At 48.5% G+C, this 52663-nt stretch carries 58 protein-coding genes (1 of these 58 only partly in view); 45 read left to right on the top strand and 13 right to left on the bottom strand.

Annotated features, from left to right (window positions below; translation table 11 throughout):
• A protein-coding gene (locus tag B076_RS0100515; RefSeq protein ID WP_028485586.1) for an Hsp20/alpha crystallin family protein crosses the window boundary here: on the top strand, positions 1-407 show its 3' portion. It extends 28 nt beyond the left edge of the window; the window shows 407 of its 435 coding nt (coding positions 29-435); the start codon falls outside the window, past its left edge; it ends in the stop codon at positions 405-407.
• Positions 408-527: 120 nt separating this feature from the next.
• Here the strand turns inward: B076_RS0100515 and B076_RS0100520 are convergent, their stop codons facing one another.
• The 6 genes from B076_RS0100520 to B076_RS0100545 all read right to left on the bottom strand — a co-directional run bounded on the left by B076_RS0100520 (position 528) and on the right by B076_RS0100545 (position 6871).
• Positions 528-911, bottom strand: a complete 384-nt coding sequence (locus B076_RS0100520) for a DUF4870 family protein (RefSeq protein ID WP_028485587.1) — start codon at positions 909-911, stop codon at positions 528-530.
• Positions 912-1039: 128 nt separating this feature from the next.
• Positions 1040-2152 (bottom strand): DNA replication/repair protein RecF, encoded by a 1113-nt coding sequence (gene recF / locus B076_RS0100525; RefSeq protein WP_028485588.1) that lies wholly within the window; start codon positions 2150-2152, stop codon positions 1040-1042.
• Between the two features lie 10 nt (positions 2153-2162).
• Entirely contained in the window at positions 2163-3059 is an 897-nt protein-coding gene (locus B076_RS0100530) for a cation diffusion facilitator family transporter (RefSeq protein ID WP_407635171.1), read from the bottom strand.
• Between the two features lie 146 nt (positions 3060-3205).
• Entirely contained in the window at positions 3206-4315 is a 1110-nt protein-coding gene (gene dnaN / locus B076_RS0100535; RefSeq protein WP_028485590.1) for a DNA polymerase III subunit beta, read from the bottom strand.
• 29 nt (positions 4316-4344) lie between these two features.
• Complete coding sequence (gene dnaA / locus B076_RS0100540; protein ID WP_028485591.1) at positions 4345-5751, bottom strand: chromosomal replication initiator protein DnaA; 1407 nt, start codon at positions 5749-5751, stop codon at positions 4345-4347.
• A 316-nt stretch (positions 5752-6067) separates the two neighbouring features.
• A complete protein-coding gene (locus tag B076_RS0100545; protein ID WP_028485592.1) occupies positions 6068-6871 on the bottom strand; it encodes a sulfite exporter TauE/SafE family protein in 804 nt (267 codons plus the stop codon).
• A gap of 231 nt (positions 6872-7102) precedes the next feature.
• On the opposite strand from B076_RS0100545, the gene B076_RS0100550 reads away from it, so the two are divergent.
• From B076_RS0100550 to B076_RS11635, 11 genes are all read left to right on the top strand, one after another.
• A complete protein-coding gene (locus B076_RS0100550) occupies positions 7103-8143 on the top strand; it encodes an efflux RND transporter periplasmic adaptor subunit (RefSeq protein ID WP_028485593.1) in 1041 nt (346 codons plus the stop codon).
• Positions 8140-11187: an efflux RND transporter permease subunit gene (locus B076_RS0100555; RefSeq protein ID WP_028485594.1), complete on the top strand. Its 3048-nt coding sequence runs from the start codon at positions 8140-8142 to the stop codon at positions 11185-11187. Before B076_RS0100550 ends, B076_RS0100555 begins: the two co-directional genes overlap by 4 nt.
• A gap of 143 nt (positions 11188-11330) precedes the next feature.
• The gene (gene rpmH, locus B076_RS13125) at positions 11331-11465 is read left to right on the top strand and encodes a 50S ribosomal protein L34 (protein WP_084205660.1); all 135 of its coding nucleotides are present in this window, start codon (positions 11331-11333) and stop codon (positions 11463-11465) included.
• Between the two features lie 15 nt (positions 11466-11480).
• Positions 11481-11933, top strand: coding sequence for a ribonuclease P protein component (gene rnpA, locus B076_RS0100560; protein ID WP_245566289.1), 453 nt, complete (start codon positions 11481-11483; stop codon positions 11931-11933).
• A gap of 32 nt (positions 11934-11965) precedes the next feature.
• Positions 11966-13630 (top strand): membrane protein insertase YidC, encoded by a 1665-nt coding sequence (yidC, locus tag B076_RS0100565; RefSeq protein ID WP_051347078.1) that lies wholly within the window; start codon positions 11966-11968, stop codon positions 13628-13630.
• Positions 13631-13671: 41 nt separating this feature from the next.
• A complete protein-coding gene (locus B076_RS0100570; protein WP_028485597.1) occupies positions 13672-14004 on the top strand; it encodes a hypothetical protein in 333 nt (110 codons plus the stop codon).
• 88 nt (positions 14005-14092) lie between these two features.
• Positions 14093-15448 carry a tRNA uridine-5-carboxymethylaminomethyl(34) synthesis GTPase MnmE gene (gene mnmE, locus B076_RS0100575; RefSeq protein WP_028485598.1) on the top strand — a complete coding sequence of 452 codons (1356 nt, stop codon included), beginning with the start codon at positions 14093-14095 and terminating at the stop codon, positions 15446-15448.
• Between the two features lie 74 nt (positions 15449-15522).
• Positions 15523-16497 carry a cation diffusion facilitator family transporter gene (locus tag B076_RS0100580; protein WP_028485599.1) on the top strand — a complete coding sequence of 325 codons (975 nt, stop codon included), beginning with the start codon at positions 15523-15525 and terminating at the stop codon, positions 16495-16497.
• A gap of 104 nt (positions 16498-16601) precedes the next feature.
• Positions 16602-17210 carry a YigZ family protein gene (locus B076_RS0100585; protein WP_028485600.1) on the top strand — a complete coding sequence of 203 codons (609 nt, stop codon included), beginning with the start codon at positions 16602-16604 and terminating at the stop codon, positions 17208-17210.
• 67 nt (positions 17211-17277) lie between these two features.
• Positions 17278-18153, top strand: a complete 876-nt coding sequence (locus B076_RS0100590; protein ID WP_028485601.1) for a CHAD domain-containing protein — start codon at positions 17278-17280, stop codon at positions 18151-18153.
• A 185-nt stretch (positions 18154-18338) separates the two neighbouring features.
• Complete coding sequence (locus B076_RS11635; RefSeq protein WP_096777333.1) at positions 18339-18650, top strand: hypothetical protein; 312 nt, start codon at positions 18339-18341, stop codon at positions 18648-18650.
• Between the two features lie 10 nt (positions 18651-18660).
• On the opposite strand, the gene B076_RS0100600 is transcribed toward B076_RS11635, so the two are convergent.
• The gene (locus tag B076_RS0100600) at positions 18661-18861 is read right to left on the bottom strand and encodes a hypothetical protein (RefSeq protein WP_028485602.1); all 201 of its coding nucleotides are present in this window, start codon (positions 18859-18861) and stop codon (positions 18661-18663) included.
• Between the two features lie 91 nt (positions 18862-18952).
• Positions 18953-20560, bottom strand: a complete 1608-nt coding sequence (locus B076_RS0100605) for a Na/Pi cotransporter family protein (RefSeq protein ID WP_051347079.1) — start codon at positions 20558-20560, stop codon at positions 18953-18955.
• A 182-nt stretch (positions 20561-20742) separates the two neighbouring features.
• Between B076_RS0100605 and B076_RS0100610 the strand changes: the two genes are divergently transcribed.
• The 7 genes from B076_RS0100610 to B076_RS0100640 all read left to right on the top strand — a co-directional run bounded on the left by B076_RS0100610 (position 20743) and on the right by B076_RS0100640 (position 24536).
• Positions 20743-21645, top strand: a complete 903-nt coding sequence (locus B076_RS0100610) for a Dyp-type peroxidase (protein ID WP_028485604.1) — start codon at positions 20743-20745, stop codon at positions 21643-21645.
• Between the two features lie 5 nt (positions 21646-21650).
• Positions 21651-22157 (top strand): thioredoxin family protein, encoded by a 507-nt coding sequence (locus B076_RS0100615; protein WP_028485605.1) that lies wholly within the window; start codon positions 21651-21653, stop codon positions 22155-22157.
• Positions 22158-22218: 61 nt separating this feature from the next.
• Positions 22219-22623, top strand: a complete 405-nt coding sequence (locus B076_RS0100620) for a hypothetical protein (protein ID WP_028485606.1) — start codon at positions 22219-22221, stop codon at positions 22621-22623.
• Positions 22624-22661: 38 nt separating this feature from the next.
• The gene (queF, locus tag B076_RS0100625) at positions 22662-23504 is read left to right on the top strand and encodes an NADPH-dependent 7-cyano-7-deazaguanine reductase QueF (RefSeq protein ID WP_051347080.1); all 843 of its coding nucleotides are present in this window, start codon (positions 22662-22664) and stop codon (positions 23502-23504) included.
• A gap of 8 nt (positions 23505-23512) precedes the next feature.
• Positions 23513-23692, top strand: a complete 180-nt coding sequence (locus tag B076_RS0100630) for a hypothetical protein (protein WP_028485608.1) — start codon at positions 23513-23515, stop codon at positions 23690-23692.
• 78 nt (positions 23693-23770) lie between these two features.
• On the top strand, positions 23771-24076 hold the full coding sequence (locus B076_RS0100635; protein ID WP_028485609.1) for a hypothetical protein: 306 nt from the start codon (positions 23771-23773) through the stop codon (positions 24074-24076).
• Between the two features lie 25 nt (positions 24077-24101).
• The gene (locus tag B076_RS0100640; protein WP_028485610.1) at positions 24102-24536 is read left to right on the top strand and encodes a group II truncated hemoglobin; all 435 of its coding nucleotides are present in this window, start codon (positions 24102-24104) and stop codon (positions 24534-24536) included.
• Between the two features lie 60 nt (positions 24537-24596).
• On the opposite strand, the gene B076_RS0100645 is transcribed toward B076_RS0100640, so the two are convergent.
• Positions 24597-25196 (bottom strand): hypothetical protein, encoded by a 600-nt coding sequence (locus tag B076_RS0100645; RefSeq protein WP_028485611.1) that lies wholly within the window; start codon positions 25194-25196, stop codon positions 24597-24599.
• Between the two features lie 165 nt (positions 25197-25361).
• Between B076_RS0100645 and mnmG the strand changes: the two genes are divergently transcribed.
• From mnmG to ubiA, 17 genes are all read left to right on the top strand, one after another.
• On the top strand, positions 25362-27260 hold the full coding sequence (gene mnmG, locus B076_RS0100650; RefSeq protein WP_028485612.1) for a tRNA uridine-5-carboxymethylaminomethyl(34) synthesis enzyme MnmG: 1899 nt from the start codon (positions 25362-25364) through the stop codon (positions 27258-27260).
• Positions 27261-27266: 6 nt separating this feature from the next.
• Positions 27267-27920 carry a 16S rRNA (guanine(527)-N(7))-methyltransferase RsmG gene (gene rsmG, locus B076_RS0100655; RefSeq protein WP_051347081.1) on the top strand — a complete coding sequence of 218 codons (654 nt, stop codon included), beginning with the start codon at positions 27267-27269 and terminating at the stop codon, positions 27918-27920.
• A gap of 39 nt (positions 27921-27959) precedes the next feature.
• Positions 27960-28727, top strand: coding sequence for a ParA family protein (locus B076_RS0100660; RefSeq protein ID WP_028485614.1), 768 nt, complete (start codon positions 27960-27962; stop codon positions 28725-28727).
• 23 nt (positions 28728-28750) lie between these two features.
• Positions 28751-29620, top strand: coding sequence for a ParB/RepB/Spo0J family partition protein (locus B076_RS0100665; protein ID WP_028485615.1), 870 nt, complete (start codon positions 28751-28753; stop codon positions 29618-29620).
• Between the two features lie 240 nt (positions 29621-29860).
• Complete coding sequence (locus tag B076_RS0100670) at positions 29861-30133, top strand: AtpZ/AtpI family protein (RefSeq protein WP_028485616.1); 273 nt, start codon at positions 29861-29863, stop codon at positions 30131-30133.
• Entirely contained in the window at positions 30126-30488 is a 363-nt protein-coding gene (locus tag B076_RS0100675; RefSeq protein WP_028485617.1) for an ATP synthase subunit I, read from the top strand. Before B076_RS0100670 ends, B076_RS0100675 begins: the two co-directional genes overlap by 8 nt.
• An 11-nt stretch (positions 30489-30499) precedes the next feature.
• On the top strand, positions 30500-31315 hold the full coding sequence (gene atpB / locus B076_RS0100680) for a F0F1 ATP synthase subunit A (RefSeq protein WP_028485618.1): 816 nt from the start codon (positions 30500-30502) through the stop codon (positions 31313-31315).
• A gap of 162 nt (positions 31316-31477) precedes the next feature.
• Positions 31478-31768: a F0F1 ATP synthase subunit C gene (atpE, locus tag B076_RS0100685; RefSeq protein ID WP_028485619.1), complete on the top strand. Its 291-nt coding sequence runs from the start codon at positions 31478-31480 to the stop codon at positions 31766-31768.
• A 50-nt stretch (positions 31769-31818) separates the two neighbouring features.
• Positions 31819-32289 carry a F0F1 ATP synthase subunit B gene (locus B076_RS0100690; RefSeq protein WP_028485620.1) on the top strand — a complete coding sequence of 157 codons (471 nt, stop codon included), beginning with the start codon at positions 31819-31821 and terminating at the stop codon, positions 32287-32289.
• Positions 32290-32300: 11 nt separating this feature from the next.
• A complete protein-coding gene (locus B076_RS0100695; protein WP_028485621.1) occupies positions 32301-32837 on the top strand; it encodes a F0F1 ATP synthase subunit delta in 537 nt (178 codons plus the stop codon).
• Between the two features lie 15 nt (positions 32838-32852).
• Positions 32853-34394 carry a F0F1 ATP synthase subunit alpha gene (gene atpA, locus B076_RS0100700; RefSeq protein ID WP_028485622.1) on the top strand — a complete coding sequence of 514 codons (1542 nt, stop codon included), beginning with the start codon at positions 32853-32855 and terminating at the stop codon, positions 34392-34394.
• A gap of 15 nt (positions 34395-34409) precedes the next feature.
• Positions 34410-35273, top strand: coding sequence for a F0F1 ATP synthase subunit gamma (atpG, locus tag B076_RS0100705; RefSeq protein ID WP_028485623.1), 864 nt, complete (start codon positions 34410-34412; stop codon positions 35271-35273).
• Positions 35274-35302: 29 nt separating this feature from the next.
• A complete protein-coding gene (atpD, locus tag B076_RS0100710; RefSeq protein ID WP_028485624.1) occupies positions 35303-36685 on the top strand; it encodes a F0F1 ATP synthase subunit beta in 1383 nt (460 codons plus the stop codon).
• A gap of 6 nt (positions 36686-36691) precedes the next feature.
• Complete coding sequence (locus B076_RS0100715; RefSeq protein WP_028485625.1) at positions 36692-37126, top strand: F0F1 ATP synthase subunit epsilon; 435 nt, start codon at positions 36692-36694, stop codon at positions 37124-37126.
• A 251-nt stretch (positions 37127-37377) separates the two neighbouring features.
• Complete coding sequence (glmU, locus tag B076_RS0100720) at positions 37378-38748, top strand: bifunctional UDP-N-acetylglucosamine diphosphorylase/glucosamine-1-phosphate N-acetyltransferase GlmU (protein WP_028485626.1); 1371 nt, start codon at positions 37378-37380, stop codon at positions 38746-38748.
• Between the two features lie 11 nt (positions 38749-38759).
• Positions 38760-39026 carry a hypothetical protein gene (locus B076_RS0100725; protein WP_028485627.1) on the top strand — a complete coding sequence of 89 codons (267 nt, stop codon included), beginning with the start codon at positions 38760-38762 and terminating at the stop codon, positions 39024-39026.
• A gap of 6 nt (positions 39027-39032) precedes the next feature.
• A complete protein-coding gene (gene ubiA, locus B076_RS0100730; protein WP_028485628.1) occupies positions 39033-39884 on the top strand; it encodes a 4-hydroxybenzoate octaprenyltransferase in 852 nt (283 codons plus the stop codon).
• A 2-nt stretch (positions 39885-39886) separates the two neighbouring features.
• Here ubiA and B076_RS0100735 read toward each other — a convergent pair whose 3' ends face one another.
• A complete protein-coding gene (locus B076_RS0100735; RefSeq protein ID WP_028485629.1) occupies positions 39887-40396 on the bottom strand; it encodes a hypothetical protein in 510 nt (169 codons plus the stop codon).
• Positions 40397-40421: 25 nt separating this feature from the next.
• Here B076_RS0100735 and B076_RS0100740 point away from each other — a divergent pair, with 25 nt between their 5' ends.
• A complete protein-coding gene (locus B076_RS0100740; RefSeq protein ID WP_157753483.1) occupies positions 40422-41501 on the top strand; it encodes a hypothetical protein in 1080 nt (359 codons plus the stop codon).
• 5 nt (positions 41502-41506) lie between these two features.
• Here the strand turns inward: B076_RS0100740 and B076_RS0100745 are convergent, their stop codons facing one another.
• Positions 41507-42055 carry a chorismate--pyruvate lyase family protein gene (locus tag B076_RS0100745; RefSeq protein ID WP_084205662.1) on the bottom strand — a complete coding sequence of 183 codons (549 nt, stop codon included), beginning with the start codon at positions 42053-42055 and terminating at the stop codon, positions 41507-41509.
• A gap of 12 nt (positions 42056-42067) precedes the next feature.
• On the bottom strand, positions 42068-44179 hold the full coding sequence (gene recG, locus B076_RS0100750) for an ATP-dependent DNA helicase RecG (protein ID WP_084205663.1): 2112 nt from the start codon (positions 44177-44179) through the stop codon (positions 42068-42070).
• A gap of 382 nt (positions 44180-44561) precedes the next feature.
• Here recG and B076_RS13380 point away from each other — a divergent pair, with 382 nt between their 5' ends.
• Positions 44562-45716 (top strand): methyl-accepting chemotaxis protein, encoded by a 1155-nt coding sequence (locus B076_RS13380; RefSeq protein ID WP_051347082.1) that lies wholly within the window; start codon positions 44562-44564, stop codon positions 45714-45716.
• 52 nt (positions 45717-45768) lie between these two features.
• Here the strand turns inward: B076_RS13380 and B076_RS0100760 are convergent, their stop codons facing one another.
• Complete coding sequence (locus B076_RS0100760; protein WP_028485634.1) at positions 45769-46155, bottom strand: RidA family protein; 387 nt, start codon at positions 46153-46155, stop codon at positions 45769-45771.
• A gap of 394 nt (positions 46156-46549) precedes the next feature.
• On the opposite strand from B076_RS0100760, the gene B076_RS0100765 reads away from it, so the two are divergent.
• From B076_RS0100765 to B076_RS11645, 7 genes are all read left to right on the top strand, one after another.
• Complete coding sequence (locus B076_RS0100765; protein ID WP_028485635.1) at positions 46550-47962, top strand: form I ribulose bisphosphate carboxylase large subunit; 1413 nt, start codon at positions 46550-46552, stop codon at positions 47960-47962.
• Positions 47963-48020: 58 nt separating this feature from the next.
• On the top strand, positions 48021-48365 hold the full coding sequence (locus tag B076_RS0100770; protein WP_028485636.1) for a ribulose bisphosphate carboxylase small subunit: 345 nt from the start codon (positions 48021-48023) through the stop codon (positions 48363-48365).
• Between the two features lie 47 nt (positions 48366-48412).
• Positions 48413-50470 carry a carboxysome assembly protein CsoS2 gene (csoS2, locus tag B076_RS0100775; RefSeq protein ID WP_084205664.1) on the top strand — a complete coding sequence of 686 codons (2058 nt, stop codon included), beginning with the start codon at positions 48413-48415 and terminating at the stop codon, positions 50468-50470.
• Positions 50471-50605: 135 nt separating this feature from the next.
• On the top strand, positions 50606-52012 hold the full coding sequence (locus B076_RS11640) for a carboxysome shell carbonic anhydrase (RefSeq protein WP_245566290.1): 1407 nt from the start codon (positions 50606-50608) through the stop codon (positions 52010-52012).
• A gap of 18 nt (positions 52013-52030) precedes the next feature.
• Positions 52031-52303 (top strand): carboxysome peptide A, encoded by a 273-nt coding sequence (locus B076_RS0100785; protein WP_028485638.1) that lies wholly within the window; start codon positions 52031-52033, stop codon positions 52301-52303.
• Positions 52284-52538: a carboxysome peptide B gene (locus tag B076_RS0100790; protein ID WP_028485639.1), complete on the top strand. Its 255-nt coding sequence runs from the start codon at positions 52284-52286 to the stop codon at positions 52536-52538. Before B076_RS0100785 ends, B076_RS0100790 begins: the two co-directional genes overlap by 20 nt.
• Before the next feature lie 24 nt (positions 52539-52562).
• Positions 52563-52663, top strand: a 101-nt coding sequence (locus B076_RS11645) for a BMC domain-containing protein (RefSeq protein ID WP_038150296.1), incomplete at its 3' end; no start/stop codon positions are given.

A 52663-nucleotide genomic window follows, 5' to 3' on the forward strand; every position in this document is an offset into this window, starting at 1 on the left:
CGTTTAAAGAGTTGAGAGAGATGGAGAAACGCTTTCAGCACGCTTTTCCGTCAAAATCTTCCGAAGAATCGAGTTTGGCTGGGTTTACTCCCACCGTCAATACCCGTGAAGGGGATTACGCTTACCATATTGAGGTGGATTTACCGGGTGTTAAAAAAGATGACATCAGCGTGGAAGTGAAGGATAACCGCGTCACCATCTCCGGGGAGCGCAAAACCAAGGAAGAGGTCAAGGAAGAGGAGTACTACCGCATGGAAAGCAGCTATGGCAAGTTTGAACGCAGCTTTACCCTGCCGGAGAACGTGGATGCCGAAAATGTTTCCGCGAGCTCTAACGATGGTGTGCTGGAGGTGGTGCTTCCGAAAAAAGAAAGGGCTGCTTCAAGCAAGCAGGTTGAAGTGAAATAAGTGATCTGCTGAATTCATTCAATTTTAAACAAGCAAGGCTGACTATGATGTCAGCCTTTTTTGTATGTGACTGACAGAATCAACAGGCCTGTCGATTCTGCGCGGGTTTTATTAGTTTGGTTATCCGAACATCCAGCTGGTCGGTTCCGGCATGGGTTCTTGTTTGCCCAAATACTTGAAGCCTTTAACGCAGCGAATGATCAACCAGACGACAGTAAAAAACAGAATCAGCCAGCCGATGACGATAAAGGTCAAGAGTACGCCAATGAAACCGTAAAGCAGACCGATCCAGAAGGTGCGGATTTGGAACTGGTAGTGCGACTCCAGGAAGTCCGCTCCGTCGGATTTGTTGATATAGGCCATGATGACGCCCACTAAAGCGGCAAAAGGCACAATCAGGTTGGCCAGATAGAGTGCGTAGATGATGGTCGGTAAAGTGGTGGAGACGGGTGGTGTTTGTGTTTTTTGAGCGGTTTCGGAAGGAGTGTTTGCGGTGTCAGACATAGGCATCCTCTGAGAGTTCTGTTAAAAGGTCATTTGATTATAAAAGAAGTGGCAGAGAAACTAGATAAAAATACTTAATCAGATGGGCTTTCGATTTTATGAAGCGACTTGACCAGGCCTGCCGGTTTTCAATTGGAAGTTTCTGGTTTTTGAAGAATCGGGTTTCCTGCTTGGATATGCCATATTTGGGTGGTTTCGGGTGCCAAAATGGGAATCAGGGATTCGCTGGTGCTGGTAATTAGATGTTGGATATTGAGGATTTGCAGCAACTCCAACAGTTTTAGGCGGTGGGTTTCGTCGAGCTCGGCGGGTAAATCGTCAATCAGCATGATCACAGGTTCGTTCACCACTTTCTCGTGCAGGCTGGCTTGTGCCAGCAGCAGCGCACAAACGAACAATTTCTGTTGACCGCGCGACAGGGTGTTGATCGCTTCCAATCCTCCGAACTTGAAGCGGATATCGGCACGGTGGGCACCATGCTGAGTGTGTCCCAACTGCACATCTTTGGCAAAGTTCTGCGTCATCAAGTCCAACAGGTTAGGCGTGTTTTTGGGCCAGCCGGAACGGTATTGGCACACTACTTCTTCTTCGATTTCAGGCATTAAAGCCTGACAGAAGGTCAGCAGATAGGGGGTTAAGGCCTCAAGGTAGGCTTGACGAATGGCATCGATTTTAAGGGCGATCTCAACCAGTTGCGGATCCCATAACTGGATCTGTTCTCTGGGAAGACGTCTTTTCAAGGCGTGATTGCGCTGTTTAAGGATGCGCTGATGTTGCCGCCAAAGTTGGATGAACTCTTGGCTTTGGTAAAAACAGCCCCAATCCATGAATTGGCGGCGTGCTTTGGGGCCCTCTTCCAGCAGACGGTGGCTTTCCGGTGTCAGCAGTTGAACCGGCAGCAGTTCGGCAATGTGGATTTGTCCTTTGGCGGTTTCGCCGTCAATGCGCAAGGTGGTTTGAACCGCGCTTTTTTGCATGCCCAGGCGATGGCTTTTTAAGGCATCATGGCTGGAGACCACCTCGCAGAATAGGGTGCTTTCGTTCTGATGGTGTTGAATCAGGTGTTGGGTTTTGCTGGTGCGGAACGATCGCCCGGTGGCCAGCAGCCAAATGGCTTCAATGAGCGAGGTTTTGCCAGCGGCATTGTCGCCAACAAACAGGTTGAGGCCGGAGCTGAGGCTACATTGTGCTTGGCTGCAGTTGCGGAAATTCTGCAGATTAAATTGACGAATTTGGGTCACGGTTTTGCCATTATGCTTTGCCCCAGGTGTGGTGTTCCGGATCGTTCTTCAAGCTCACCGGCTCCTGGTGGATCATTACGTCAATATTTTCAAAGGCGTTTTGCAAAGCCTGTGTGACCTCTTCAGCAATCTGGTGACTTTGTTTGAGGGTCAGGTCGTCGTCTAACTCCAAATCCAATTGTACAAAAAAGTTGGGGCCCGACTGATAGCTGCGCAAATCGTTGAATCCCCGGACATTGGGTGTGCCGAGAATGATCTGTTGAATCTGCTGGCGGATCTCATTGGGCAGTTCACGGTCCAGCAACTGGTTGCCGGCCTCTTTGGCAATGTGAATGGCGCTGTAGAGGATCCATAAGGCAATGCCCAGTGCTAGTAGCGGATCGAGCCATTGAATGTGGCTTAACCATAAGCTCAAAATAACCAATAGGTTGGCCAAGACATCGCTGACATAATGCAGTGAATCCGCCTTGATGGCACTGGATTGGGTTTGGCTGATCACATAGCGTTGAAAACTGATCAAAAGCAACGTCAGAATCAATGATATCAGCATGAAGATTAAACCGGTTTGGGGCGATTGCAGTGGCTGTGGGATGAAGATCCGGTCGATCGAATAGAGCAACAGATAACCGGCCGAACCCGCGATGAAGACACTCTGCGCCAAGGAAGCCAAGGGCTCTGCCTTGCCGTGTCCAAATCGGTGTTCTTTATCTGCCGGAGTTTGCGCAATGTGAACCGCCACGGCGATCATGACCGAAGCAGCGATATCCAAAGTGGAATCGAGCAGCGAAGCCAGAATACTGACCGAATCGGTTTGCCACCAGGCCACGACTTTGATGAGCACCAGAGTCACCGCGACGGCAACCGATGTGTATGTTGCGATGCGAACGAGTTGTGCTGGATTCATCATGCGCTAACCCCGAGAAGGTATTTGAATAATGGCTGTTTTGTTTGCAAGCCGACTAAAGCTCGTATGGCTTGGGATGGGCTTGTTGAGTTGAACCCCGGCCAATCCATCAAGATGATGCGGTTCAAGCCGGGTTAAAAGGAAAAGGCCTAGAGGCGCATCGGCATAATCACGTGTTGACAGTGGCACACGTCAGAATGCGATTCGATCAAGCTGCTGCTGTTAGAGTCTTTTAGTTGAATGGTCACACAGTCTTCCTGCATAGAGTTCAAGACGTCCAGAATGTAACTGACGTTAAAACCGATTTCCATGTCCGGCCCGTTGTAGTCAATCGCCATGTCTTCATGGGATTCGTCCTGTTCGCTGTTGGAAGCGTTGACCGCCAGCAGGTTGTTGGCCAGGATGAAACGAATGCCTTTGAATTTGTCGTTGGACAGAATCGACGCACGCTGCAACAGGTTGCGCAACAGTTCGCGGTCGGTTTGCACTGTCTGGTCATTGTGTTGTGGAATCACTCGACGGTAATCCGGGAAGCGACCGTCCACCAGTTTACAGGTGAATACAGTCTCTTCAAACTGCACCGTCAGATAGTTTTTCGCCAAAGAGAATTGAATCAGAGAATCGTCGTCGCCGATCAGTTTGGACAGCTCCAACACCCCTTTACGCGGCAGAATCGCCTGTGTGGGTTCCAGGCCGTCCATCGCCAATTCGGTTGTACAGGTCGACAGGCGGTGTCCGTCGGTGGCCACTACGCGCAACGACTGGTTGTTGATGTCGAACAGCATGCCGTTGAGGTAAAAGCGTACGTCCTGACTGGCCATGGCAAAACTCGAATGCTGGATCAATTGTTTTAATTGGTGTTGTGACATTGAGAAAGACAGTTCGGCCTGGGTCAGGTCGATGGTCGGGAAATCGTCAGCCGGCAAGGTCGAGAGCTTAAAGCGTGAACGTCCGGCGGACAAGATACAGCGGGTCTCTTCAAAATCCAGAATAATGGTCAGGCCGTCCGGTAATGAGCGCACGATGTTAATCAGTTTGATGGCCGGAAGGGTGATGGCAAACTGTTCGACTTCGGAACTTTCCAGTTCGGTTTGCGCTCGAGTCTCGATTTCAAGATCGGAAGCGGTGACGGTTAAGGTGTTTTGAAACACCTGGAACAAGACGTTCCCCAAAATCGGCATGGTTTGACGCTTTTCTACGACACCGCCTACGGTTTGCAATACTTTTAGCAGGTTTTCACGAGAAAGACTGATTTTCATCTTAAGCACTCTTTACGTTAAAGTTGAATTTAGTTGGTAATGATTCGAATTAAGCTGTTGAAGTCCTCATCCATGCGGTGATCGCTTTCACGCAGTTCTTTGATCTTACGCACAGCATGCAGGACGGTGGTGTGATCGCGCCCGCCAAATGCATCGCCGATTTCCGGCAAGCTATGGTTGGTCAGCTCTTTGGCAATAGCCATGGCCAACTGTCTTGGGCGGGCGATGTTCCGTGAACGTCGTTTGGATAAAATGTCCGCTACACGGATTTTATAATAGTCCGCCACGGTTTTTTGAATGTTTTCCAGGGTGACCATTTTTTGTTGCAAAGCCAACAAATCCTTAAGCGCCTCTTTCACCACTTCAACGGTCAGTGATTGTTGGGTGAACTGCGCGAAAGCACCGACTCGTTTCAATGCCCCTTCCAAGTCACGGACATTGCCGCGCAAACGTTTGGCGATGAAAAATGCGACTTCATCCGGTAGAATAAAACCGAACTCGGAGGCTTTTTTCAACAGGATGGCGACACGCATCTCAAATTCCGGCGGCTCCACTGCAATGGTCAGTCCCCAGCCGAAGCGCGATTTCAATCGGTCTTCCAGGCCGTCCACCTCTTTGGGGAAGCGGTCACTGGTCAAAATCACCTGTTTGTTACCTTCCAATAAGGTGTTGAAGGTATGGAAAAACTCTTCCTGAGACTGTTCCTTGTTGGCGAAAAATTGAATGTCATCGATCAGTAAAGCATCCAAAGAGCGGTAAAAACGTTTGAACTCGTCTATTTTATTGTGGCGCAGAGCGTTGACCATGTCGGCCACGAAGCGTTCGGAGTGTAGATAGACAACACGCGCATTCGGGTTGTCCTTCATCATCTGGTTACCGATGGCGTGCATCAAGTGGGTTTTACCCAGACCGACGCCACCATAAATGAAAAACGGATTGTAGGCGCCTCCAGGGTTTTCTGATACCTGGCGAGCCGCCGCCGCGGCTAGTTGGTTGGCCTTACCTTCAACAAAGGTATCAAACGTGAAATTGCCGTTTAGGCCATGTTTGATTGAGTTTTTGCTGGTTTTGCCTGTGGCCTGAGACGCCGCCGTGTTTTTGGGTTGGCTTTGGTCTTTAGGCTGTGTCTCTTTGTTTTTTTTGACTTGCAAAGGTTGAGGAATGGTCGGTTCATCGGCTTCAATGGTTTCGATTGCGTAATCGCCGATTTCCAGTTTTACATCCGGTGTATTGATTGGCGCGGCAATCGCCACCGCTTGACGGATATTGTCCATCAGTTTTTTGTTTACCCAATCTAAAATGAAAGACGAAGGTGCCAATAAACGAATCACTGCATCTTCTTCAATGGCTTGCAGTGGACGAATCCAGGTATGGAATTGTTGATCGTTTAAATCATTTTCTAAATGCTTAAGGCTTTGAGCCCATAATGATGACAAAAGCGTATCCTTTCTTCTTTGTTGTAAACAAAAAACTGAAACAAGTCATCCCTCGTAAGTCACGCTAAGAAAGTATGGACAAAGGGGGAATTTGTTTAAATTCAACCCGGCTAACGGGATTTGAAATTACTCAAACAAGTATACCTGTGAATAACTTTAATTCATAGCCCGTTTCTGTGGATAAGTTTGGGGATAGTGCTAGTGGATAACTAAATTTTTTTATAGGTTAACATTCTGTTTTTATGATGTTTTTTACACTTATTCAAATTTGGCAAAAATTCATTTTAAATGCCGCTAAATAGAAGTATATGGCATTTTATGTGAAAAACAGCATTTTGCTGGCCAGAATCAGTAAAAACACGCCAAACACTCGTTTTAAGGTTTTGACCGGAAGTTGGTGCGCCAGTCGTGCGCCAAGCGGTGCGGTGAATACACTGGCCAAAACAATGCCGGCAAAGGCGGGCCAATAGATGTATCCGGTTGAGTAGGCGGGTAAATTTTGGGCCTCTATGCCGCCCAGTATGAAGCCGATGGAACCCGCCAGTGCCACGGGCAGACTGACCGCCGCCGAAGTGGCGATGGCTTGATGCATGGAAACATTGTTCCACACCAGGTAGGGAGTTGTCAGGGTGCCTCCGCCAATGCCGACCAAGGAAGCGAGGCTGCCAATCAGCCCGCCCGCCAGAGTGTTTCCAGGCAGACCTGGCAGTTCACGCTGAGGATTGGGTTTGAACGCCAGCAGCATATTGATCGCAATCAGCACTTCCAGTATGCCAAAAATCATTCCCAGAACGGAGGATGAAAAAAACTGTGAACTCCAACCGCCAAAGAAGGCCCCTAAAAGAACGCCCAGCACCAGAAGTTTGACGATATCCCAGCGAACCGCCCCATGGCCGTGATGGGCTTTGACGGAAGAGAGCGAGGTGATGAGGATCGTCGCTAAAGAGGTTCCGATGGCCAGGTGAACGATATGCTCGGTGTCTAAAAAATAGACAAAAGCCGTGGTCAGGACCGGAACGATGATAAGACCCCCGCCAATTCCTAACAGGCCTGCCGCAAAGCCAACAAAGGCACCGGTCAACAGGTAAACCGGAAGTTCATAAAGGAGCTGTTCAAACATGGGTTCTTCTGGGAGGTTAAAGATTGAAATGCCATTATAACGACAGGAATATTGTGAGTGGGGTGAAAATGCCTATTGTCATGATGTCTTAATCTTCATGGCTAATAAAAGTGTGAAGTTTCAAACCAGCGTTTGTTTTATAATCGTACAATCACTTATTCAATTAATGATCTCTCCTTTAATGGATCGCCTTGCCTAAAAGGCAGGTTTAAAACCACAGGCTGAATTTTTATGCGTTTTTTTGCTCTATTGCTCGTTTCGGCGATTTTAATGGCTCCTACGGTTCAGGCGGTTCAGGCCGACTCGAGCTCAGTGCCGGTCAGTGTGGTGCCGATAAAAAAAGTGACCCACCAGACTTGGCAGTTGACCGGTCAGGTGGTGTCGCGTTTCACTTTGCCGTTGAGTGTAAGGGTGCAAGGGCAGGTTGCCGAGCGTTTGGTCGAGTTGGGTGACCGGGTCCAGGTTGGCCAATCTTTGCTACGATTGGATCAGACGGATTTGCGACTTGAAGTCGCCCGAAGCGAAGCCAGTTTAAAGTCGGCTCAAGCGGAAACATTGAATGCGGAGCGTGAACGCAAGCGATTAAGCAAACTTTATGCAGACAAGTTGGTGAGTTTGCAGGAATTGCAACGTGCCGAAACGTTTGAGTCGGCAAGTCGTCAAACCTTGATTGCAGCCGAAGCGACGCTGAAATTGGCCAAGAACCAACTGACCTACAGTAATTTAATGTCACCTGAATCGGGCCGAATCAGTGCGGTTGAGGTCGAGGTCGGACAGGTGGTGAGTCCGGGACAGACACTTTTTCAATTGGCATCGGGTGATCCGGAAGTAGCGGTTTTGCTGCCTTCCGCCCGCCTTCAGGGGGCACTTGACGTGGCACGGGTAGAAGGAGTGGATCAACCCGGTTTGTGTGACGCCAGATTGCGAGCCAAAAGCCCGGTTAATCAGACCGGAAGTTTGCAATACCAAGCGTATTATCGTTTGTTGAATTGCAGCAAGATTTTGCCTTTGGGGGCGACGGTTCAGGTGCAGTTTGAGAACACTGCCGAGCCGGGTTTGAAAAAGGTGCCGCTGTCCTCGATATTTAATAAAGGTGAACAGAGTTTCGTGTGGCAGGTGCTTGACCAAACGGTCTCTGCAAAGCCCGTACAGGTGTTTCGATTGGATAGCCGTTATGCCTATATCACCAGTGAATTGCCAGAAGATTCTCTGGTGGTCGCCCAAGGGGTGCATGTGCTGGTTGAAGGTCAGGCGGTGAGACTTAGACCATGATGCAGCGCTTCAATCTTTCGCAGTTGGCGGTCAGGCATCAGGCACTGACCCTCTATTTTCTTCTGCTCGCTTTATTGGTGGGATCGGTTTCCTTCATTAATTTGGGGCGTGCCGAAGACCCTAACTTCACCATTAAGGTTATGGTGGTTTCCGCCCAGTGGCCGGGCGCGACGGCTGAGCAGATGCAGAATCAGGTGGCGGATCCACTGGAAAAACGCTTGCAGGAAGTGGAGTATTTCGATTTTGTCGATACCACGTCGCGCCCGGGCCAGGTGGAGATGTTGATCACCTTCAAGGATTCGACGCCACCGGAGAAGATTCAAGATCAGTTTTATGAAGTGCGCAAACGCATGCTGGATATGCAGGGCACTTTGCCGGCCGGGGTTCATGGTCCTTTTGTGAATGATGATTTTTCGGATGTGTATTTTACCCTCTACTCCCTAACACAGGGAAAACTCAGCTATGCCGATTGGCTTGAAAAAGCCGAACAGACCCGTAATGCTCTGTTGGCTATTGATGGGGTTCAAAAGGTGAATCTGCTCGGAGAGCAGGATCAGCAGATTCAGATCGAATTCAATGCGGCCAAATTGGCGCAACTCGGCTTGACGAAAAACCAGATTTTACAGAATCTTTCGTTTTATCAGACGGTGACACCGGCTGGGTTTGTGGAAACTCAGGGGGCGAGGGTGTATTTGCGCAACCTGTCCGAATTCGAAACGGTGGAGCAGATTCGACAAATGCCCATTGCCGCAGATGGCCAGTTGCTGCACCTGGGTGATTTAGCCGAAGTCTCGCGCGGTTTTGTCTCGCCGAGTTCCTTTAAAATCCGCAACCAAGGTCAGGAAACCCTGCTGTTGGGGGTGATTATGCAGGCGGGGGAAAACGGTTTGGCGTTGTCCGATCGCTTATCGGCTTTCTCAAACGACTGGCAGTCGCGTTTGCCTGAAGGGGTGGCTTTGCAGAAGGTGACCAATCAAGGTGATGCCATTGCCTTGGCGGTGAATACCTTTCAGCTCAAGTTTTTGATTGCCGTATTGGTGGTGATGGCGGTCAGTTTCATCGCTTTGGGCTGGCGTGCCGGCATAGTGGTGGCACTGGCGATTCCTTTGACCTTGGCGCTGACGTTTTTTTTGATGCAGTTGACCGGTAAAAACCTGGATCGTATTACATTGGGGGCATTGATTCTGGCGCTGGGGCTGTTAGTGGACGATGCCATTATCGCCATTGAAATGATGCTGGTGAAGATGGAAGAGGGCTTGGAGCGAAGCAAAGCGGCGGCTTATGCGTGGCAAGTCACCGCCTCGCCGATGCTATTTGGAACCCTGGTCACGGTAGTGGGTTTTGTTCCCATCGGCTTTGCGGCCTCTAACGTTGGGGAATACGCCGGAAATATTTTTTGGATTTTGGCCTTTGCTTTGCTGATTTCCTGGCTGGTGGCGGTGACTTTTACTCCGTATTTGGGTTATAAGCTGTTGCCGCAACCCAAAGTCAGCCATCATGCCGACGAAGTGCCCGAAAATCGGTTCACCCGAAAACTGGCAGGCCTGGTGCGGTTTTGCGTGCAGCAGCGTAAAACCGTAGTGTTGCTCACCCTGGGATTGTTTGTGTTGGCGGCCATCGGCATGGGCAAACTGGTGGAAAAGCAGTTTTTCCCCAGCTCCGACCGTCCGGAATTGATGGTGGATATTTATCTGCCGGAAGGCAGCAGCCAGCAAGTGACCGATGACTTGACGCATCGTCTTGAGGACTATGTGTCCCAACAGCCGGAAGTGAAAACCCTGACCAGTTATGTGGGGCAGGGGGCGCCGCGTTTTTTCTTGGCGTTGAACCCGGAATTGCCGAATCCGGCGTTTGCCAAGTTGATTATTGTCACCGAGGACGCCCAAGCCCGTGACCGCCTTAAAGAGCGATTGCAGGCCTATTTGGCCGAGGGCCATGTCGACGCCGCCCGGGTCAGGGTCCATGCTTTGCTTTATGGGCCACCGGTGATTTGGCCGGTTTCCTTTCGAGTCATGGGGGAGGACATCGATCAGTTGCGTCAGGTCGGCGAGCAGGTGCGGCAGATTATGGCGGAAAACCCGCATATCCGTACCCCGCATCTTGAGTGGGGGGATCGGGCTCCGGTGATCAGTTTGAAATACGACTCTGATCGTTTGGCTCTGCTGGGCGTGTCGCCTTTGAGTCTTTCCAATCAATTGCAGCACGCCTTGCAGGGAAAAGATGAGGCAGAGTTGCGTGAGAACGACCGCCGTATCCTGTTGACCAGTTACACCAGTCGTCAGGCCGAGGACTCTTTGGCACAGCTGGGTCTTTTGCCGATTGAGACGACCAACGGCAACAAGCTTCCGCTAGAGCAGTTGGTTGAGCTTCAAGTGGGCTTTGAGGATCCGGTGCTTAAACGTCGTAATCGTCTGCCCTCCATTAATGTCAATGCCGAGGTGAACGGGGCTCAGCCACCGGATGTGACCATGGCCATCTGGAAGCAATTGCAGCCATTGGTCAATGACCTGCCTCAGGGGGTTCGTATTGCGATTGCCGGATCGGTCGAAGAGTCTTCCAAAGCCGAGGGGTCGATCCAGAAGCTGATGCCGGTGATGTTGCTGTTGATGGTGACCTTGGTGATGCTGAATATGCAGAGTTTTCTGGGCACCTTCATGGTGTTGGTCACCGCGCCTTTGGGTCTGATTGGTGCCGTGGCGGCTCTGCTGCTGTTTTCACAGCCGTTCGGCTTTGTGGCGACACTTGGCCTGATCGGCCTGGCCGGAATTTTGATGCGCAACACCTTGATTTTGGTAGGGCAGATTGACGACAATCAGCGCCAGGGAATGGATCCGAAAAGCGCCTTGATTGACGCCACTTTACGCCGTGCCCGTCCGGTATTGTTGACCGCTTTGGCGGCGGTACTGGCGTTTATCCCTTTAACCACCAATACTTTCTGGGGGCCTTTGGCTTTTGTTTTGATTGGCGGAATCAGCGTAGGAACCCTGTTGACGCTTCTGTTTTTGCCGGCGCTTTACGCCTTGTGGTTCAGAATAAAGCTCTAACCGGTGACATCAGGGGACGTGGGCGTTGAATTTAGCTAAAATGAATTTGCTTATTTTACTAAAAAGATTTGTTTTCTTATTGATAACTCTATATAATTCCCGTTTTTTCCGCTTCAGGAATTAGAAATTTAAGGACAACTGACATGAAACGTACATTTCAACCAAGTGTTATCAAGCGTGCGCGTACTCACGGTTTCCGTGCTCGTATGGCGACCAAGAATGGGCGTAAAGTTATCGCGGCTCGTCGTGCAAAAGGACGTAAACGTTTAACTGCGTAATACTGAGTGTGCTCGATGGTACACTTAGAAGCCAAGTCTGGTGAGTTTATGAATACAAATCAAGCGTTTTCAGCTCACCCAGACTCAAATACCCCTCCAAAGACTCAATATCGCTTTACCAAAGCTGCCCGCTTACTCTCCCCCAAAGATTTTCAGAACGTATTTGCCAACGCCGAGAAGTTTGCCAATCGTCACTGGACATTGATCGTTCGTCCCAACCAGAAATCTCAAGCCAGATTGGGCTTGGCGATCAGTAAAAAGCAACTGCAACGAGCCGTTTGGCGAAATCGAATAAAAAGATTGGCCAGAGAGGCATTTAGGTTACATAAAAACGATCTAAATGGGTATGATATTGTGGTTCTGGGTCGCAAGGGCACCCAAGACGTCGATAACAAAACATTGCAAAGCAGTTTTCTGCATTTAGTTCGTAAGATCCGCAAAAGTGATCTGAAAGAGCGGATGAAATGAAGCATAAAAAACAAGAATCAAAGGTTTAAATCATGAATATGAGATCGTTCTGGTGGTTGGCATTGGCCTTTACGCTAACGTGGATTTGGTTGCAATGGGCGCAGTTTAGTGCGCCGGTTGCCGAGCAGCCCTCAACAACGGCTTCGGCCCAGGTGAGTAACGCTCAGGATGCGTCAGTGACGCCTGCGGCTGACGTCCCAGGTGCCAATGCAACCGCACCGCAAACCAGTTCGGTGCCTATGGCGCAAAACGCCATGCAACAGGGGCAACGTATTCATGTCACCACCGATACGCTGGATTTGATTATCGATACCGCCGGGGGCGATATTCGTGAAGCCAAGCTAATGAAATACGGCGCTTCCGAAGATGCCAGTCAGCCTTATCAGTTGATGAGCGACAGCGGTTCCTTGTTGTATGTGGCACAGAACGGTATCGCCACCCAGCCAGCCGCAAAACTGCCTGCTCCGAATCATAAAGCCGTCTATCAGACGGCACAAACCGAATATCAGATGACCGGCGACAGCTTGTCCGTGCCGCTGACCTGGGAACAAGATGGTGTTAAAGTCACTAAAACCTATCATTTCAAGCGTGGTGAGCATCTTCTAGAGGTGACTTACCAGGTTGAAAACCAATCTGAACAGGCCTGGTCGGGAAGTTTGTATTCACAACTGGTACGTAACCGTTACAACCCAGATGAAAACTTCATGATGTACACCTATACCGGTCCGGTTCTGTACGACGGCAATGCTGAAGAGAAGTACGTCAAACACTCTTTTGACGACCTGAACAAGGAAACCGTCAGCGGAAGATCGGTGATGGGTGGTTGGGCTGCAATGATTCAGCAGTATTTCCTGACGGCAATTGTACCGGATCAGTCAGCACAGAACTCCTATTACGCCAAGCCTTTGGGTGACGATCGTTATGCGGTCGGTGTGGTTGAACCTTTGGTGACAGTTGAACCTGGTATGAGTGGTGAGTTGAGTTCAAAACTGTATATTGGGCCTGAAATTCAGGATCGCTTGGCGGAGATTGCACCGGGGCTTGAGCTGACGATTGATTACGGTATTTTGACGTTCCTGGCGGAACCGATTTTCTGGTTGTTGTCACAGATTCACGATTTTGTTGGCAACTGGGGTGTGGCGATTATCCTCTTGACCTTGTTGATCAAGTTGGTGTTCTACAAGTTGTCGGAAACTTCTTATCGCTCAATGGCGCGTTTGAAGAAATTCCAGCCTAAGCTGCAACAGTTGAAAGAGAACTACGGTGACGATAAGGCGATCTTTCAGCAGAAGATGATGAAGTTGTACAAGGAAGAGAAAATCAACCCACTAGGTGGGTGCCTACCGATTTTCATTCAGATGCCGGTATTCATCGCACTTTATTGGGTGTTGTTGTATTCGGTTGAGATGCGTCAAGCGCCGTTTATGTTATGGATTGAAGACTTGTCCGCGCAAGATCCTTATTACATCTTGCCGGTCATCATGGGGATCACCATGTACATCCAGCAGAAGTTGAACCCGTCGGCGATGATGGATGAGATGCAGCAGAAGGTGATGAAAGCCCTGCCGTTTATTTTCACCTTCTTCTTCCTATGGTTCCCGGCCGGTCTGGTTCTATACTGGGTGGTCAACAACATCCTTTCGGTTGCTCAGCAGTGGTACATCACCAAGAAGATCGAAGCGGGCGAAGAGAAATAAGCCCTGAAAACAGGGCAGTTTGAGAATTAAAGGTAAAACAAATGCAATTATCTTATCAAAAGTTGGGCACAGACCATCCAATGTACGGTAAAGTCGAATACTTGGTGACCGATGGCATGCAGCCGATCTGTTATAAAACCCAAGACGGTTATATTCCATTAGAAACCGGCGCTGCTTCGAATGATGCTGCGCAGGCGCCAAAACCGGCCGAAGTTGAAACCAAACCTTTATATGTATTGAGTTTCAAGGTCAATGGTGAAGCGGAAGAGATGACCTTTACCTCTAAGAAAAAACTGGATAAGACGGTTGAAGCCTTTGCCCAGAAGTTTTTCATTAGCGACGTGAAAACTACGGTTTATCAGACGCTTGCCTGAAGAGTTAGCTTGGCCTAATTGTGTATGACTAAGCGCCCGTGAGGGCGTTTTTTGTTTGTAGTCTTTTATGTTTTGTGTGGGAACCCCAATGGATTTTGAGAATCACGATACCATCGCCGCAATTGCTACCGCTCCGGGAAGAGGCGGAGTCGGCATTGTGCGTGTCTCCGGCAAGCAGGCTTTGGCAATCGCCGAAACGGTATTAGCTAGAAGCCCAAAACCGCGATACGCACATTATGGTGCCTTTTATGGCAGTCAGGGCGAGGTGCTGGATCAAGGCATTGCGCTCTATTTTCCGGGCCCAAACTCCTTTACCGGTGAAGACGTGCTGGAACTGCAAGGTCACGGCGGGCCGGTGGTATTGGAATGGCTTCTGGAACGGGTGATTGAGTTGGGTGCGCGTATGGCCGAACCGGGCGAGTTCTCCAAGCAGGCGTTTATGAACGACAAGCTGGATTTGGCGCAGGCCGAAGCGATCGCCGATCTGATCGAAGCCTCGTCCGACCAGGCGGCACGTTCCGCCTTGCGCTCCCTGCAGGGTGATTTTTCCGCCCAGGTCAATCAGTTGGTCGAGGAGCTTACTCAGTTGCGCATCTATGTGGAAGCGGCGATTGATTTTCCGGAAGAGGAGATCGATTTCCTGTCCGACGGCAAAGTCGCCGGTCAATTACGCCATATTCTGGATCGCTTGCAGGCGGTGTTCGCTTCGGCTCAGCAAGGGGTGCTGCTACGAGAGGGCATGTCGGTGGTCATTCTTGGGCGTCCCAATGCCGGCAAATCAAGCCTGTTGAATGCGCTTTCCGGGCGTGAAAGTGCGATTGTTACCGAGATCGCGGGCACTACAAGGGATATCGTTAAGGAAGAGATCAATATCGACGGTATGCCGCTGCACATTTTGGATACCGCCGGAGTGCGCGAAGCGACCGATGCGGTCGAGCAGATTGGCATTGAACGCGCCTGGCAGGCCTTGGACAGCGCTGACCGTGTATTGGTGATGTTGCAGGCGGGCGAGGCGATTCATCCTGAAGACCAGACAATTCTCGACAAGCTTCCGAGTCATATTCCGGTCACCTTGATTCGCAACAAGATTGATTTGATCAACCACCAACCGATGGTCGAAACCCAGGATGGGGTCACGGTCATTTGGTTGTCGGCCAAACAGAAACAGGGCTTGGAGCTGCTGCGCAATCATCTGAAGACCGCAATGGGTTATCAGCAAACGTCCGAAGGGGTGTTTATGGCCAGAAAACGTCACCTGGATGCCTTGCAGACGGCTTTGCAGTGGACTGAAAACGGCATGGTGCAATTGGAGGAGTTTGCCGCTGGGGAGTTGCTGGCGGAAGATCTGCGGCTGGCGCAGGAGGCGTTGTCGGAAATTACCGGACGTTTCAACTCCGATGATTTGCTGGGACGGATTTTCACCTCTTTTTGTATCGGTAAATAGTTTCAATAGACAGTTGGGCAGGAGCCATACCAGGCCTGTTCATTTTTAAAGACGTCGTTTCAGGATAGAATTTTATGCAAACAAGGTCGACAGATTCACTCGAAAAACGGGTACAAACTGAAAAGAAAGCCATCAAATGGGTGATGGTGGGGGATCTTTTACTGGCGGTTTTGGGGATTACGTTCTTTTATCTGACCAATTCTCAGGCGATCCTGATGGACGGTGTCTACCCTTTGATTGACCTGATTGCCGGGCTCTTGACCTTGCGTGTGGTGACTTTGATTACCCAGCAGGCGAGTGAGTCCCAGCCATTTGGTTATGCGATTTTTGAACCCGTTCTGAATTTCATCAAGGGCATTCTCATATTATTGGTGGTATTGGTTGCGTTGTATGCATCGGTGTTTGCCCTGTTTCACGGTGGACGCCAGATTGAGGCCAATATCGCGGTGTTTTATTCCATTGTCGCCTCGGTGTTGGGATTTGCCTTATCTTATGGCCTGCATCGTATGAACAAGACAGCCAAGTCGTCATTGATTGATGTTGACCTTAAGGGCTGGTTGATCGGTTCGGTATTAAGTGTGGCCGTTGGTTTGTCTTTTGCGTTGGCGATCTGGATGGAGACGACCCAATATAAGAGCTGGGTGCCCTATGTGGATCCGCTGGTCATCCTGATCTTGATTTTGGTGGTGCTGCCGATGCCGTTACAGATTTTGAAACACAACGGCATGCAGATTGTCGGACGCACCGGAAATGACGAAGCCAGCCAGTTTTTACAAAGTCAGGTTGAGGCGGTATTTGCGAGTGTGGAGTACAGCGACATCAAAACCCGTTACCTGCAGGCCGGGCGCATGATGTATGTGCAGGTGTATGTGCAGATGCAAGCCGATACCGATTTTGATCTGTTGGAGCAGGATCGTTACCGGGATGCTCTGTTTCAACACCTCAAGCAGACCCATGATTATCTGTCGTTGGATGTGATTTACACCACACATCCGATTTGGGTCGCCAGAAGTGTCGGCCTTGCGGACGGGCATACGCAAAACACTTGAACCTAAGTATTGCGATACCGAATATTACAACTGTTATAGAATTTAAAATCAGCAGGCCTTTCTGTTTGCCGCCTGCCAAAAACCCAAAGCGTGTTGATTAAACCATGTCTTACCCTATTCCCGCCCAGTTGGCGGAAGCCGAAATAGTCATCAAAAAAAGCCGTTTCATTGCCTATGCGCAACACATTGTTTCACGTGAAACCGGCATGCAGTGGCTGGAAGAGATCAAGCAACAATATCCGGATGCACGTCATCATTGTTGGGCTTATCAACTCGGTAACCCGGGCTGCGCCACCAATGCTGGAATGGGCGATGACGGCGAACCCTCAGGAACGGCGGGCAAGCCGATCCTCAATGTGTTGCAACATAAAGGGGTGGGCGATGTCATGATCATCGTGGTGCGTTACTTTGGCGGCATTAAACTCGGCGCCGGTGGCCTGACGCGGGCCTATGGTCAGGCCGCTCAAGCGGTCATGGAGGTGTTGCCGACCGAGCAGCAAGTGCCTATGACCGGCTTGCAGGTGTACTGCGATTTTGCGTTGGAACAATCAATCCGGCACTGGCTCACGCAGGCCGAGGGCGAATTGCAGGAGGTGACCTACTCTAAGAAGGTTTCTTTGCAGGTCGCCTTGCCGGATGATCGGCTGGACGAGTTCTGCGAGCAACTTAGGGCGCATCAATGCGAGTATGAACTGCCGGATAAAATTCAATAAATTCATACGATTGTCAAAATTTTCAGTTAACCTGTTCTGAATACCTTTCCGATCCAAGGAGTTTCAGATGACCTCAACGAAAAGCAAGGAGTGGATTGAAGAGCACATCGATTCGATCGATTACCAAGGGTTAGCGCCACAAATTCAGCAGCATGTATTGCAGATGCTGGAGCAGGCCATATCTTTAAGTCAGTCCGAACAACGCGAAGAGAAACAAGCCATTCATGATTTGCGTGTGGTGTTCAAACGTTTACGGGCCTATTGGCAATTGATGCGTTTCATGGTTTCTAAGAGGGTGTTTGAAGCGGCCAATCAGCGTATCAAGTTGGCCGCCAAATTACTCGGTGGCCAGCGTGATCAGCAAGTCTTGTTGGATTCTTTGTTGATGGTGAGCAAGCAACTCAAGGCGTCCGAAAAAGCCTATGCTGAATTGCAAATATCGGATTGGGAACAAAACTTACGCGCCACGCGCAAAGCGCTTTCCATCCATTGGCTCGCCATTCATTCGAGTTTGCAGCTCGAACACGACGTTTGGGAGAGTTTGAACTGTGAGGAGGAGGACCCCCGTCCTATGCAAAAAGGGGTGCGTAAAAGCCTCAAACGCCAATTCAAACTTGCCGAGAAAGCCACACTGCCTTCCACTGAAATGGCACAGCGCCATCGCTGGCGTAAATGGGTCAAACATGTTTTTTATCAGCTCAAGTTGTTGAAAAAATTGGGTCTGAAGGGTCAAAAGAAAACCGTGAGTCGTTTTGATGAGTTGGGAGAGGTGTTAGGGCTTGAGCATGACATGGAAGTATTGTTTGAGTTTCTGCAGGCTCAAGATGGTCAGGTTGAGCACGCTGAGCACTTAAAGGCGATTATCAAGGTGTGCCGGAAGCAGCAAGCAGAGTTTCGTAAACAGGCCGACCGCATTCATAAGTCGATTGTTAAGCAGAAATGAATCCAGTCTGTTTGCGGTTGAAAGCCAAGTCCTGCTTCATTAAGTCGTTTAATCAACTGGTATTTCTCATAGAAAAATTTCATTATTCACCATAAAAAATCAGGTATAAAATCAATGGGAACTTTAAGTTTTTTGCTTAAAGAGATTGTGTTTTTTTAGATCGATACTATGCAAGAGGTGTAGTGATGATGAGTTTAAAGAGTTTCAAGCCGTTGATGCTGGCCGCGTTATTCATGCTACCTGCGTCCGTGATGGCAATGGAAGAAGAGCAAGTTTATGGCAGTCAGTTGATGACCCAGCAGGAACGCCAGGAACATCAGGCAAAAATGCGTGCGGCTCAGTCTGAAGAAGAGCGTGAACAGATTCGTGAAGAGCATCACGAACAGATGCAAATTCGAGCGGAAGAGAAAGGCGTTGATTTGCCCGATGAACCGCCTGCCGAAAGAGGGCACATGAATCAACATGACCGTCCTGGCATGGGTTACGGTCGTGACTAAAACGGGGTGATTACAGCGCCATCAAGGTGATGGTGGTCACGATTCCGACAAAATAGGTCAATAAGGTCAGCTGCAACATGCGCTTGTTGGCCTGTCTGCTGTTGAGTTTTTCTTTAAATCTCGGCTGTTTCTGCAAGACTTTATATCCCCCCCATAGTACTCCTAATGCCAGAGCCGTTAAAATCATGCCTAAAATCAATGTGGTCAGCATTGTTTGTTCCCTTTTATGTGTTGTTTCAATTATAACGATTGATGTCGATAAAGGATCTGACGCTTTTTCGACAAGACGGGGCTCCTAACCCTTAGGTGGCCGAATTGAGTAGCATCTTCTCCATATGGTAACTGATCCGGTACAGGTGTTTGCTGACGCGCTCCATCCAACGGATTGCTTGTAACGCGTCCTGACACTGTTCGGCACTCAGTTCCCCTTGTCCCATTTGTTGCACCATTCTATGGCGGTAGCCTTCCGAATCCTGGCGGATGGCGTGGTGTAGCTTACGGGTCAGTTTGACCATTTGGCTCCATTTTTTTTGGCCGATCAGGCTGTGAAGTTCGATCACGTCTTTTTCCAGTTGGTGGCTCGTGTCAATCAAATCCGAATAGTGCCGAGATGCGCGGGCCCGGTCAGACTCTTCCTCGCAGCGTTCATGCAGGCGTTGCAAATGGTCCAGAGTGTGAATCATGGAAACCAGTCGTTTCCAATGGTTTCCTTGCGTGTGGTTCAAGTGAATCAGATCCAAGTAAACCTGAGTTTGATCGAGTTCCTGCTGAAGGGATTGCAACTTGGAATAGATAAGTGTGTCCGACGGGTTGCGCAATAAGCCATGTAGTTGGCTCAGTAAGGCTTTGTTTAGGCTGATCAGGGTTGTTTGTACGGCGTTTAAAGCCAGTTCGGGCGTGTTTAATAATTGATTGTCGAGTGCTTGAGTGTGGCTTTCTTTGTCTTGTGGAATCAATTTTCGGATCAGCCGGGCAAAAGGCTGGCTCACAGGTAGGATAAGCAGGACACCCAGCAGATTGAATAGGGTATGGAATCCAACGAGCGCGATTTCGGCATGTTGTTCAAGAGCCGTCGGGCTGAAAAATGCCCAGGCCTGGGTGTAAGGGGTGATTAAAAATAGAGCCATGACCGCTGTCATTATGTTGTATACGAAATGGGAGGCACCGGTGCGTTTTGCTCCTACGGTACCTCCGATTGCTGCCAGAAGGGACTTAACGGTGGTGCCAATGTCCATGCCGATCACTAAAGCCACCGCTTGTTCAAACTGAATGAGGTCATTGAATAAAGCGGTTAACGTCAAAGCAACCCCGGCACTGGAGGATTGGGTGATGGTGGTAAAGACCATTCCGATTATGACCAGTTGAATGAGTCCGGTTACTGTATTGGCGGGCATTTGGCTAAAATCCACCCACTCGACCATACCGGCCATGGCGGTTTGCAGGGTGTCGATTCCAACAAAAATAAGGCCGAATCCGGCTAGCGCCAAGCCGATGTAATGCCATTTTTGTGAAGCGAACAGCCTCATCATCACCCCGATGAGAATGATGGCGGAGGCGATGGAATCGATCGAGAACTTGAAACCCAGCACCACCACCATCCAGCCGGTGATGGTGGTGCCGATATTGGCGCCGAAAATAATCCCCAAGGCATTGCTAAAACTCATCAGGCCTGCACCGACAAAACCGACGGCCGCCAAAGTAGTGGCGCTGGAAGATTGAACGATGGCAGTGGCTAGCGCCCCGCTGAGAGCCCCGGTGGCGGGTGTTTTGGTAAAACGTAACAGGGCGGAGCGAATCCGATCACCGGCCAGCTTTTTGAGACTGTCCGTCATGATGATCATGCCCAGCAGAAATAGGCCGAGTCCTCCGGCAGTGAGTAAAAACGTATTGAATGCCTGCATGGCTTGCATGAGATGGCTCCGCAATAAAAGGGAATTCGCGTATTTTGATTATAATGGATTAGGCGCCGTATAGGTGAATTTGCCAAAGTGAAGCTTGTTGCCTTGAGCGTGCAATGGTAAATTGCTTTGAAATGATTCGCAACGAATGCGGAATCGTCTGCATTAAACCGAGATACATGAGGTGAATACCATTGGACAAGGCAGAAAGTTCGGTTCAATCCGCTATCTTAAAACCCATTCCGCAACAAGGCTGTTATTTGACGTTTTCCCTGAAACCGCATGGGGATTATGTCGGTGCACTGTCTAAACTGGCTTGTCAGGTGGATGGTGACAGTCTGGTTGTGGGGGTGGGTCTCTCATTGGCGGAGGCGTTAGGTAAAAAAGTGCAGGGTTTACGTTTGTTTCCAGCCATGGTCAATCAGGGGATTGAGATTCCTTCCACTCCGGCCGCCTTGTGGCTGTGGCTCAGGGGACGGGATCGCGGCAAGATTGTGTTGCAGGCCAAGCAGTTGATCGATGAGTTGGCATCGGCGTTTGTTTTGGAACAGCGCATTGAATCCTTTAAATATGGCAACGCCCAGGACCTGACCGGTTATGAGGATGGCACCGAAAACCCGGTAGGCGAGGCTGCGGTTGAGGCGGCTGTGGTGACTGAAGGGCTTTTGGCCGGCTCCAGCTTTGTGGCGGTTCAGCAATGGGTGCATGATTTGGATGCGTTTCGCGCAAAATCGCCCCAGCAACAGGACAATACCTTTGGGCGGCGCATTGCCGATAACGAAGAGTTTGACGAAGCGCCTGAATCGGCGCATGTGAAACGTACCGCGCAGGAGTCTTTTGATCCGGAAGCGTTTGTGATTCGGCGCTCCATGCCATGGTCGGAAGGCGAGCGCCTAGGATTGGTGTTTACCGCTTTCGGGCGTTCGTTTGATGCCTATGAAGCGATTCTGAAACGGATGATAGGGTTGGAAGATGGCATTGTCGATGCGTTATTCAGCTTCACGCACCCGCTGACCGGTGCTTATTTCTGGTGTCCTCCGCTGACGGAGTCTGGTTTGAATTTAAGCGCCTTGGGCATTGAGGGGGGTAAGATATGAGGTCTATGTGGAGAAAAAACGGATTTTTAGTTTGGCTGATGCCTTTTTTGCTGTTTATGACGGTTTCAGAACTTCATGCCGACTGGCGTTTGCAACCGGTCGAAGATTTTTCGGCCGTGGCCCAGCAGGCTCAAGCCCGCAATGTACCCGTGGTTATTTATTTCAGCCGTGAACGTTGCCCGCCTTGTCAACGTTTTGAAGAGAATGCTTTACTGCCGTTGATCGAAAACGGCTTGGTGGCCGATTACATTGAGATTGTGGAGCTGATCGCCGACAACGACGCTAAAGTAAAAGATTTTTATGGAGATGAAGTCCCGGCCAGCGAAATGGTCGAGCTGTATAATGTGACGACCTTTCCTCGTCTGGTGTTTGTGAATGCGCAGGGTGATGAACTGGGGATCCGCATGGAAAACTCCGGTGCCTATGATTATTTTCCGTATTATTTCCGGCAGCGTATTAATCAGGCGTTGGAAAAGTTGGCTAACCCCAAGCGGATAAAAGAAGGCTATTAAGCTTATTGATCTATTTTAGTTAAGGCTCCTAGGAGCAATAATCGTATAAAAAGGAAAAAATATGGGTTCGAATGTGTCGGTTTCTTCAGGTGGCGGGGCTTTATCTACAATCGGTAAATTACCCTGGATGCTGTTTATTGTCCTATTTTTGATTGCGACGGAGTATTTTCAGATCTCCCTGCAGGGCACGGTCGGGTATGTGTTCATTTCCGTGGCAGTAGTCATTCTGTTCATTGAGATGTTCAAGTCCGGTGATGTCAGCGCAGTCTCTTTTTTGGTGGATCAGTTCTGGGCGGTGTTGACGGTCATTCTGGCGACAGGCCTGCTCAGTTATCTATGGTTTGTGGAGGGACAAGAACCCAATTTTTACCATTGGATCGGGTATGCCATCATCATTGCCGATGCTTTGTTGAATCCGTTCAACGCCTTTAGAACCGCGCTGCGCAATTTTGATGTTGCCGGGTAAGGGTAAGTTTAAAAATCGAAGAGACTGGAGAATTAAATTTGAGCGCTAAAGCAAACGCATCCACCGCCAATAAGAGTCTGTTAGGGCGAGTCACGCCCTATTGCAAGACCTATGACCCTTCGCTGTTGTTTCCGATTCCGCGTCAGGAAAAACGCGACGAACTCGGATTTGATCTGCACAGTCTGCCGTTTCAGGGATTGGATATCTGGACCGCATTCGAGGTGTCGTGGCTCAATCCGAAAGGTAAGCCGGTGGCGGTGATTGCCGAGTTTGCCTTTCCGGCGGATTCGCCCAATCTGATTGAGTCCAAATCCTTTAAATTGTATTTGAATTCGTTCAATGGCACCCGTTTCGATTCTCAGGAGGCGGTCGTCAACCATTGGATCGAAGATCTGTCGGTCGCCTGTGGTGCGGAGGTGGCGGTGGACGTTCGCAGTCTGGATGAAGAAGAGACCCTGATCGGTCGTTTGCCGGGCGACAACCTTGATGCGTTGGATATCGAAGTCACGGATTATCAGGTCAACCCCGGTTTGTTGACGGTAGAAGAGTCGGCCGATGAGGTTCAGGAAACCCTAAATAGCCATCTTCTCAAATCCAATTGCCTGGTCACGGGTCAGCCCGATTGGGGTTCGATTGTGATTCGTTACCGAGGGACTCAGATTGACCATGAAGGCTTGTTGAAGTATCTGATTTCGTTCCGTGAGCATAATGAGTTTCATGAACAGTGCGTGGAACGGGTGTTTACCGACATCATGCGCCGTTGCCAACCGTCCGAACTGACCGTATATGCGCGTTATGTGCGGCGTGGTGGATTGGATATCAACCCATATCGTTCCAATTTTGAAGATGAATTTGATATTTCGCGCACCGTTCGCCAGTAGGTTTGCTTGTGTCTTTCCTTAACTGGTTGTTCGGGCTGTTTGGTTATGAATGGGTCAAGCAGGACAGGCCTGCCGATTCTGCCGATACCACTGAAGACGGCTTTACCGACATGGCCGAAGAGGAGGGCTGGAACGATTTGTATGACGCCTCCCCAAAGTATGTATTGCGTAAAAAATCGCTTGATTGAAAATGAGCAGGCCTGGTTGTTGTCAAAAAGCTGCACACGGCTGAAAGACGATGAAGGAGTGAGAGTGCAAGGAGCATCATGACGGAACGGGATGTCATCAATATTAAAAACACCTTGAAAGCGCAACAATTGATGGCGTGTTTTGACCAAAATTTACAGCGTTTAAAAAAGCACGGGGCGGATGAAAACGAAGAAGAGTCCGCCACCATCGATATGCTTTCCGAATGTTTGGAAGAGGCGATTGAGAATGGCATAGCGATAGAGGAATTGCAGTCACGTGCCAGCCAGCTCGCGCAGTTTGCCTTTGATCGTGGTTATATCCAGCACGAGGTTGAAGAGTTGTTGACCATGCGTCCGAATCCAAACGGCAAGCGCCCCGGGTGATCCCCTAACAAGAGACTAAAAAACGATGGAAATACAAGCGCAAACGGCTTACGGCATGGGAGACGCCACTTATCAGGCGGTAGGCGGCTATGATGGTTTAGTGAAGCTGGTGGACGATTTTTATGATGCCATGGACACCTTGCCAGAGGCACAATCTATTCGCGCCATGCACGCTGATGACCTGAGTTCGTCGCGTGATAAGTTGGTGCATTTTCTGTCGGGCTGGATGAACGGCCCGCAAATTTACGCGGAAAAATACGGTTCCATCAATATTCCGCTGGCGCATGCCTTTCTGGACATCAAGGAGGCCGAGCGCGACGCATGGTTGCTGTGCATGCAGACAGCAATTGCCAAACAGAATTATCCTCAGGCATTGCAGGACTATCTGAAACAGCAGTTTTTCCGCCCTGCCGAACGCATTCGCCAAGTTTCCCAACAGAAACGCCAGCCGGAATCCTAATTTGGGCGTTTATTGAATATCAGCAGGCCTGTCCATTTGGATGGACAGAAGCTTGTTCAATCACTTTTCTATTTTCCCCACAGTACCCAGTATGCGGTTGATTTCAGTGCGTTGCGGACGAAAACTGCGTGGCGCATCCGCCATGCTGCCGTCGCTTAATGCACCGGCACAGGTCAGGCGATAAACATTCGGTTGCTGCTTGGATTTTAAATACAGATGCACCAAGTCCATGGTTTCGGGTCGCTCGTAAGACAGGGCAAGCACCGGGTTGTATTCCGGCAGGTCGCTGGTTCGAGTGTGAAGATTGGCGGCCATTTGAATCGGCTGATTGAGTTGCGCAATCTGCTCTTCACCAAGCTGAACCCGCTCTATCCGGAAGGATTCGGGTTGAATGACGGTACGGCTTGTTTGCAGTTCATATATTTCGATACGGCAGTGCTGTTCACGTCGATCAAACCCGCTGCCTGTGATTTGGCCGAACTGGATGAACTGGCGCGCTTTGCCTGCCGGGATGGTGATGGTTTGCTTGAGATGGAAACGTTCACCTGGTTGAACATTCATCATGCTTTTGGGTGGGTTGGAATTACAACCGGATACGAGACTGATGACGCCGACCAGCGTTACCGCTATGAGACTGTTTTTGAAGTGAAAACCGAACATATTGCGCCCCTTTTTAGGTTGTGGGATGGATGCCTGGTTGAATGGGATTAGCTTATGGTAAAATACTTTACTATTTTATATCAGTTATTTTAACATCGGTTTCGTTGATTGTATCAACCTGGATTAATCCGTGGGTTGAATCGGCTTTTCCAGAAGGAATGCAACATGGATGCGTTAAGTTCTAATTATGAGGTTATCGTGGTGGGCGGCGGTCATGCCGGTACCGAAGCAGCACTGGCTGCGGCACGCATGGGCCAGAAAACCCTGTTGCTGACCCATAATATCGATACCTTGGGACAGATGTCGTGCAATCCGGCAATCGGCGGGATCGGCAAAGGGCATTTAGTTAAAGAGGTGGATGCCTTGGGTGGTGCCATGGCGTTGGCGATTGACCAGGCCGGGATTCAGTTCCGAACCCTTAACGCCTCAAAAGGTCCGGCGGTACGCGCCACCCGTGCGCAGGCTGATCGAGTGTTGTATCGCCAGGCGATTCGCACCTTGCTGGAAAACCAAGTCAATTTGTCGATTTTCCAACAGCCTGTTGAAGACTTGATTTTGGAAGGCGACCAGGTGCGCGGCGTGGAAACCCGAATGGGGTTGAAGTTCTATGCGCATCAAGTTGTCTTGACGGTGGGCACTTTTTTGGCCGGTCGCATTCATATCGGTTTGCAGAACTACGAAGGGGGGCGTGCTGGTGACGCCCCGTCGAATCGTTTGGCGGCGCGTTTGCGTGAGTTGGAGCTGCCGGTCGGTCGCCTAAAGACAGGCACACCACCGCGCATTGATGCACGCACCGTCAATTTCGATGCCATGCAGATCCAGCACGGTGATGATCCGGCTCCGGTATTCTCTTATATGGGCAAGCGTTCCATGCACCCACAGCAGATCCCTTGCTACATCACCTACACCAATGCCCAGACGCACGAGGCGATCATGGCCTCATTGGATCAGTCGCCGATGTATTCCGATGAGGGTGAAATCGACAGTGTCGGGCCGAGATATTGCCCTTCGATCGAAGACAAGGTGATGCGTTTCGCCGATAAGGATCGCCATCAGGTGTTTATCGAGCCGGAAGGGCTGACCAGTAACGAACTCTACCCGAATGGGATTTCCACCAGCTTGCCGTTTGAAACCCAGTTGCAGATTGTGCAGTCTATGGAAGGGTTAGAAAATGCGCGCATTATGCGACCGGGTTACGCCATCGAGTATGACTATTTCGACCCGCGGGGATTGAAACCGACTTTGGAAACCCGTCATATCCACGGCTTGTATTTTGCCGGGCAGATCAACGGGACCACCGGCTATGAAGAAGCCGCAGCCCAAGGGATTTTGGCTGGCATTAATGCTGCACGCCGTGCGCAGATGCAGGAGCAGTGGTATCCGCGCCGTGACGAAGCCTATATCGGTGTGCTTGTAGATGATCTGATTACCATGGGCACCACCGAGCCTTACCGCATGTTTACGTCGCGTGCCGAATACCGTTTGATGTTGCGCGAGGACAATGCCGATCAGCGCCTGACGCCGATTGCGCGCCAGTTTGGTTTGATCGATGATGTCCGTTGGATGGCGTTTGAAACCAAAATGGAAAGCCTTGAGCAAGAGCTTGAGCGGTTGAAAAAAACCTGGATTTATCCGTCACATGCGGAAGCCAAGCAGGCCGAAGCCCTGATGGAACTGCCTCTAAGCAAGGAGCAAAGTCTGTTCGATCTTTTGAAACGCCCTAAGGTGGCGTACAGCGCGCTGGCTGAGCTTGAAGTGTTTGGTAAAGGGGTTGCCTCCGAAGAGGTGGTTGATCAGATCGAGATTGAAGCCAAGTATTCCGGTTACATTGAGCGCCAGAAGCAGGATATCGACAAACTTAAACGTTCGGAAGCGGTTAAAATTCCCGAAGACTTGGATTTGGATGGCATTTCCGGTTTATCGAATGAGGTCAAGCAAAAGCTTCGAGATCATAAGCCTGCAACCCTGGGCATGGCCAGCCGTATTCAGGGCATCACTCCGGCGGCGATTTCCATTTTGCTGATCTCCATCAAAAAGCATCGTTCCGGCAATAAGGTAGCTTGATCCAACATGAATCAAAACCATGACATACAAGCCCTAAAACCTCAGCTGGAAGCCGGGATCAAGGCATTGCAACTGACTTTGCCTGCCCAGGCCGTAGATCAGTTGATGGCTTATTTGACCCTATTGGAAAAGTGGAATAAGGTTTATAATTTGACCGCGATCCGTGATCCGCAGGAGATGCTGGTTAAACATCTATTGGACAGTTTGGCGATTGTGCCGCACATCGAGGGACAGCGATTGATTGATGTGGGCACGGGGGGCGGCTTGCCTGGCATTCCATTGGCCATCTGTTTTCCTGACAGAGAAGTTGACCTGCTGGACAGCAACAGCAAAAAAACCCGTTTTCTGATTCAGGCCAAAGCGGAATTGGGCTTGGAGAACACCCAAGTATTCCATCAGCGTGTTGAAACCTATCAGCCGGCCGAGCGTTATGATGGGGTGGTGTCGCGTGCCTTTGCCTCGTTGGAAGACATGATGCATTGGACGGCGCATCTGCTGAAGCCAGACGGTTTCTGGTGGGCGATGAAAGCCCAAAAAGATTTTGAAGATTATTCGAAACTACCAGGCCTGGTCAAAATCGAGGCGATGATCGATTTGCAGATTCCGGGTCTTGACGCCCAGCGCATGTTGATTAAGGCAAGTCAGCAGGAAAGAAATTGAAAACATTAAACGGCATACAAAAAGGTTAGGTGGCATTTCGTGGGCAGAGTGATTGCATTGGCGAATCAAAAAGGCGGCGTGGGTAAGACCACAACCAGTGTGAATTTGGCGGCTTCCTTGGCACGTTTGGGAAAAAAGGTGTTGTTGATTGACCTGGATCCTCAGGGAAATTCCACCGTGGCGATCGGGGTCGATAAGGATCAACTGGAGAACTCGATTTTTGAAGTTCTGGTGGGTGAGTGCAAACCTAAAGCGGCCATTATTGAGGTTGAGCAGGCTGGCCTGGATTTGATGCCGGCGAATGGCGATTTGACCGCAGCTGAAGTGGCTTTGCTGGAAGAAGGTATGGGGCCAAAGCGGCTTCGTAAGGCCTTGAAAAAAATCCGCAATGATTATGATGCGGTTTTGATCGATTGCCCGCCGACTTTGAATATGCTGACCTTGAATGCTTTGACGGCGGCCGATGGTATTGTGGTGCCGGTACAGTGTGAATATTTCGCTTTGGAGGGGCTGTCGGCTTTGATGGATACCATTGAAACGGTTAAATCTCAGCTGAATGATAGTTTGCATATTGATGGTTTGCTCAGAACCATGCATGACCGTCGTAATAACCTGGCAAATGATGTCTCCAGTGAATTGGTTTCCCATTTCGGTATGAAGGTACTGCAGACCATTATTCCAAGAAATGTCCGTTTGGCGGAAGCGCCCAGTTATGGTGAGTCCATTTTGGATTATGATGCAGCATCAAATGGCGCGATCGCCTATCTGGCGCTGGCGAATGAATTAATCCGTAAAACACAAATTTAACTCTGACAAGAAAAAGGTAAGGTATGGCAAAAAAACGCTCAGGAATGGGAAGCCGTGGCATTCATGCCATGATAGGCGCTAAACAAAAGTCAGAGAACAGTAGTACCGATTTACGCATCGAAAAGCTACCCGTCAATCAATTACAGGCGGGTGTCTACCAGCCTCGTCAGCAATTTGAATCGAGCGCCCTGCAAGAGTTGGCCGACTCAATTCGTGTTCAGGGCGTGGTGCAGCCGATTATTGTCAGACCACTGGATAACGATCAGTACGAGATAATCGCAGGTGAGCGACGCTGGAGAGCGGCCCAATTGGCCGGTTTGGATAAGGTTCCGGTCGTTGTCAGACAGGCGGACAGCCAAGCGACTTTGGCAATGGCGCTGATTGAAAACATTCAGCGTGAAGACTTGAATCCCATCGAAACGGCAATTGGTTTGAAGCGCCTGCTTAAAGAATTTGAGTTAACTCAGCAAGAAGTTGCCGATGCGGTTGGCCGTTCAAGGGCGGCAGTATCAAACTTGCTTCGTCTTCTGAAACTTCCTCAAGCCATTCAGCAAGCCTTGCACGATGGTGAAATCAGCATGGGGCATGCGCGTGCGATTATCTCTCTGCCTGAAGACAAGCAGCTAGAATTGGTTGAAAAAGCCAAGCTTAAGGGTTGGTCGGTACGCGAGATGGAAGAGGCCGTGCAGCAAATTCTGGTTCCAAACAAGGTGATTAAGGAATCCAAGAAAAAAGCGATTCCGGGAATGGAACAGATCGAAACGCAGCAAAATATGCTGGCCGAAAAAATTAAGGCCAAGGTTAAGATCAATCATCGTGAAAGCGGCAAAGGCAAGCTTGAAATCAGCTATGACAATCTAGAGGATTTAAACCGTTTATTAAAACTTTTTTAGAATAATGGAATTTTAATAAAGAATCTCAATCATAAAAAAGATTAAGGATATTATTAATACATCTAGTGGTCTGGGTTTTGCGACATACTGCATGTAGTTGTCTAAGTGGATTCATGAACAAAACCTAGAGAAAAACAAGCATATAAGCTAGCTTTTAAGGGCGTAAAGCTATATCATGTGCCACCGTTTAGGTTGAACAATAATCAACTAAAAAGTATCATTAATAGAGTTTGCCATTGAATGACTGAATCGAGCCAAGAGCCGAAAAAAACCAAAGCAGGTGAGGCGCCAAGTCCGGCGGTCAATTTCCTGTTGCTGAGTGCGGGTTCGATCTTTACGTCAATGATTGTTGCGGGTTTTCTGGTTGGTTATGCATTTGACCAATTGTTTGAAACAACCCCCATATTTTTACTTTTGTGTGGCCTGCTTGGTTTTATCGGCGGCATGCAAAAGGTGATGAAGCTCTCGAGTAGGTTGGATCCAGCTCCAAAAGCAGAAAAGAAAGATGATTAAAAACCTTAATCAACCTCTTAAAATCCAAGGCCTAATCGGTCTGGTTGCTGTGTTGGTTTTCTCTACTCAAGATCTCATCTGGTCTGCCGCTTACGGTTTTTTTATTGGAATCATGAATGTCTTGATGCTCAGTCTGACGTTTAAAAAAGCCGATTCGAAAGCAGCTAATGACCCGAAAGGTGGAATTTTAGTTTTATATTTGAGTGCAGTCGTGAGATTCGTTCTTCTGGCTGTGTTATTTGTTTTGGGGTTGCAAGTTCTAGGACTGGAAGCGATGCCGATGGTATTGACCTTTGTGGCGATGCAGATCGGACAGGCTTTCAATCTGAAAGGCAAGCAGCGTTTGACTGACTAAGGAGAAGTCCCTTGAGTGCTGAAAAGATGGGAACTGTCGAGTATATTCAACATCACTTGACAAATAATCACATAGGCGAAGGTTTCTGGACATTTAATCTGGATACCATTGTTGTAAGTTTTTTGCTTGGCGCATTGATTGTTTTTGTGTCTGCAAGACTTGGTAAGCAATTAGAAACTGGAAAACCCGGTGGATTCCAGAATTTCGTTGAGTCTATTCTTGATTTTGTCTCGACCAACGTTCGTGATGCCTTTCCTGGCCATAACCCACTGATTGCACCTTTGGCGCTGACCATTTTCGTATGGGTTTGGCTGATGAACTTTATGGACTTGATCCCGGTTGATCTTCTTCCTTACTTGTTCCAGTTGGTAACCGGTGACCCTCATGCACATTTGAAAATCGTACCGACTACGGATTTGAACACGACCCTTGCGATGGCGTTCACCGTTTTTGCATTGATTATCTACTACAACATCAAAATTAAGGGTGTGGGCGGATTCATTAAGATGTTCCTGTTTCACCCATTCGGCAAGTTCTTCATTCCAGTCAACGTTGTTATGACGTTTATCGAAGAAGTTTCCAAACCACTTTCACTTGCTCTGCGTTTGTTCGGTAATATGTTCGCAGGTGAGTTGGTATTCCTACTGATCGCATTGATTGGTGGAACTTTAGCAGTGGGTGCCGCTGCGCTATTCTGGGCACCATTACAAGTTCTACTTGATTTAGGTTGGTTGATTTTCCACTTGTTGGTTATCACCCTTCAAGCCTTTATCTTTATGGTGCTTACTATTGTTTATCTGGGTATGGCTCACGACGAAGGTCATTAAGCCACCCGGTAACAATGAAAGGAATAGGTGGCTCATTTAGGTGGGTCATCAAAAAGGTTTAAGCGCACCTGCTTTGAGGTTTCATTTGGGGTCTGAAGTAAAAAGCTTTATTTAACTTTTATTTTTTTTAATTTTAACTTGTAAAACTTTAGGAGAAAGTCGATGGAAGTAACTGCTACTATGATTGCTGATATCTACTCTGCAACTGCTATTGGTGTAGGTGTAATTTTGGCTGCCGCTGGTCTAGGTTCAGCAATTGGTTGGGGTCTAATCTGTTCTAAAACATTGGAAGGAATCGCTCGTCAGCCTGAGATGCGTCCAGCTCTAATGACGAACATGTTCATTTTTGCCGGTTTGATGGAATCTTTCCCTTTCATCATCCTAGCTTTCGCTATGTGGTTCCTATTCGCTAACCCATTCGTCGGTGCAATGACAGCTGCTCTTGGCGCTTAATTAAATCGAAAATTTAATATTTTAATTTAACGAATGGCGAGGTAACCACTGTGAGTATTAACGCAACGCTTCTCATCCAGATTATTGCATTTGTGCTATTAGTCTGGTTTGTGAACAAGGTGCTGTGGGGGCCGCTGTCTAAGCTAATGGAAGAACGTCAGAAGAAAATTGCTGACGGTCTTTCTGCCGCTGAGAAAGGTAAGCATGAACTTGAGTTGGCTGAACAAAAAGCAAAAGAAGTGCTTAAGGAAGCTAAATCTCAAGCTCAAAACATACTGAGTCAAGCTGAAAAACGTAGCTCTGAAATCGTAGAAGATGCGAAAGTAAAAGCCAACGAAGAAGCTGACCGTATTAAAGCTGCCGCCCAAGCAGAAATTGAGCAAGAAGTTAGTCGTGCAAGAGAAGACCTTCGTAAAGAAGTGGCTTCATTGGTTGTAACTGGTGCAGAAAAAATTCTTCAGAAAGAAGTGGATGCAGCAGCGCACAACGACATGCTTGAAACCTTAGTTAAATCAATCTAAGGAAAACTTCTATGGCAGAATTAATGACAATTGCAAGACCCTATGCTGAAGCAGCCTTTGCAGTCGCAAAGGAAAAGAATCAGCTAACAGAATGGTCGGAAGAACTGGCTAACCTTAGCACCATCGCTTCTGATGACGCGATGCAGGCTATGATTGGCAACCCTGAGTACAGTGATGAAAATGTTTTATCCGTTTTCGAATCTGTTATGGGAGCGAACCTGACTGCTGAAGGAAAAAACCTTCTATCTGTAATGGCTGAAAATAAGCGTTTAGCTGCGCTTCCTGGTGTTTCTGAGACTTTTGAAGAGTTGAAGGCCGAAGAAGACAAGCGCGTTAGAGCGACGATTATTACTGCACGTAAAGCAACGGTTGAGCAGAAGAAAAAATTAAGTGCTGCTTTAAATGCCAAGTTTGATGCAGAAGTTGAGATCTCTTATGAAGAAGATCCTGACTTAATTGCAGGCATAAAGATTAAAGTCGGTGACTGGGCTATTGATGGTTCAGCTGTTTCACAACTTAACAAACTTGGCGCAGCAATCGCCCAATAATGGAGAGGAACACACATGCAATTGAATGCCTCTGAAATCAGTAATCTAATCAAAGACCGCATTGCCGGTTTTGATGGTGCTGCAGAGTCTGGCAGTGAAGGGACGGTCGTTAGCATCGCTGATGGTATCGCTCTTATTCACGGCGTCTCAGACGTAATGTATGGTGAGATGGTTCAATTTGATGAAAACACTTTCGGTATGGCGCTTAACTTAGAGCGCGATTCAGTTGGTGTCGTTATTCTTGGTGAATACGAGCACATCTCTGAAGGTGACAAAGTCACTTGTACAGGTAAGATCCTAGAAGTACCAGTAGGACCGGAATTAAACGGTCGTGTTGTAGACGGTCTAGGTCGTCCTATCGATGGTAAAGGGTCAATTGACACAAAAGTCACGTCACCTATCGAGCGTATCGCTCCTGGTGTTATCGACCGTCAATCTGTTGACCAGCCTATGATGACTGGTATCAAGTCTATCGACTCAATGATCCCGGTTGGTCGTGGTCAGCGTGAGTTGATCATCGGTGACCGTCAGACTGGTAAAACAGCAATCGCTATCGATGCGATCATTTCTCAAAAGAACACTGGTGTTAAATGTGTCTACGTAGCGATGGGTCAAAAGGCTTCTACCGTAAACAACGTAGCACGTAAACTTGAAGAATACGGTGCTTTGGAAAACACGGTAATCGTTGCGGCTAACGCGTCGGATCCGGCTGCTCTTCAGTACATGGCTGCGTATGCAGGTTGTGCGATGGGTGAGTACTATCGTGACCGTGGTGAAGATGCATTGATCATCTATGATGACTTGACCAAGCAAGCTCAGGCTTACCGTCAAATCTCATTGTTGCTACGTCGTCCACCAGGACGTGAAGCTTTCCCTGGTGACGTATTCTATCTACATTCCCGTCTACTTGAGCGTGCTGCTCGTGTAAGTGCGGATTATGTTGAAAGATTCACTAACGGTGAAGTAAAAGGTAAGACCGGTTCATTGACTGCTCTTCCTATTATTGAAACCCAAGCAGGTGACGTTTCTGCATTCGTACCGACAAACGTAATTTCGATCACTGATGGTCAGATTTTCCTTGAAACTGGTTTGTTTACTCAAGGTATCCGTCCTGCTGTGAACGCGGGTCTTTCTGTATCACGTGTTGGTGGTGCTGCTCAGACTAAAGCGATCAAGAAATTAGGTGGTGGTATTCGTCTTGATTTGGCACAGTACCGTGAATTGGCGGCCTTTGCTCAGTTCGCATCTGATTTGGATGCAGCGACTAAAGCGCAGTTGGAACGTGGTAAGCGTGTAACAGAATTGATGAAGCAGAAGCAATATTCACCTCTTACTATCGCAGAGATGGCAACGTCTTTATATGCAGCTAATGAAGGTTACTTGGACGATGTAGAAGTCGAAAAAGTATTGGACTTTGAAGCAGCATTGCATGCCTCCCTAAACTCAGAACACGCTGAACTAGCCGCCAAGATCAATGAGAAAGGTGGTTGGGATGATGAAATCGTTGCAGGTGTTAAAGCTTGTATCGAAGCCTTCAAATCAAACGGCGTTTACTAAGATAAGGGGTAGGCCATGGCAGGCGGTAGTAAAGAAATACGAGCCAAAATTGGTTCCGTAACAAATACCAAGAAAATCACCAAAGCCATGGAAATGGTGGCGGCTTCCAAAATGCGTAAGGCGCAAGCCCGCATGGATGCTACCAAACCATACGTCGAAAAAGTGAAGAGAGTCATTGGACACGTTTCAGGTGCTCACCCTGAGTATAAGCATCCTTATACTCAGACTCGTGAAACCGTCAAGCGTGTTGCCTTAGTCGTAATCTCTTCTGATCGAGGTTTATGTGGTGGTTTAAACTCAAACTTATTCCGTAAAGCTTTACCACAGCTTAAAGCGTGGAAAGAGCAGGGTGTAGAGGTTGAGCTTGCACTGGTTGGTGGTAAAGCACAGACATTCTTCCGCAGTTATGGTGGGAATGTGGTTGCAACTGTATCTGACCTGGGTGACACACCTCACATTGAGGACTTAGTTGGTACCATCAAAGTTGTTTTGGACAAGTTTGATGCGGGTGAAATTGATGAAGTTCATTTGGCTTCTAACGTTTTTGTCAACACTATGGCACAAGACCCAACAATCCAACAGCTAGTTCCTCTTGAGTCTGTTGAAAAAACTGACGAATCGCATTGGGATTACCTTTATGAGCCTGATGCTAAAACCGCATTGGATTTATTGATGCGTCGTTATGTTGAAAGTACCGTTTTCGGTGCTGTTGTTGAAAATGCTGCGTGTGAGCAAGGTGCTCGTATGATTGCAATGAAGAATGCAACAGACAATGCCGGTGAAATGATTAAAGAGCTGAAATTGTCTTACAACAAAGCTCGTCAGGCAGCAATCACAGCCGAACTATCGGAGATTGTGTCCGGTTCATCCGCTGTTTAAGTTTGAAGGATTTCAATAAAAGGTTAAAGATTATGAGTGGAAAAATAGTACAAATTATCGGCCCGGTTATCGACGTCGAATTTAAAGGTGCTGATTTACCAAAAATCTATGACGCGTTAAAAGTTGATGAACTGGATCTTACTTTAGAAGTTCAGCAACAAGTCGGTGATAACGTAGTGCGTGCAATCGCAATGGGTTCTTCAGACGGATTGAAGCGTGGCATGGCAGTTTCTAATACTGGCGAAGCGATCTCGGTACCAGTAGGTAAAGCGACACTAGGGCGTATCTTTGATGTTCTAGGTAACCCAATTGACAATGCGGGTCCTGTTGAAGCTGAAGAGAAAATGACAATTCACCGTCCTGCTCCGGCATTTGACGAACTAGCGGCTTCTCAAGAGTTGCTAGAGACAGGGGTTAAAGTTATTGACTTGATCTGTCCGTTTGCTAAGGGTGGTAAAGTTGGTTTGTTCGGTGGTGCCGGTGTTGGTAAAACCGTTAACATGATGGAATTGATCCGTAACATCGCGATCGAGCACTCTGGTTACTCAGTATTTGCTGGTGTAGGTGAGCGTACTCGTGAAGGTAACGACTTCTATTATGAAATGGAAGAGTCAGGAGTACTTGATAAAGTTGCTCTTGTTTATGGTCAGATGAATGAGCCACCAGGTAACCGTCTACGTGTTGCTTTGACTGGTTTGACTATGGCTGAATTCTTCCGTGATGAAGGTCGTGATATCTTGTTCTTCGTAGATAACATCTACCGTTATACCTTGGCCGGTACCGAAGTATCTGCCTTGTTGGGTCGTATGCCATCTGCGGTAGGTTACCAGCCTACACTTTCTTATGAAATGGGACAGATCCAAGAGCGTATCACGTCAACCAAAGTTGGTTCAATCACCTCTATCCAAGCAGTATATGTACCTGCGGATGACTTGACTGACCCGGCTCCTGCTACCACATTTGCTCACTTGGATGCGACTGTTGTATTGAACCGTTCGATCGCTGAAACAGGTATTTATCCTGCAATCGATCCTTTGGATTCAACTTCTCGTCAGCTTGATCCTCAGGTTGTTGGTCAGGAGCACTATGATGTAGCACGTGGTGTACAGCAGACACTTCAGCGTTATAAAGAGCTTAAAGATATCATCGCTATCCTAGGTATGGATGAGCTTTCAGAAGAAGACCGTGCTCTAGTAGCGCGTGCTCGTAAGATGCAGCGTTTCTTCTCTCAGCCTTACTTCGTAGCTAAAGTATTCACTGGTGAAGATGGTCGTTATGTTTCTTTGAAAGAAACTATTCGTGGTTTCAAAATGATTATCTCTGGTGAAATGGATGATGTTGCTGAGCAGGCATTTATGTATGCTGGTGACATTGATGAAGTCCTAGAGAAAGCTAAAAAATATAAAGGTTAATTGATCATGGCAGTCACAATGCAAGTCGATATTGTAAGTGCAGAAGGCGCGATCTTTTCTGGTAAAGTTGAGATGCTTTATGCACAGGCTGCCGATGGTGAGGTTGGTGTTATGCCTCACCATACCCAGTTCCTTAGCCAGTTAAAACCTGGAACAGTGCGTGTCGTGAGCGGTGACGAAGAACAACATTTCTACGTCAACAGCGGCATCATTGAGATACAGCCGAGTGTGGTAACGGTATTGGCCGATACTGCTATTCGTGCTGCCGATCTTGACGAAGCTGAAGCCGAAGCGGCTAAACAGCGTGCTGAAGAAGCAATGGCGAATGCTAAATCTGAGACCGACATTGCGCGTGCTCAGGTCGAACTAGCAGAAGCGGTTGCTCAAATTCAAGCGATTTCTAAACTGAGAGATCGTTTGCATAAAACTGGGTTGGCTTAATTGTTAATCTTTGTTAATAAAGCGGCTTTTTAGCCGCTTTTTTTTCGCCTATCGTTTTATTTAGCTGCTTACTATCAACCCTATCTTCTGAAACAATTCGTGTAGTAAACTACACTTACTTTTTGTGTTGACTTCGTGAAGTAAGCTGTCAAACGCTATCCGGTAGCTCGTATTAATTTTGTTTAGTTTGTATATCAATAGGCTCAGTTTGAATTTATTAATATATGAATTAGTTTTTGGTAGGAATCTATATGTCATTAAAAGTTGTTATTCTTGCGGCGGGTAAAGGCACTCGTATGCGCTCTCAGTTGCCTAAAGTGCTGCAACCCCTAGCGCAACAACCCCTGTTGCAACATGTTGTTAATACGGCGTCTACCCTTGATGCAACACAGATTGTTACGGTAATCGGTCATGGTGCAGAAACAGTCCAACAGACCATTAAAGGCGAACATCTTGAATTCGCCTTGCAGGCGGAACAGTTGGGTACCGGGCACGCCGTTGCCCAGGCTAATGACTATTATGGAGAGAATGATACAGTATTGATTCTGTATGGTGATGTGCCATTAACGGCCCAGTCAACGCTTAAGGATCTACTTTCCTTGGTCGATGCTCATCATCCGCTGGCTTTGTTGACAATCCGCCTTGCGGATTCCAGTGGCTATGGGCGCATTGTGAGAAATCAGCATCATCAAGTTCAGGCAATTGTCGAAGAGAAAGACGCCACAGCCGATCAAAAATCCATCCTTGAGGTCAATACCGGTATCATGGCAGTCAAAGGCGCTTATCTTAAGAGTTGGCTAGGCAAACTCTCTTCAGATAATGCGCAGGGTGAACTTTATCTAACGGATATTATCGAGATGTGTGTAGCGGATGGGTTTCAGGTTCATACCACTCAGCCCGATTCCGAGATTGAAGTGCTGGGTGTCAACGATAAAAAACAGCTTCAGGACTTGGAGCGTCGTTATCAGCGTCAACAGGCGGAGCAATTAATGCGCTCTGGGGTGACGTTGATGGATGCAGGCCGAGTGGATGTTCGCGGTCAGATTGAAGTCGGTCAAGATGTGAGTATTGATGTGAATGTGGTATTTGAAGGTCGGGTTAAACTCGGTGACAACGTCCAGATTGGAGCGAATTGCATCATCAAAGAGAGTGTGATCGCGGACAACACCATTATCCATGCGTTTTCTCATATTGAAGATTCCCAGATTGAACAGGCCTGTGTCATTGGCCCTTATGCAAGGTTAAGGCCGGGCACGGAGTTGGCATCAGAAGCTAAAATCGGAAATTTTGTTGAAGTTAAAAAATCCAAGATAGGCTTTGGTTCAAAGGTCAATCATTTGAGTTACATTGGAGATACCCTGATGGGAGCTCATTGCAACATTGGTGCCGGCACCATTACCTGCAACTACGATGGTGTGAACAAGCATCTGACAGAAATTGGTGAAGGGGTGTTTGTAGGCTCGGACAGCCAACTGGTTGCCCCGGTCAAACTGGGTGACGGCGCAACGATCGGAGCGGGTTCCACCATTACCAAAGAAGTGCCTGCAGAAGAATTGACGCTTTCGCGTTCCAAGCAGATTACTCTGAAAGGCTGGCAGAAGCCGGTTAAAAAGCCAAAATAAGAAACTTAACTATGTTGAAACACCGTGAAATCAACCCCAAGATCTGTGACCGTTTTAAGCAAAAGATGTCAGAACAGGGATGGCAGATCACCCACCAGGATGTTGGTCAGACTGAATTGGTCGGTTACGGCTATATCATTGTATGGGAACTTGACGGCAATAAGGTGGTTTTACATTACGCCGACCGCCAAGGCGTGGCGCAGGCCAATTTGGAAGTATCCAGCATGGTATTTGATGCAGTCCAAAGCCTAATAAACAAATTAGAAGAATCTGTTTAGGAATTCATGGCCAAATTAGACGTTTATTTATCCTTAACCCGCTTGAATCGACCGATCGGTATTTATCTGGTGCTGTGGCCGGCTTTGTGGGCCCTATGGTTGGCCTCGGATGGTCTGCCAGATACTTGGCTGTTGTTGGTGTTTACATTGGGTGCGGTACTGATGCGTTCGGCGGGCTGTGTGATCAACGATTATGCAGACCGTAATTTTGATGGTGCGGTCGAGCGAACCTGTCAGCGTCCATTGGCGACAGGGCAAATCTCATCGAAGGAAGCCTTACTTTTTTTTGCTGGCCTCTGTCTGCTCGCTTTTGCGTTGGTTGTGACATTGAACCCGCTGACGATCGGTCTCTCTTTTGTGGCCGTCGCTTTGGCGGCTCTGTATCCTTTTATGAAACGCCATACCTATTGGCCGCAGGCATTTCTGGGGGCCGCTTTTGCCTGGGCAATTCCGATGGCGTTTGCGGCTGTCCAAGGCAGTGTGCCCTGGCAGGCCTGGCCTGTTTTTGTGGTTACCTTGATCTGGTCCCTGATTTACGACACCGCTTATGCGGTGGGGGATAAGCCGGATGACTTGAAGGTGGGCATTAAATCCACGGCCATTTTATTTGGAGACTCATTGGCGCAGATTGTCGGTTTGTTCCAGCTGTTGATGTGGGGCTTGCTGGTATGGATCGGAGACCTGTTCGAACTCGGTTGGATTTATTATTTGAGCCTGCTTTGGGTGGCAGGCCTGTTTATTTATCACTATTTTGAACTGCGTAAACAGGATGCCAGCTTAGCCTTTCGTGTGTTTTTACAAAATCACTGGATTGGACTGATTGTTCTCGGTGGCATTGTCTTGGACAGCCTGCTTTAAATTCATTGCAGTCGACTCTCTCTAGGCAATTGCAGTATCGGTTCCAGGTCGAGTTGCCAGTTTGCCGAGTGCAGGGCTTGGCCGAAGATTTTCAACAAGATTCCTAACACATCGGGCTGAAACGGCAAACCAATGCCTGGTCCTTCTTCAGGATCCAGATTCAGTTGAGGGTGATCGCTATCCATCTCTTTGAAAGCAATCCTCGTCAGCAGAACCGGCTCTTCTCCCAGCGGATATTCGGGACTTTCTGGCTCTTCATAAAGCGTATCGAAATCGTTCAAATCCAGATCATCTTCAGCCGTTTCCGTTTGATTGGCCAGAGTCTGTTGCGGAGGAAACAAGGTTTCGCCGGTTTGCGGATGCTGGCCTTGTAAGGCCGGAATCAGCAAGCGCAGGTAGCGTCGCGTAATCCATGCAGAATAGACACGTTGATTGTGTGTCTTTATTTTTAGGAGTATTCTATCTTCTATGGCATCGTAAGACGCTTGTATTTGGGAAATGGCATCGGACATAAATGGATATCGGGGTGTGATTCTTTTGAGTTGCTTTAAACGTCACATTATAAACGGCTTGTGTGGGTTTGGGGTGTTAATCCTGCCTTTGTCTCTGACTGCTTCTCCCTCTCTCCCAGATAGCGACCCGACCGTATCCGATTCCCAAACTCCGCAGACTCAGCAAGGTCCGACAAAGCCCAACCCCCCTCAAAACTCTTACCTGCTACAAGGGGTCGAAGACACCTGGTTATTGCAGGGTATTGAAACCCTGGAGCGTTTTCAGGGATGGTTAGGCACCCATGTTCAGGCAACCGGACAAGGCATTGATGATTATTTCGGTTCCGACGAAGCCTTCGAGCGCTCCGTCGGCAATCGTTTGGATATTATGACGCCGATGGTGTTTCACGATTCCGGACAGGTAGAAATGTCTATGAGGTTGCGTGCCAAGTTCGCCTTGCCAAAAATTCAGAAGCGCTGGCAGTTTCTGATCACCTCCGAAGATACCAGCGTCAAAGGTCAGGTCAATGATGATTTGGCGCGTGAGGTGATTGAACAGGAAGGCACCACCTCCCTTGGATTTCAGGTGGCTCTAGAGGAATTTGATAAGCTGGCTACCTTGCTCGATTTCGGGATCAATTTCCAAAACATTGTCGATCCCGATCCTTATGTCCGTCTCAAAAAGCGTTACGAGTGGCCCGTTGAGGGTGGTTGGACCACGCGTATGAGTCAAAATCTGTTTTGGGAGCGTTATGCCGGCCCAGGTCTGGAATCCAAGCTGGTATTCGATAAAGACTTGGATGCGGAATATCTGTTCCGTAGCCAGACGGACGGGGTTTGGTGGCATGACGACGAGTATTATGACCTGACACAACGCTTACTGCTTTATCAGAAGGTCAATCCACATCGCCTGTTAACCTATCAGGCACGTTGGAGCTGGGATACCCGCGATGTCGGCACGCATATTACCGACTATGGCGCTGCGCTCAACTGGCGAGAACTCGCCTATAAAAACTGGCTTTATTTTGAGGTGGAGCCCGGCGTGGCTTTCTCGGAAAGTAATGACTTTTCAAAAGCCGACTTGACCTTGATGTTGATGCTGGAGATGCGGTTTTTCGAGCCTTAAAAGGTTCATTTTTGCAGAATCGGCGATAGAAATACTTCGGTCAATAAGAGCGGAGCTTGCTGTTGACGAAACAGAGAGCGCCGGGCAAAACATTTTTTGTCAGACTGTATTAAGCCGTTTTGATTCAAATGCCGGTTTAATAGTGGCCAGTCATCAACCGACTGCTGGCTGAATTCAAAATCCGAGCGCTCTACGTTCTTGAGTTCAAACAAGACCTCTCCTAAAGGTTTGTTGCCGAGTTTTTGAAGCCAAGACCAGGGGTTGGCGAATGGTGGGTTTGGAATGACGGTGCGCGCAAACACCCAGCTAGTGTGGCCACATTTAAGCACCACGCTACGAACCCAGACTTTTTGATGCAAACTCAGGCCTAAAGCCCGGGCCTCACTCGGTAGCGGACATTGCCAGCCTTCAGACAGAACTTCAACCTGCATAGTCGGACAGGCCTGTCGAATCTTACGCGTTAACGAACCCGAAGTACTCAGCCACGAGGCCATTTCCTTAGAAACGGGCAGGCGTTTGAGCAGTGAGGCCGGCTTCCAGTGTGTATGAATCAAAACATTTTACCTTTAAGCATGTTGGTATTCGATTTTTTCGCCGATCCAGCGTTCTTGCAGTTTATTAACCTCAGCCTGATCATTTTCAACCAGTTGAGCCGACCAATATTGCGCCAAAGGAATCCAGACGCCGTCACGTTTCAAATCGGCGATACGAAATTGTAAACCGCCGGTTTGACGAGTGCCGAGAATTTCGCCCGGCCCGCGTATTTTTAGGTCTTCTTCGGCAATTCGAAAACCGTCATCAGTTTCACGCATGATTTGCAGGCGGGCTTTTCCGGTTTCCGAAAGCGGTGGCTGGTATAGCAGTACGCAATGGCTTTTCAGACTTCCACGACCGACACGTCCCCTTAATTGGTGCAGTTGCGCCAAGCCCAAACGTTCTGCATTTTCGATGATCATCAGACTGGCATTAGGCACGTTTACCCCGACTTCAATCACAGTGGTGGCCACCAGAAGATCGAGTTCGTGCGCTTTGAAAGCCCGCATCACTTGCGCCTTCTGGTCACCTTTTAGACGGCCATGAATCAATCCGATGCGCAGTTGCGGCCAGCGGTCGGCAAATTGCGTGGCGGTGACTTCTGCCGCTTGGGCATGCAGCAATTCGGACTCTTCAATCAGCGGGCAAACCCAATAAGCCTGCACACCTTGTTGGCATTTCTCGGCCAGGTGGCTCATGACGTCCCCGCGTTTTTCATTGCTGATGACGGCGGTATCGATGGATTGACGTCCGGGCGGGCGCTCATCGATCACCGATAGATCTAAATCGCCGTAGGCGGTCATGGCCAGCGTGCGCGGGATAGGCGTGGCGGTCATAATCAACTGATGCGGGTGATATTCCGTACTTTCGTTCGTTTGGATGTTATCGTCTTCCAGCACGATTTTTTGGCCTTTCTGTTGTAAAGAGAGGCGTTGATGCACGCCGAAGCGGTGTTGTTCGTCAATGATCACCAAGCCTAAAGAGTCAAAATTGACCGATTCCTGAAACAGGGCATGGGTGCCAATCACCACCTTGGCCTGTGTGGATTCCACTCGACTCAAGGTATGGCGTTTTTCCGCCGCTTTCATTTTTCCGCTGAGCCAGGCGGTTTCGATGCCAAGCGGTTCAAGCCACTCAGTGAATGCATTGCGGTGCTGTTCGGCGAGAATTTCCGTTGGCGCCATAATGGCGACCTGATAACCGGCCTCGGCGGCCTGGATGGCCGCCAGCGCCGCGACAATGGTTTTTCCGGAACCCACATCTCCCTGAACCAGGCGCTGCATGGGATGAGCTTGAGATAAATCCTGATGAATCTCCTGCAACACCCGCTGTTGGGCCGCCGTCAGTGTGAAAGGCAGGGAGGCAATCAAGCGGCTGGCCATTCGACTGGGCGGTAAAGCCGGCGCAAGGCGTTGCTTTTCCAGCTGGCGAAGCTGCTGCAGACCAATCTGGTGGCTAATGAGTTCTTCAATAATCAAGCGTTGTTGCGCCGGGTGTTGAAATCGTTTGATCAGCCCAAGGTCGTCATCCGGCTGCGGTTGATGCAGGGTGACAATGGCCTTATTCAGGTCGGGGAGGTTTTCGGCCTTGAGCAGTTCGGCGGGCAGGAGCTCTTCCAGCGGGTACTGCTTTAAAAGAGCCAAGGCTTGTTTCATCAACTTGAGCAGGCTGGCCTGTCCAAACCCTTCGGTTGTCGGGTAAGTGGGGGTCAACGTATCTTCCAAAGAAGGAGGGTTCTGCGCATCAATGAATTGATAGGCGGGGTGTACCATTTCAAAGCCGTTAGGTCCGGTGCGCACTTCGCCAAATACCCGCAGGGTTTTTCCGCGGGTGAACTGTTGCGCCTGACGGTAATGAAAATGGAAAAAACGCAAAGTTAAAAACACCCCGCCGGGTGACTGAATTTTAACCAACAGACTGCTGCGGCGACCTTTGGTGAGATGTTGCGAGAAAATCGCACCCTCAACCAGCACTTCCTGACCCGGCAGAAGGTTTTCCATGGGAGTCAGACGAGTTTTGTCCTGATAGCGCAGCGGCAGGTGAAACAGCAAATCCTGAACCGTCGAAAGACCGAGGCGCTGGAGCTTTTCGAGCTGTTTGGGGCCGACGCCTTTTAAGTTTTGAATGGGGTAGCTGGCTAACATGGATGTCATCAAGTAGGTGAATGACACGATTTTATCAAAAACCGGCAGGCCTGGTTGCGATATGCAGGACTGCCTTGAAGGTTAAATGCTTCCTGTTGCGATGAGTTTTGTATGTTTCACGTGAAAAGTCAAAGATCATAAGGCTTGCGCATTAAGCAACGCGGCTATTTGCAGGCATCAGTGGTCACCAGGCGATTTAGCCTTGTGCGATGAAATCTGAGATTTGAAAAAATACCTATTGTTAACAAGCATACAGCCCTCACTTTTAAGAGAGTGGCAAACGAGTGAATCCATACCATTTAGATACGTACTTTATATAGCTTATGCTTCTGTGGTGGCATGTTTAGTGCTAAAGTTTTTTGGATTTTAGAAGGTGAATGCTATGTTTTTTGGAAAAAAATTTAAACAATTACAGCGACAGCTGGCAGATTTACAGCAGAAGTTCGATCAACTAAAGGCTGAAAATAGCCGTCAGAGTCAAACCATTGAAAACTTGGAGCAGCAATTGCAAAGTGCTCGACATGAGCTTGCCTCCAATTCAGAAGATCAGTTTGATCAGACTTCGGTTAAACGCCTGTTTGAGTCCTTGGGTGCTTATGCAGACGGCATTAAAGTGTTTCAAAACAATATGAATACGCTGGGGGATAACCTTTCAAACGGGCGCCAGGATGTATTGGGATCGTTACAGGTTTCACAGTCGGCGCAACATGATTTGAGCAAAATTTCTACAGGTATCCAGCAGTTGAATGAAGTGGCGCTTGGTACTTCCACATCGGTGACCTTGCTCGAAGAACGTGCTGAGGCGATTGGCGGAATCATCTCTTTGATTGAAGATATTTCTGAGCAAACCAATCTGTTGGCCTTGAATGCGGCCATCGAAGCAGCGCGTGCCGGAGAAGCTGGTCGGGGGTTTGCAGTGGTGGCCGACGAAGTGCGGATGTTGAGTTCCAAAACCGCACAGGCGACAGCAGATATTTTTAAGTTGGTTTCGCAGATTCAGCATGAAGTTAAAAGTTCTCAGAGCCAGATCATGGACCTCTCCGAACAAGCCAGTCATTTGAGTCAAAAGGGGGAATCCGCCAATCGAAGCATTTCCGATCTGATTGAGTCAAATCGAAGTATGGAGGGTATTATTTCCGCTGGGGCGTTACGTAGCTTTGTGAGTGCCGCAAAGGTCGATCATAACGTCTTTAAAATGGAAATTTACAAGGTGTTCATGGGATTGTCCGATTTGACGGCGGAGGCTCTGAGTGATCATCAGCATTGTCGTCTTGGAGAGTGGTATTATCGCGGTGAGGGAGTGAATTGTTACTCGAAGTTGCCCGGATATGGTGAGCTTGAGCAGCCACATATAGAAGTTCACAACCTTGGCAGGCAGGCTTTGCAAGCTTTTGAGCTGGGGGATAAGCTGGGTGGAATTGAATTTTTAAGCCAAATGGAAGTGGCCAGCGCACAAGTAGAACAAGCGTTAGAAGTGATAGCCTCCGCCGGGGAAGCTGACAAGCGTTTACTCTGCAGTGACGGAGAGACTACCTGACATTGTCAACCCGTCTACTCAGACGGGTTAAATCGCATCGATCGTCACATCATCAATAACTCGACAGCGCCATCACACCATCCATTTCCACATCGGTGTCTTTAGGCAATTGTTTAACCGCCACCGCGGCTCTAGCCGGATAAGGTTGTACAAAGTATTCGGCCATAATTTCATTCACCGTCGCAAAGTGACTCATGTCGGTGAGAAAAATATTCAGTTTGACGATATCTTGCAAGGAGCCACCCGCTGCTTCACATACGGCACTCAGATTTTTAAAGACTTGGTGAATGCGTTCACTGATTTCGCCTTGCGCCAACTCCATGCTTTCCGGAATAAGGGCAATTTGACCGGAGAGATAAACGGTATTTCCAAAACGTACCGCTTGTGAGTAGGTTCCGATTGCTTGGGGGGCATTGGGGGTTGAAATGATGTCTCGCATGTAGGGTCCTTTTATTCTGATATTAATGGGCTTGTTGATGGGCCATTTTATCCAAAATGAACAGGCCTGTCAGGAATTGAATTTTAATCAGGGTTAAATGTGTTTTAACAAAATGAGCAGGCCTGTCAAAATTGGTAACAAGTTGAAAATTCTATTTTTTTCACATCGCATTGAGTTTTTTTAACTAAAAACCCCAGTCTTGAACAGGATTAATTGCTGTTCTTTTATTCTTATAAAACAAGGGCTTAACCAGGGTGTACGAGCATTGAAAACTTCTATATATAGAGTTCACTCAATCTTAAATATCGTTTCTTTCAATTAGTCAATGGAAAGTCTTCTCTCTAATATTGACCCTGAATTTAATTCAACTCCAAACCTTAAGAGGAGAAATTCTATGTCTACACAAACTTTTGATGCCGGTGTACAAGATTATCAGTTGACCTATTGGACGCCTGATTATACACCGCTAGATACAGATTTATTAGCGTGTTTTAAAGTAACGCCACAAGCTGGCGTACCTCGTGAAGAGGCGGCTGCAGCCGTGGCTGCAGAAAGTTCAACTGGTACTTGGACAACCGTATGGACGGATCTACTGTCGGATATGGAATACTACAAAGGCCGTTGTTACAGAATTGAAGATGTTCCGGGTGATAAAGAAGCGTTCTACGCATTCATTGCTTACCCGCTAGATTTGTTTGAAGAAGGATCAGTGGTTAACGTATTGACCTCTTTGGTAGGTAACGTATTTGGTTTCAAGGCCGTACGTGCTCTACGTTTAGAAGATATCCGTTTCCCAGTTGCGTTCGTTAAAACGTGTATGGGTCCTCCAGCAGGTATTCAGGTTGAGCGTGACAAGTTGAACAAGTATGGTCGTCCGATGTTGGGTTGTACCATCAAGCCTAAGCTTGGTCTTTCGGCTAAAAACTACGGTCGTGCGGTTTATGAGTGTCTTCGTGGTGGTCTTGATTTGACCAAAGATGATGAAAACATCAACTCACAGCCGTTCCAGCGCTGGCAGAACCGTTTTGAGTTCGTAGCCGAAGCCGTAGATAAAGCGACTGAAGAGACTGGTGAGCGTAAAGGTCACTACCTGAACGTTACCGCTGGTACGGTTGAGCAGATGTTAAAGCGTGCCGAGTTCGCTAAAGAACTGGGTCAGCCAATCATCATGCACGATTTCTTGACCGCTGGTTTCACTGCAAACACTACACTTGCAAACTGGTGTCGTGAAAACGGAATGTTGTTACACATTCACCGTGCTATGCACGCCGTAATCGACCGTAGCCCTAAGCACGGTATTCACTTCCGCGTATTGGCTAAGTGTTTGCGTTTGTCAGGTGGTGACCACCTACACACTGGTACGGTTGTTGGTAAGCTGGAAGGTGACCGTGGTGCAACATTAGGTTTTGTTGACCTATTGCGTGAAGACTTTATCCCAGAAGATCGCTCACGCGGTATCTTCTTCGACCAAGACTGGGCGTCTATGCCAGGTGTGTTTGCTGTTGCGTCAGGTGGTATCCACGTATGGCACATGCCAGCACTAGTCAACATCTTTGGTGATGATTCCGTACTACAGTTTGGTGGTGGTACACAGGGTCACCCAGGTGGTAACGCAGCGGGTGCAGCAGCTAACCGTGTGGCATTGGAAGCTTGTGTTAAAGCACGTAATGAAGGTCGTGACCTTGAGCGTGAGGGTGGTGACATTCTTCGTGATGCAGCACGACACAGTAAAGAGTTGGCTGTGGCATTGGAAACTTGGAAAGAGATCAAGTTTGAATTTGATACGGTTGATAAGTTGGATGGCTAAAACCGGTTAATGATTGCTTAAACACGAAGCACATTATTTAAATTGTAGGAGATTACAAATGAGTAACTTAATGACTGATGATTATCGTACTAAGTATACGCTTGAGACTTTTTCATTCCTTCCGGATTTTAATGCCGACGAGATTTACGACCAAATTGTATACATCATCAACCAAGGCTGGACACCTGCTCTAGAGCATGAAGTTCCAGAAAAAGCCTCTCGCCATTACTGGGGTATGTGGAAGCTACCTTTCTTCGGTATGCGTGATCCTAACCTGGTACTTCAGGAAATTGAAGCTTGTCGTCAAGCCTATCCTGATCATTTGATTCGTGTAATTGGTTATGACAACTACACGCAGTGTCAGGGACACAACTTTGTGGTATATCGCCCAAGAGGCATGTAAGTCAAGGTTGTAAGAACTTAAGCAATGAATAAAGGGAGGCCTTTAGCATGAGTGGAATGACAAATGCCCCTAGTGGGCGCGCACAAGCTATGGCACGCCGCAAATCAAGAGCTTCTGGTAATAATGCGCCAGCGATACCTACCCGGGCACAGAGCGCTCCAGCTCCGGCTCCGGTTCCCGTCGAAAGTGCACCCAGTGCACCGAGACGGGAGGTGGTAGAGCCTTCAGTTAGAAGACCCGCTCGTCCTGCTCAGCCAGTTGTGGTTGCAGAAGGAAGAGAGGCTGCTAAACAAAGAAGAAAGCAAACGACGCGTGGACAAACTGCAAGTAGTCAGCCTCACCCTAAAGCCAAGGCACGGGAAAAGAAACAGCCTGAGCCGATTGTTGAACCACGTGCTAAGACAGCACCTAAAGCAAAAGCCAATCGTGCTGATGCTTCAGGGCGCAGAAACACCGTTAACTCAACAGCCGTTGCAGATAACAGTGGACGCAAAATGTCTAAAGCATGGCGTAAGGCATTGGCAAAAGGTAAGGCAGGCGAAACGGCTTACAAGTCTAAGACTGGACAGACTGGCTCTATTGCCAAAATGGCCAATCCGGACGCCTCGACTCGCGAAATTGCTCGCTCGGTAAGAGCGCAACGTTGCAGTAAAGGTAAGGCCAGTTGCAGTGCGACACCTGAGACAGCTAAAAAGCGTCAGAGCTCAAGAAGTCGTACGAACAACGCACCTGAAAAGGTTGGAATGTCAGAAACCTTAAGTGGTCAGTCCGTATCCGGGACAACCCTTGGTCAAGGCGCCTTAACCGGAGCAGAGACGGGTGCTTGTCAACTGGTAAGCGGTACGGAATATTTAGGAATGGAAGAGTTCAAAGCACATTGTTCCGACACTCCTAAAGCCGCACCGGCGAAGGTGACAACCACGCAAACCACCAAAGGTCAAACGATCAGCGGTAACAAAATGGGTCAAGCCAAGAGCGTGACCGGCGATCGCGCAGGACAATGTTCAGGTGTTACCGGCACCGACTATTTGCCAGCCGATCAAAGTGATTTGATTTGTGGTACGAAAATGGATAAAGGAGCGGCTCCGCAAGGTGGGTTTACCATCAACCCGGGTCCATCGCCAAAATCCAATAGTGGCCGATCAGATTCTTTGAACGGTAGTGAGCGAAAAGTCAGTGGCGGTAATGATTACCCGGCCATGTCCGGTTCGATTCAGCCAAAATCAAGAGGCACTGAGGAAGCGCCTAAGAAAGTGGTGATGTCGAGTACCTTTGCCGGTAATGCAACCACTGGTACGCAAGTTGGTCGTCCAGAATCGGTAACGGGTGGCGATCGTGGCTACTGCAAAAATGTGACTGGTACGGGTTATCAGGGTAAGGAAGAAGTAGAGACGGTTTGTCAAACTTCGGCACCAACAACGACCCCTAAAAAGGTCAATGTGTCAGGTACCTTTTCCGGGCAAACCGTGACCGGCGATCGTAGCGGTGGTAATGACAACATTACCGGTGGTGAAGCCGGACGCTGTAAGGCGGTCAGTGGAACACCGTATATGGGTAAGGAATCTTTTGCAGCCAGTTGTTCTGCTGAGGAGCAGTCAGCCGCGCAAAAAAAGCATGAACCCATGGCGCGTCAAAACGGACACGCTTTGACAGGAATCCAACCCGGGCCGCAAGGTTTGACCGGAGCGCAGAAAGGTGCATGTGAATTGGTTTCAGGAACGCACTATCAAGGTGCTGATCAAACCAGTTCAATGTGCCAAAGCTCTCAGGCGGCCAACCCGGGAGAGTCGGATTTTCCGATCATGATGTCGGATGCTGCCTCGGTAGATATGTCACAGCCTTTACCGGAAGTTGAAGCTGCACCTCAAGGTAGCGTCATCACTGGTGACGGTTGGGACAGAGGCACCAAGGTAACTGGTACCGACGGGCCATGGGCAACCCAGCGCAATCCTTCGATTCGAGGGATGCAGGGACAATCTCCAATGGGGGCGTCTAATTATAGACCAAACTCAATGGAAGAAGTTCCTCAGAGCCCGATCACGGGATCAGCCGGGAATACCGGTGAAGGCGCGAAAGTGACTTTGTCTGGCGGAGCCAGAGCATAGTTCAGTGAATAGGTGATGAAGATGTTAAACGCAAAATATCGTGAAAAATCTTTGTTCTGGCGGCCAATACCTCCGCCAGCTCATCTCAAGAAGCAAGCTTTCAATGGGGCTTCTGATGGGCTGGAGAGGGGATCCTTGACTTCAACCGAAGTTGGGGGCAATCCTTTGGTTCAGGCAGCACAGAATGAATTATTGCGCGACTATGAAATGCGTATTAAAGCCGGATTTGATGAGATCGCAACCGTTGTTCAGCGACTGCTGGTGCAACAGAAGCGTCCGGATTTCAACAAAGTGCTTGCGGAGATTGTCAGAAAAGAGTTGGGGATTCATCTCAGTCAAGAGCAGGTTGTTAAATTTACCGAAAACGGATTTGACAGCAATGCTTTTTATGGAGAATGCGTTTTTGCTCAATTCATGTCGATGTCTAAAGAATTCTTTGAACAGGATCCGTTGCAAGGTCAAAACAAAACCCAGGCAGAGCGGGTTTTCAAAGAAGCGGGTTTTCATGCGGTAGGGGTTGCCCCTTGTGCCGATGGACGTTTAGCACATTTCATCAGCTATGTACTGAGACTGCCCTACTCGGTAACCAGAAGGAAAGCCCATGCGGGTGCCTTATTTGATGTAAGTGAAAGCGTGCGTAATTGGGTGTTTATTGAGCATAGCCGTTTTAGAAATGGCGTGCCCAATTCAGCCGATGAACCGACACGTTATTTAAAGATAGCGGTTTATCATTACTCCAAGTCCGATCCACATCATCAAGGATGTGCGGCACACGGCAGTGATGATGCCAAAGCGGCTGAAGCGGCTCTGTCAAAATTGAAAGATTTCAGACAGGCCATTGAAAACCGGTTTGGGTGCGGTTCGACCGTGCAAACGCTGTTAATTGGAATGAATACGGATGACGATAGTCTGAAAATACACGTTCCAAACCAACAAGGAAAAGTGTGTCTAAAACGCTTTGTCGAAACCGACGCGCTTTTCCACCAGACAAACAATATGAATGCCGAGCAAGCCAGAGATCGCATTCAACAAGTGGTTGACCAGTGCAATGTGCAATTGGGTTCCAGCGCACCGGTTGAATCGATGAACAAACTGATTGCTTGGTTCATTGAGAATAATTTTTCTCAGATTGCGTATGTTCAAAAATTTGAAAACGGTTGTTATTCAGATATCGGACATGCAGAAAGATTTATTGGCATCGGTAACGGGTTTGAAGAAGTTCAGCTGCGTAACCTGACTTATTACAGTTTTTTGGATACTGTTGAAGAAGGACTGAATGACGTCAATGTTGGCATTAAGATTTTTACCGGCCTGAACCTGAAAAGAGGTTTGCCGATTCCAATCATTATTCGCTGTGACTATGACGGAAGAGTACCAGGATCGAGAGATCGGGCCGAAGAAAAAGCCAGACGGATTGAGCAAGCCTTGCATGATCGTTACGCCGATTTATCGGCAAAAAGTCAATTGCAAACCTTGTGTACGCTGAGAGACAACACTGGTAATCATGCGGCTGAGAAGATTCCCGGTCTGATATCGCTGTAACGGAGAAGGAGGGATAGGATGAAGATTTTTAAAGTTGAAAAAACCTTAGTCTCCACCAACCGCATCGCCAGTATGGAGCACAAGCCTCTATTGGTGGTAGCGGAGAAGGAGGGTGGAACCCCTCAAGTTGCGGTCGATCCAGTCGGCTGTAAGCCGGGAGATTGGGTTTTATGTGTAGGTAGCTCGGCCGCACGTGATGCCAGCGGCATCAAGGGATATCCCAGTGATTTAACCATTGTTGGGATCATTGACAGATGGGAGGTGAGCACCGATGGAGATACATCAAGTTAAACACAGACTGATTATGACCAGTCGGCTTGATGGGATGGGTCATCTTCCCATCAAGGTGCTACAAAGCGTATCAGGTGCCACTTTGGTGGCACTGGATCCGATTGGTGTGAAAACCGGAGATTGGGTTTTTACCATCGCCAATTCGGCGGCCAGAACCGCTGCGGGTGACGACAAGATTTTAACGGATTTAACGGTAGCCGGAATTATTGATAATTGGCCGCCAAAAACGACTTAATAATGATGTAACAGGAGAAATAACATGAGCGAATATGGAATTGCTTTAGGAATGATCGAAACCCGCGGTTTGGTACCGGCGATTGAAGCGGCGGATGCAATGACCAAGGCGGCGGAAGTTCGTTT

This window comes from Thiomicrorhabdus chilensis DSM 12352, from assembly GCF_000483485.1.
Classification (GTDB): Bacteria; Pseudomonadota; Gammaproteobacteria; order Thiomicrospirales; family Thiomicrospiraceae; genus Thiomicrorhabdus; species Thiomicrorhabdus chilensis.

Coding starts and splice junctions, on each gene's coding strand:
- B076_RS0100670 (WP_028485616.1), top strand. CDS start 29,861: ATGACTGAATCGAGCCAAGAGCCGAAAAAAACCAAAGCAGGTGAGGCG.
- B076_RS0100605 (WP_051347079.1), bottom strand. CDS start 20,560: ATGCAAGCCATGCAGGCATTCAATACGTTTTTACTCACTGCCGGAGGA.
- atpE (WP_028485619.1), top strand. CDS start 31,478: ATGGAAGTAACTGCTACTATGATTGCTGATATCTACTCTGCAACTGCT.
- B076_RS11635 (WP_096777333.1), top strand. CDS start 18,339: ATGATGAGTTTAAAGAGTTTCAAGCCGTTGATGCTGGCCGCGTTATTC.
- B076_RS0100645 (WP_028485611.1), bottom strand. CDS start 25,196: ATGTTCGGTTTTCACTTCAAAAACAGTCTCATAGCGGTAACGCTGGTC.
- ubiA (WP_028485628.1), top strand. CDS start 39,033: ATGGCCAAATTAGACGTTTATTTATCCTTAACCCGCTTGAATCGACCG.
- B076_RS0100640 (WP_028485610.1), top strand. CDS start 24,102: ATGGAAATACAAGCGCAAACGGCTTACGGCATGGGAGACGCCACTTAT.
- B076_RS0100555 (WP_028485594.1), top strand. CDS start 8,140: ATGATGCAGCGCTTCAATCTTTCGCAGTTGGCGGTCAGGCATCAGGCA.
- B076_RS0100665 (WP_028485615.1), top strand. CDS start 28,751: ATGGCAAAAAAACGCTCAGGAATGGGAAGCCGTGGCATTCATGCCATG.
- B076_RS0100735 (WP_028485629.1), bottom strand. CDS start 40,396: ATGTCCGATGCCATTTCCCAAATACAAGCGTCTTACGATGCCATAGAA.
- rsmG (WP_051347081.1), top strand. CDS start 27,267: ATGAATCAAAACCATGACATACAAGCCCTAAAACCTCAGCTGGAAGCC.
- B076_RS0100790 (WP_028485639.1), top strand. CDS start 52,284: ATGGAGATACATCAAGTTAAACACAGACTGATTATGACCAGTCGGCTT.
- B076_RS0100580 (WP_028485599.1), top strand. CDS start 15,523: ATGCAAACAAGGTCGACAGATTCACTCGAAAAACGGGTACAAACTGAA.
- yidC (WP_051347078.1), top strand. CDS start 11,966: ATGAATATGAGATCGTTCTGGTGGTTGGCATTGGCCTTTACGCTAACG.
- rpmH (WP_084205660.1), top strand. CDS start 11,331: ATGAAACGTACATTTCAACCAAGTGTTATCAAGCGTGCGCGTACTCAC.
- B076_RS0100770 (WP_028485636.1), top strand. CDS start 48,021: ATGAGTAACTTAATGACTGATGATTATCGTACTAAGTATACGCTTGAG.
- B076_RS0100620 (WP_028485606.1), top strand. CDS start 22,219: ATGGGTTCGAATGTGTCGGTTTCTTCAGGTGGCGGGGCTTTATCTACA.
- B076_RS0100600 (WP_028485602.1), bottom strand. CDS start 18,861: ATGCTGACCACATTGATTTTAGGCATGATTTTAACGGCTCTGGCATTA.
- mnmG (WP_028485612.1), top strand. CDS start 25,362: ATGGATGCGTTAAGTTCTAATTATGAGGTTATCGTGGTGGGCGGCGGT.
- atpA (WP_028485622.1), top strand. CDS start 32,853: ATGCAATTGAATGCCTCTGAAATCAGTAATCTAATCAAAGACCGCATT.
- glmU (WP_028485626.1), top strand. CDS start 37,378: ATGTCATTAAAAGTTGTTATTCTTGCGGCGGGTAAAGGCACTCGTATG.
- csoS2 (WP_084205664.1), top strand. CDS start 48,413: ATGAGTGGAATGACAAATGCCCCTAGTGGGCGCGCACAAGCTATGGCA.
- B076_RS0100550 (WP_028485593.1), top strand. CDS start 7,103: ATGCGTTTTTTTGCTCTATTGCTCGTTTCGGCGATTTTAATGGCTCCT.
- B076_RS0100545 (WP_028485592.1), bottom strand. CDS start 6,871: ATGTTTGAACAGCTCCTTTATGAACTTCCGGTTTACCTGTTGACCGGT.
- B076_RS0100520 (WP_028485587.1), bottom strand. CDS start 911: ATGTCTGACACCGCAAACACTCCTTCCGAAACCGCTCAAAAAACACAA.
- mnmE (WP_028485598.1), top strand. CDS start 14,093: ATGGATTTTGAGAATCACGATACCATCGCCGCAATTGCTACCGCTCCG.
- B076_RS0100530 (WP_407635171.1), bottom strand. CDS start 3,059: ATGATGAATCCAGCACAACTCGTTCGCATCGCAACATACACATCGGTT.
- B076_RS0100635 (WP_028485609.1), top strand. CDS start 23,771: ATGACGGAACGGGATGTCATCAATATTAAAAACACCTTGAAAGCGCAA.
- B076_RS0100725 (WP_028485627.1), top strand. CDS start 38,760: ATGTTGAAACACCGTGAAATCAACCCCAAGATCTGTGACCGTTTTAAG.
- B076_RS0100615 (WP_028485605.1), top strand. CDS start 21,651: ATGTGGAGAAAAAACGGATTTTTAGTTTGGCTGATGCCTTTTTTGCTG.
- B076_RS0100585 (WP_028485600.1), top strand. CDS start 16,602: ATGTCTTACCCTATTCCCGCCCAGTTGGCGGAAGCCGAAATAGTCATC.
- recG (WP_084205663.1), bottom strand. CDS start 44,179: ATGTTAGCCAGCTACCCCATTCAAAACTTAAAAGGCGTCGGCCCCAAA.
- dnaN (WP_028485590.1), bottom strand. CDS start 4,315: ATGAAAATCAGTCTTTCTCGTGAAAACCTGCTAAAAGTATTGCAAACC.
- B076_RS0100695 (WP_028485621.1), top strand. CDS start 32,301: ATGGCAGAATTAATGACAATTGCAAGACCCTATGCTGAAGCAGCCTTT.
- B076_RS0100785 (WP_028485638.1), top strand. CDS start 52,031: ATGAAGATTTTTAAAGTTGAAAAAACCTTAGTCTCCACCAACCGCATC.
- B076_RS0100765 (WP_028485635.1), top strand. CDS start 46,550: ATGTCTACACAAACTTTTGATGCCGGTGTACAAGATTATCAGTTGACC.
- rnpA (WP_245566289.1), top strand. CDS start 11,481: ATGGTACACTTAGAAGCCAAGTCTGGTGAGTTTATGAATACAAATCAA.
- B076_RS13380 (WP_051347082.1), top strand. CDS start 44,562: ATGTTTTTTGGAAAAAAATTTAAACAATTACAGCGACAGCTGGCAGAT.
- atpG (WP_028485623.1), top strand. CDS start 34,410: ATGGCAGGCGGTAGTAAAGAAATACGAGCCAAAATTGGTTCCGTAACA.
- B076_RS0100570 (WP_028485597.1), top strand. CDS start 13,672: ATGCAATTATCTTATCAAAAGTTGGGCACAGACCATCCAATGTACGGT.
- B076_RS0100590 (WP_028485601.1), top strand. CDS start 17,278: ATGACCTCAACGAAAAGCAAGGAGTGGATTGAAGAGCACATCGATTCG.
- B076_RS0100715 (WP_028485625.1), top strand. CDS start 36,692: ATGGCAGTCACAATGCAAGTCGATATTGTAAGTGCAGAAGGCGCGATC.
- B076_RS0100760 (WP_028485634.1), bottom strand. CDS start 46,155: ATGCGAGACATCATTTCAACCCCCAATGCCCCCCAAGCAATCGGAACC.
- B076_RS0100675 (WP_028485617.1), top strand. CDS start 30,126: ATGATTAAAAACCTTAATCAACCTCTTAAAATCCAAGGCCTAATCGGT.